The 56,204-nt window shown below is 71.2% G+C and carries 52 protein-coding genes and 4 pseudogenes (2 of these 56 running past the window's edge); 24 read left to right on the forward strand and 32 right to left on the reverse strand.

Annotated elements, in window-relative coordinates:
* The 9 genes and pseudogenes from ACIQFU_RS08195 to ACIQFU_RS08235 all read right to left on the reverse strand — a co-directional run.
* Positions 1–1,235, reverse strand: the 5' portion of a protein-coding gene (locus ACIQFU_RS08195; RefSeq protein WP_402549945.1) for an alginate lyase family protein. 733 nt of this gene lie to the left of the window's left edge; 1,235 of the gene's 1,968 nt are visible here — the first part of the coding sequence; its start codon is at positions 1,233–1,235; its stop codon lies off the left edge, out of view.
* A complete protein-coding gene (locus tag ACIQFU_RS08200) occupies positions 1,232–3,427 on the reverse strand; it encodes a bi-domain-containing oxidoreductase (RefSeq protein WP_402549947.1) in 2,196 nt (731 codons plus the stop codon). The genes ACIQFU_RS08195 and ACIQFU_RS08200 overlap by 4 nt, the downstream gene beginning before the upstream one ends.
* Positions 3,428–3,526: 99 nt before the next feature.
* Positions 3,527–5,461 (reverse strand): asparagine synthase (glutamine-hydrolyzing), encoded by a 1,935-nt coding sequence (asnB, locus tag ACIQFU_RS08205; protein ID WP_402549949.1) that lies wholly within the window; start codon positions 5,459–5,461, stop codon positions 3,527–3,529.
* A 3-nt stretch (positions 5,462–5,464) separates the two neighbouring features.
* Positions 5,465–7,024, reverse strand: a complete 1,560-nt coding sequence (locus tag ACIQFU_RS08210; protein ID WP_402549950.1) for a Wzz/FepE/Etk N-terminal domain-containing protein — start codon at positions 7,022–7,024, stop codon at positions 5,465–5,467.
* Positions 7,021–8,388 (reverse strand): Wzz/FepE/Etk N-terminal domain-containing protein, encoded by a 1,368-nt coding sequence (locus ACIQFU_RS08215; RefSeq protein ID WP_402549951.1) that lies wholly within the window; start codon positions 8,386–8,388, stop codon positions 7,021–7,023. The genes ACIQFU_RS08210 and ACIQFU_RS08215 overlap by 4 nt, the downstream gene beginning before the upstream one ends.
* Positions 8,385–9,752: a glycosyltransferase family 4 protein gene (locus tag ACIQFU_RS08220; RefSeq protein WP_402549953.1), complete on the reverse strand. Its 1,368-nt coding sequence runs from the start codon at positions 9,750–9,752 to the stop codon at positions 8,385–8,387. The genes ACIQFU_RS08215 and ACIQFU_RS08220 overlap by 4 nt, the downstream gene beginning before the upstream one ends.
* On the reverse strand, positions 9,742–11,055 hold the full coding sequence (locus ACIQFU_RS08225; protein WP_402549954.1) for a nucleotide sugar dehydrogenase: 1,314 nt from the start codon (positions 11,053–11,055) through the stop codon (positions 9,742–9,744). The genes ACIQFU_RS08220 and ACIQFU_RS08225 overlap by 11 nt, the downstream gene beginning before the upstream one ends.
* 70 nt (positions 11,056–11,125) lie before the next feature.
* A complete protein-coding gene (locus ACIQFU_RS08230) occupies positions 11,126–12,607 on the reverse strand; it encodes a sugar transferase (protein ID WP_402549955.1) in 1,482 nt (493 codons plus the stop codon).
* Between the two features lie 472 nt (positions 12,608–13,079).
* Positions 13,080–13,196 (reverse strand): annotated as a pseudogene (locus tag ACIQFU_RS08235) (XRE family transcriptional regulator); the annotation flags it as partial.
* Between the two features lie 147 nt (positions 13,197–13,343).
* On the opposite strand from ACIQFU_RS08235, the pseudogene ACIQFU_RS08240 reads away from it, so the two are divergent.
* Positions 13,344–13,472, forward strand: a pseudogene (locus tag ACIQFU_RS08240) (flavodoxin family protein); the annotation flags it as partial.
* 36 nt (positions 13,473–13,508) lie between these two features.
* On the opposite strand, the gene ACIQFU_RS08245 reads toward ACIQFU_RS08240, so the two are convergent.
* A complete protein-coding gene (locus tag ACIQFU_RS08245; protein WP_402549956.1) occupies positions 13,509–13,904 on the reverse strand; it encodes an ankyrin repeat domain-containing protein in 396 nt (131 codons plus the stop codon).
* A gap of 99 nt (positions 13,905–14,003) precedes the next feature.
* Positions 14,004–15,467 carry a catalase gene (locus ACIQFU_RS08250; RefSeq protein WP_402549957.1) on the reverse strand — a complete coding sequence of 488 codons (1,464 nt, stop codon included), beginning with the start codon at positions 15,465–15,467 and terminating at the stop codon, positions 14,004–14,006.
* A 187-nt stretch (positions 15,468–15,654) separates the two neighbouring features.
* On the opposite strand from ACIQFU_RS08250, the gene ACIQFU_RS08255 reads away from it, so the two are divergent.
* From ACIQFU_RS08255 to ACIQFU_RS08265, 3 genes are all read left to right on the forward strand, one after another.
* Positions 15,655–16,068 carry a Fur family transcriptional regulator gene (locus tag ACIQFU_RS08255; RefSeq protein WP_402549959.1) on the forward strand — a complete coding sequence of 138 codons (414 nt, stop codon included), beginning with the start codon at positions 15,655–15,657 and terminating at the stop codon, positions 16,066–16,068.
* A 165-nt stretch (positions 16,069–16,233) separates the two neighbouring features.
* Complete coding sequence (locus ACIQFU_RS08260) at positions 16,234–16,962, forward strand: SDR family oxidoreductase (protein WP_402549961.1); 729 nt, start codon at positions 16,234–16,236, stop codon at positions 16,960–16,962.
* On the forward strand, positions 16,963–17,496 hold the full coding sequence (locus tag ACIQFU_RS08265; protein ID WP_402549963.1) for a hypothetical protein: 534 nt from the start codon (positions 16,963–16,965) through the stop codon (positions 17,494–17,496).
* Positions 17,497–17,557: 61 nt separating this feature from the next.
* On the opposite strand, the gene ACIQFU_RS08270 is transcribed toward ACIQFU_RS08265, so the two are convergent.
* Positions 17,558–18,019, reverse strand: coding sequence for a MarR family winged helix-turn-helix transcriptional regulator (locus ACIQFU_RS08270; RefSeq protein WP_402549965.1), 462 nt, complete (start codon positions 18,017–18,019; stop codon positions 17,558–17,560).
* An 81-nt stretch (positions 18,020–18,100) separates the two neighbouring features.
* Here ACIQFU_RS08270 and ACIQFU_RS08275 point away from each other — a divergent pair, with 81 nt between their 5' ends.
* Positions 18,101–18,472, forward strand: coding sequence for a VOC family protein (locus tag ACIQFU_RS08275; protein ID WP_402549966.1), 372 nt, complete (start codon positions 18,101–18,103; stop codon positions 18,470–18,472).
* 21 nt (positions 18,473–18,493) lie between these two features.
* Here ACIQFU_RS08275 and ACIQFU_RS08280 read toward each other — a convergent pair whose 3' ends face one another.
* From ACIQFU_RS08280 to ACIQFU_RS08290, 3 genes are all read right to left on the reverse strand, one after another.
* Positions 18,494–20,392, reverse strand: a complete 1,899-nt coding sequence (locus tag ACIQFU_RS08280) for an ATP-binding cassette domain-containing protein (protein WP_402549967.1) — start codon at positions 20,390–20,392, stop codon at positions 18,494–18,496.
* 475 nt (positions 20,393–20,867) lie between these two features.
* Positions 20,868–21,293, reverse strand: a complete 426-nt coding sequence (locus ACIQFU_RS08285; RefSeq protein WP_402549969.1) for a cold-shock protein — start codon at positions 21,291–21,293, stop codon at positions 20,868–20,870.
* Between the two features lie 226 nt (positions 21,294–21,519).
* Entirely contained in the window at positions 21,520–21,717 is a 198-nt protein-coding gene (locus ACIQFU_RS08290) for an ArsR/SmtB family transcription factor (RefSeq protein WP_402549970.1), read from the reverse strand.
* Between the two features lie 193 nt (positions 21,718–21,910).
* On the opposite strand from ACIQFU_RS08290, the gene ACIQFU_RS08295 reads away from it, so the two are divergent.
* The 3 genes from ACIQFU_RS08295 (at position 21,911) to ACIQFU_RS08305 (ending at position 24,180) form a co-directional block, all read left to right on the forward strand.
* Positions 21,911–22,753: an aldo/keto reductase gene (locus ACIQFU_RS08295; RefSeq protein ID WP_402549971.1), complete on the forward strand. Its 843-nt coding sequence runs from the start codon at positions 21,911–21,913 to the stop codon at positions 22,751–22,753.
* A gap of 273 nt (positions 22,754–23,026) precedes the next feature.
* Complete coding sequence (locus ACIQFU_RS08300) at positions 23,027–23,467, forward strand: OsmC family protein (RefSeq protein ID WP_402549973.1); 441 nt, start codon at positions 23,027–23,029, stop codon at positions 23,465–23,467.
* Positions 23,468–23,574: 107 nt separating this feature from the next.
* The gene (locus ACIQFU_RS08305; protein WP_402549974.1) at positions 23,575–24,180 is read left to right on the forward strand and encodes a dihydrofolate reductase family protein; all 606 of its coding nucleotides are present in this window, start codon (positions 23,575–23,577) and stop codon (positions 24,178–24,180) included.
* A gap of 98 nt (positions 24,181–24,278) precedes the next feature.
* Here the strand turns inward: ACIQFU_RS08305 and ACIQFU_RS08310 are convergent, their stop codons facing one another.
* Positions 24,279–24,782 carry an LGFP repeat-containing protein gene (locus tag ACIQFU_RS08310; RefSeq protein WP_402549975.1) on the reverse strand — a complete coding sequence of 168 codons (504 nt, stop codon included), beginning with the start codon at positions 24,780–24,782 and terminating at the stop codon, positions 24,279–24,281.
* A 128-nt stretch (positions 24,783–24,910) separates the two neighbouring features.
* On the opposite strand from ACIQFU_RS08310, the gene ACIQFU_RS08315 reads away from it, so the two are divergent.
* The 3 genes from ACIQFU_RS08315 to ACIQFU_RS08325 all read left to right on the forward strand — a co-directional run bounded on the left by ACIQFU_RS08315 (position 24,911) and on the right by ACIQFU_RS08325 (position 26,400).
* The gene (locus ACIQFU_RS08315) at positions 24,911–25,159 is read left to right on the forward strand and encodes a helix-turn-helix transcriptional regulator (protein WP_402549976.1); all 249 of its coding nucleotides are present in this window, start codon (positions 24,911–24,913) and stop codon (positions 25,157–25,159) included.
* Positions 25,156–25,686 carry a hypothetical protein gene (locus tag ACIQFU_RS08320; RefSeq protein WP_402549978.1) on the forward strand — a complete coding sequence of 177 codons (531 nt, stop codon included), beginning with the start codon at positions 25,156–25,158 and terminating at the stop codon, positions 25,684–25,686. The genes ACIQFU_RS08315 and ACIQFU_RS08320 overlap by 4 nt, the downstream gene beginning before the upstream one ends.
* A 246-nt stretch (positions 25,687–25,932) precedes the next feature.
* Complete coding sequence (locus tag ACIQFU_RS08325) at positions 25,933–26,400, forward strand: SRPBCC family protein (RefSeq protein WP_402549979.1); 468 nt, start codon at positions 25,933–25,935, stop codon at positions 26,398–26,400.
* On the opposite strand, the gene ACIQFU_RS08330 is transcribed toward ACIQFU_RS08325, so the two are convergent.
* Positions 26,384–27,235: a phytanoyl-CoA dioxygenase family protein gene (locus ACIQFU_RS08330; RefSeq protein WP_402549981.1), complete on the reverse strand. Its 852-nt coding sequence runs from the start codon at positions 27,233–27,235 to the stop codon at positions 26,384–26,386. The two genes, ACIQFU_RS08325 and ACIQFU_RS08330, sit on opposite strands and share 17 nt — an antisense overlap.
* Before the next feature lie 134 nt (positions 27,236–27,369).
* Here ACIQFU_RS08330 and ACIQFU_RS08335 point away from each other — a divergent pair, with 134 nt between their 5' ends.
* Entirely contained in the window at positions 27,370–28,377 is a 1,008-nt protein-coding gene (locus tag ACIQFU_RS08335) for a LacI family DNA-binding transcriptional regulator (RefSeq protein WP_402549982.1), read from the forward strand.
* 209 nt (positions 28,378–28,586) lie between these two features.
* Complete coding sequence (gene thrS, locus ACIQFU_RS08340) at positions 28,587–29,813, forward strand: threonine--tRNA ligase (protein WP_402550039.1); 1,227 nt, start codon at positions 28,587–28,589, stop codon at positions 29,811–29,813.
* Between the two features lie 57 nt (positions 29,814–29,870).
* On the opposite strand, the gene ACIQFU_RS08345 is transcribed toward thrS, so the two are convergent.
* Positions 29,871–30,425, reverse strand: a complete 555-nt coding sequence (locus ACIQFU_RS08345; protein WP_402549983.1) for a hypothetical protein — start codon at positions 30,423–30,425, stop codon at positions 29,871–29,873.
* 211 nt (positions 30,426–30,636) lie between these two features.
* Between ACIQFU_RS08345 and ACIQFU_RS08350 the strand changes: the two are divergent.
* Positions 30,637–30,801 (forward strand): annotated as a pseudogene (locus tag ACIQFU_RS08350) (DUF664 domain-containing protein); the annotation flags it as partial.
* A 21-nt stretch (positions 30,802–30,822) separates the two neighbouring features.
* On the opposite strand, the gene ACIQFU_RS08355 reads toward ACIQFU_RS08350, so the two are convergent.
* A complete protein-coding gene (locus ACIQFU_RS08355) occupies positions 30,823–31,203 on the reverse strand; it encodes a winged helix-turn-helix transcriptional regulator (RefSeq protein ID WP_402549984.1) in 381 nt (126 codons plus the stop codon).
* A 73-nt stretch (positions 31,204–31,276) separates the two neighbouring features.
* Here ACIQFU_RS08355 and ACIQFU_RS08360 point away from each other — a divergent pair, with 73 nt between their 5' ends.
* Positions 31,277–31,972: an NADPH-dependent F420 reductase gene (locus ACIQFU_RS08360; RefSeq protein WP_402549985.1), complete on the forward strand. Its 696-nt coding sequence runs from the start codon at positions 31,277–31,279 to the stop codon at positions 31,970–31,972.
* A 267-nt stretch (positions 31,973–32,239) separates the two neighbouring features.
* Here the strand turns inward: ACIQFU_RS08360 and ACIQFU_RS08365 are convergent, their stop codons facing one another.
* A complete protein-coding gene (locus ACIQFU_RS08365) occupies positions 32,240–33,415 on the reverse strand; it encodes a M91 family zinc metallopeptidase (protein ID WP_402549986.1) in 1,176 nt (391 codons plus the stop codon).
* A gap of 599 nt (positions 33,416–34,014) precedes the next feature.
* Positions 34,015–34,812 (reverse strand): SAM-dependent methyltransferase, encoded by a 798-nt coding sequence (locus ACIQFU_RS08370; RefSeq protein WP_402549987.1) that lies wholly within the window; start codon positions 34,810–34,812, stop codon positions 34,015–34,017.
* A gap of 264 nt (positions 34,813–35,076) precedes the next feature.
* Here ACIQFU_RS08370 and ACIQFU_RS08375 point away from each other — a divergent pair, with 264 nt between their 5' ends.
* Both ACIQFU_RS08375 and ACIQFU_RS08380 read left to right on the forward strand, forming a co-directional pair.
* Complete coding sequence (locus tag ACIQFU_RS08375; RefSeq protein ID WP_402549988.1) at positions 35,077–35,538, forward strand: hypothetical protein; 462 nt, start codon at positions 35,077–35,079, stop codon at positions 35,536–35,538.
* A 9-nt stretch (positions 35,539–35,547) separates the two neighbouring features.
* Positions 35,548–36,303, forward strand: a complete 756-nt coding sequence (locus tag ACIQFU_RS08380) for a hypothetical protein (protein ID WP_402550041.1) — start codon at positions 35,548–35,550, stop codon at positions 36,301–36,303.
* Positions 36,304–36,401: 98 nt separating this feature from the next.
* On the opposite strand, the pseudogene ACIQFU_RS08385 reads toward ACIQFU_RS08380, so the two are convergent.
* The 4 genes and pseudogenes from ACIQFU_RS08385 to ACIQFU_RS08400 all read right to left on the reverse strand — a co-directional run.
* Positions 36,402–36,795: pseudogene (locus ACIQFU_RS08385) on the reverse strand (cytochrome P450); the annotation flags it as partial.
* A 35-nt stretch (positions 36,796–36,830) separates the two neighbouring features.
* Positions 36,831–38,219 carry a hypothetical protein gene (locus ACIQFU_RS08390; protein WP_402549990.1) on the reverse strand — a complete coding sequence of 463 codons (1,389 nt, stop codon included), beginning with the start codon at positions 38,217–38,219 and terminating at the stop codon, positions 36,831–36,833.
* A 59-nt stretch (positions 38,220–38,278) separates the two neighbouring features.
* Positions 38,279–40,507, reverse strand: a complete 2,229-nt coding sequence (locus tag ACIQFU_RS08395; RefSeq protein ID WP_402549991.1) for an RICIN domain-containing protein — start codon at positions 40,505–40,507, stop codon at positions 38,279–38,281.
* Between the two features lie 70 nt (positions 40,508–40,577).
* Positions 40,578–41,942 carry a lectin gene (locus ACIQFU_RS08400; RefSeq protein WP_402549992.1) on the reverse strand — a complete coding sequence of 455 codons (1,365 nt, stop codon included), beginning with the start codon at positions 41,940–41,942 and terminating at the stop codon, positions 40,578–40,580.
* 377 nt (positions 41,943–42,319) lie between these two features.
* Between ACIQFU_RS08400 and ACIQFU_RS08405 the strand changes: the two genes are divergently transcribed.
* On the forward strand, positions 42,320–45,220 hold the full coding sequence (locus tag ACIQFU_RS08405; protein WP_402549993.1) for a carbohydrate-binding protein: 2,901 nt from the start codon (positions 42,320–42,322) through the stop codon (positions 45,218–45,220).
* Between the two features lie 20 nt (positions 45,221–45,240).
* A complete protein-coding gene (locus ACIQFU_RS08410) occupies positions 45,241–45,660 on the forward strand; it encodes a hypothetical protein (RefSeq protein WP_402549994.1) in 420 nt (139 codons plus the stop codon).
* A gap of 35 nt (positions 45,661–45,695) precedes the next feature.
* Here ACIQFU_RS08410 and ACIQFU_RS08415 read toward each other — a convergent pair whose 3' ends face one another.
* From ACIQFU_RS08415 to ACIQFU_RS08425, 3 genes are all read right to left on the reverse strand, one after another.
* Entirely contained in the window at positions 45,696–46,067 is a 372-nt protein-coding gene (locus tag ACIQFU_RS08415; RefSeq protein ID WP_402549996.1) for a MerR family transcriptional regulator, read from the reverse strand.
* 17 nt (positions 46,068–46,084) lie between these two features.
* A complete protein-coding gene (locus tag ACIQFU_RS08420) occupies positions 46,085–47,089 on the reverse strand; it encodes an MDR family NADP-dependent oxidoreductase (protein ID WP_402549997.1) in 1,005 nt (334 codons plus the stop codon).
* Positions 47,090–47,179: 90 nt separating this feature from the next.
* Complete coding sequence (locus tag ACIQFU_RS08425; protein WP_402549998.1) at positions 47,180–49,960, reverse strand: hypothetical protein; 2,781 nt, start codon at positions 49,958–49,960, stop codon at positions 47,180–47,182.
* Between the two features lie 128 nt (positions 49,961–50,088).
* Between ACIQFU_RS08425 and ACIQFU_RS08430 the strand changes: the two genes are divergently transcribed.
* Positions 50,089–50,286 (forward strand): hypothetical protein, encoded by a 198-nt coding sequence (locus ACIQFU_RS08430; RefSeq protein WP_402549999.1) that lies wholly within the window; start codon positions 50,089–50,091, stop codon positions 50,284–50,286.
* 241 nt (positions 50,287–50,527) lie between these two features.
* Here ACIQFU_RS08430 and ACIQFU_RS08435 read toward each other — a convergent pair whose 3' ends face one another.
* From ACIQFU_RS08435 to fdxA, 3 genes are all read right to left on the reverse strand, one after another.
* Positions 50,528–51,088, reverse strand: coding sequence for a GrpB family protein (locus ACIQFU_RS08435; RefSeq protein ID WP_402550000.1), 561 nt, complete (start codon positions 51,086–51,088; stop codon positions 50,528–50,530).
* 156 nt (positions 51,089–51,244) lie between these two features.
* Positions 51,245–51,466 carry a hypothetical protein gene (locus ACIQFU_RS08440; RefSeq protein ID WP_402550002.1) on the reverse strand — a complete coding sequence of 74 codons (222 nt, stop codon included), beginning with the start codon at positions 51,464–51,466 and terminating at the stop codon, positions 51,245–51,247.
* 96 nt (positions 51,467–51,562) lie between these two features.
* Positions 51,563–51,883: a ferredoxin gene (gene fdxA / locus ACIQFU_RS08445; protein WP_402550003.1), complete on the reverse strand. Its 321-nt coding sequence runs from the start codon at positions 51,881–51,883 to the stop codon at positions 51,563–51,565.
* A gap of 230 nt (positions 51,884–52,113) precedes the next feature.
* Here fdxA and ACIQFU_RS08450 point away from each other — a divergent pair, with 230 nt between their 5' ends.
* The 4 genes from ACIQFU_RS08450 (at position 52,114) to ACIQFU_RS08465 (ending at position 54,883) form a co-directional block, all read left to right on the forward strand.
* Complete coding sequence (locus ACIQFU_RS08450; protein WP_402550004.1) at positions 52,114–52,812, forward strand: DUF2249 domain-containing protein; 699 nt, start codon at positions 52,114–52,116, stop codon at positions 52,810–52,812.
* Positions 52,813–53,041: 229 nt separating this feature from the next.
* Entirely contained in the window at positions 53,042–53,749 is a 708-nt protein-coding gene (locus ACIQFU_RS08455; protein ID WP_402550005.1) for a helix-turn-helix transcriptional regulator, read from the forward strand.
* 305 nt (positions 53,750–54,054) lie between these two features.
* Positions 54,055–54,480 carry a universal stress protein gene (locus ACIQFU_RS08460; RefSeq protein WP_402550043.1) on the forward strand — a complete coding sequence of 142 codons (426 nt, stop codon included), beginning with the start codon at positions 54,055–54,057 and terminating at the stop codon, positions 54,478–54,480.
* Entirely contained in the window at positions 54,428–54,883 is a 456-nt protein-coding gene (locus ACIQFU_RS08465) for a universal stress protein (protein WP_402550006.1), read from the forward strand. The genes ACIQFU_RS08460 and ACIQFU_RS08465 overlap by 53 nt, the downstream gene beginning before the upstream one ends.
* On the opposite strand, the gene ACIQFU_RS08470 is transcribed toward ACIQFU_RS08465, so the two are convergent.
* Positions 54,884–56,204: the 3' portion of a SulP family inorganic anion transporter gene (locus ACIQFU_RS08470; protein WP_402550008.1), read on the reverse strand. Its footprint extends 398 nt past the window's final position; 1,321 of the gene's 1,719 nt are visible here — the last part of the coding sequence; its start codon lies off the right edge, out of view; it ends in the stop codon at positions 54,884–54,886.

Genomic DNA, 56,204 nt, shown 5'->3' on the forward strand with positions numbered 1-56,204 from the left:
GGACGGCTCCCCGGGCGGACCACCGACGGGGCGGTCCCCTCCTTCGCGTACGGCCGGATCAGCGCGGCCAGCAGCGGAGTGCGCACATCGGTGCCGGTCACCGCCGGCCACCAGGGCAGCGAGCCGAACACGGCGTCCCCGGTGGCCAGCAGCGAGGCCCAGCGGTCGGTGCCCGCGCCGTCCACGACCAGGCCGTGCCCGTCGTCCGCGTCGCCCTGGCGCGGCGGCCGGAGCCGGTCGTCCACCACGGCGGCGAGCGCGTCGGTCATCCGCAGCAGCACCAGCCGGACCGTCGGGGGAACCGGCACTCCGGCGGCGTCCGCCTCCGCCACCGCGGCCAGGCCGAGTTCCAGCACGAGCCCGTGGTACTCCGTGGCCAGCTCACGGTTGAGGCCGGACAGGAAGGTGTTGGCGCGCAGCTGCCGCTCCAGCGACCGCAGCGCGTCGTCACGCCAGCGCGCCGAGGAGGGGAACCATCCGAAGGCGCAGGCGGCCGCGAACTGCCCGGCGGCCTCCGCGACGACATGGTTGTTCGCCGAGGAGCCCCGGCTCGGGAAGGCGGCCAGCCAGCGCTGGTGGTGCCAGATCTGCTCCAGCGCCACCGGGTTGTCCTCGAACAGGGCCGCCGCGCCAGGCCAGCCGTCGAGCAGCCGGCGCACCCACACCCAGGACAGCAGCCGGATCCCCAGCTCGATGCCGCTGACCCAGTGCACCCCGCGCAACGGCGTGTTGGACGCCCACCACGAGCGCAGGTGCTCGGCCACCCGCTCGGCGTACCGCTCGTCGCCGGTGACCGCGTAGGCGGCGGCGAGCCGGGTGAGGTACTGGTGCCGGGACGGCTCCCAGATCTGCTTGATGTCCCCGGCCGCGTCCTCGTCGCGGTACGGCACGTCGAAGGCGTAGCCGTCCGGGGCCCGGCGCCCGGTCTTCGGGTCGTACCACCAGTCCGGGTCGGCCAGGTCGTCGCGGAGCACGCCGAAGTACTCGGCGTGCCCGGCCATCAGGCGGTCTGCCTCGGCGACCAGACGCTTCGCGGCGTCCGGCGGCACCGCGGCGACGGCACCGGCGGGCAGCACGGCGGTGAACCGGGCGCCGGTCACGCCCGGGGCGACCGGCCGCGCCGACCGCCACCGCCGCCTGCGCACCGCGTCGCCCACCCGTCCGCCGACCTCACGCGGCCCCATCCGGGACAGCCGCCGCAGGTACCAGCCCGGACTCCCCGAGTTCACGGTCATCGCGCCTCCGTCAGGGTCACCGGAGCGCCGCCGGCCAGCGAGGCCCGCACGGCCAGGGTGGCCGCCGTGGTGGCGACCAGCGACTCCAGCGGCACCGGCATGGGGCCGCCGGTCCGCACGGCCCTGACGAACGCGGCCAGTTCGGCCGACTGCCCCTTGTCGCGGGCCTTGGGAAGCCGCGAACTGGCCCACCGCTTGCGGCCGTCGTAGACGGAGGTGCGGACGAAGTCGTCGAGCTGGAGCACCTTGCCGTCCGCGACCAGGTCCAGCGTCTCCTTGGGGAAGCCGGCCGCTCCGGTGGTGACGTAGCTGATGGTGGCGGTGGACCCGTCCGGGTAGCCCAGCACGACCTGAAGGTCGTCGTTGCCGGACGTGGCCACCGCGTAGACCGACACCGGGTCGGCGCCCAGCAGCCGGCTCGCCGTGTCGATGAAGTGCCCGCCCTCACCGGCGAACCGCGAGCCCTCGGTGTCCTGCCGCAGATACCAGCTGCCCTGGTCGAGGCGGCCCGCGTTGACGAGGTAGCGCAGGCTCGCCGGCCCGGTGCGGGGGCCGAACCGCTGCCCGGCCTGCCGCAGCAGCGGAGCGAACCGGCGGTTGAAGCCCACCTGCAGCCGGTCGTTGCCGGACTCCTCCACCGCCGCGAGCACGCCGGCGAGCTCCTCCCCGGTGAGCGCCAGGGGCTTCTCCACGAACACGGCCTTGCCGGCCAGCAGCGCCTTCCGGGTCAGTTCGGCGTGCGAGCTGTGCCGGGTGACCACGAACACCGCGTCGACCGAGTCGTCGCCGAGCACGGCGTCGAGATCGGTGGTCGCCCCGGCGAAGCCGAACTTCCGCTGCGCGTTGGCCGCGGACAGCGCCGTGGTGGTGACGACCGTCGACAGCTCGACGCCGTCGCGCTGCGCCAGGTGCGGCAGCAGCATCGAGCTCGCGTAGTTCCCCGCGCCGACGAAGGCGAGGCGCACCGGCGTCCCCGCGGCCCGGACGGGGGACGACGGCTTGGCGCCGCGCCGCACCGAGGGCACGGTCACCGTCGGCGCCCCCGCCGGAACGCCTGCCTCATCGGTCCGTCCGGGGTACCGGAACAGCACGGCCACGGCCTTCAGCTCGCCGTCCCCGAGGCGCCGGTAGGTCTCGACGGCGTCGTCGAAGGCGGCCGTGTGGGAGATCAAGGGCTCCACGTCGACGCGTCCGCGGGCGACGAGACCGAGGAAGCACGCGAGGTTGCGGCGCTCGGTCCACCGCACGTAGCCGATCGGGTAGTCCCGCCCCTCCAGCTCGTACTCCGGGTCGTAGCGCCCGGGGCCGTAGGAGCGGGAGAACCGGACGTCGAGCTCCTTCTCGTAGTACGCGTTCCACGGCAGGTCCAGGCGGCACTTGCCGATGTCGACGACCCGGCCGCGGTCCCGGCACAGCCGCGCGGCCAGCTCGACGGGCTGGTTGCTGCCGCCGCCGGCGGCCAGGTACACCTGGTCCACGCCGTGGCCGTCGGTGAGTTCGGCGACCGCGCTCTCCACGGCCGGGGAGGCCGGGTCGCCGCAGGCCGCCGCGCCCAGCCGCTCGGCCAGCTCGCAGCGCGCCGGGTCGGGGTCCGCCCCCACGACCCGGACGCCCGAGGCGGTGAGCAGCTGCACCACCAGCTGCCCGATCAGCCCGAGCCCGATGACCAGTGCCACCTCGCCGAGCCGCGACTCGCCCTGGCGGACGCCCTGCAACGCGATCGACCCGACGGTGCCGAAGGCCGCGTCCCGCGCTGCGAGACCGTCCGGCACCCGGGCGTAGAGGTTCTTCGGCACCCAGTTCAGCTCGGCGTGCAGCGCGTGCTCGTTGCCGGCGCAGGCCACGAGGTCGCCGACCTTGACGTCGTCGACCCCGGCGCCGACCTGCTCGACCACCCCGCACAGCGAGTAGCCCAGCGGCGTGTAGGAGTCCAGTTTGCCCATCACCTTGCGGTAGGTGGCGGGCACCCCGTTGGCGGCCACGCTCTGCACGACCTTGGCCACCTGGTCCGGCCGGGAACGGGCCTTGCCCAGCATCGACATGCCGGCCTCGGACACCTTCATCAGCTCGGTGCCGGTGGAGATCAGCGAGTAGGCGGTCCGCACCAGCACACCGCCCGGCTTGCAGCCCGGCACCGGCACGTCGAGCAGCGCCAGCTCGCCGCTCTTGTAGTTCTGCACAACCTGTTTCACCCGAAGTCCTCTTGTCTCTGTGCCGGTTGTCTGTGCCGGTCGACTGTGCGGAGGCCCGCGCCGGTCGCCCCTGTGCCGGTCTCCGTGCCGGGAAGGTCCTTACACCGTCGATGAAGCGTTCCGGTCGGCCCCGGAGGTCGCGCCGCGATACCAGTACTCGAGGGTCAGTACGTGCCACAGATGCTTGGAGAAGTCCCGTTGCCCGGCGGCGTCCTCGGCCACCAGCCGCCGCAGCGCGTCCCGGCGCAGGAACCCGGAACGGACGAGTTCGCCGTCGTTGACCACCTCCCGCACCAGTGGTGCCAGGTCCCGGCTCATCCAGGCCCGCAGCGGCGCGCTGAACAGGCCCTTGGGCCGGTACACGATCTCCCGGGGCAGGACCGAGGTGGCCGCCTCCTTGAGAGCGGCCTTGCCCTGCCGTCCGACGATCTTGCGGTCACCGGGAACCGCGAACGCCGCCCGCACCACCTCGACGTCCACGAACGGCACCCGAACCTCGGTCGACGCGGCCATGCTGGAGCGGTCCGTGTAGGCGAGGTTCAGGCCCGGCAGGAACATCCGGGCGTCGGCCAGGCACATGCGGTTCACGAAGTCGTCGAGGTCGTTGTCCTCGTAGACGTCCGCGTGCTCGGTCAGCACGTCCTCGACCGTGCCCGCCAGGTCCGGGTCGATCAGACCGAGCAGCTCCTCCCGGTCGTACATCGTGTAGCTGCGCCGGAACGCGGTCTCCTGCGGCAGACCGGCGAAGGAGAGGAACCGCTTCGCGAACCGCACCGACCGCAGCCCCCGGCGGCTCGTCGCCACCGGCAGCCGGTCCACCGCCGCGGACACCCCGCGCCGAAGCGGCCGCGGGACGCGCTGGTAGCGCAGCGCCAGCAGGTTGGCCAGGTGCTTGCGGTACCCGGCGAACAACTCGTCGGCGCCCATTCCCGAGAGCATCACCTTGACCCCGGCCTCCCGGGCGGCCGAGCAGATCAGGAAGGTGTTGATCGCGGCGGGGTCGCCGATCGGCTCGTCCAGGTGGTACGTCATCCGGGGCAGCAGGTCGAGCACGTCCGGGGCGATCTCGATCTCGTGCAGGTCGACACCGAACCGCGCGGCCACCTGCCGGGCGTAGCGCAGGTCGTCCGGCATCGCCTCGAACCGGGCGTCCTCGGCGCGGAAGCCGATCGTGTAGGCGGAGATCCCGGGCCGGTGCCGGGCCGCCAGCGCGGTCAGGTAGCTGGAGTCGAGCCCGCCGGACAGGAAGGTCGCCACGGGCACGTCGGAGAGCAGGTGGCTGCGGGTCGACTCCTCGACGACGGCAGCCAGGTCCGGCAGCTCGCCGCCGCGGGCGCGCTCCCGGCCCTCGGCGGCGACGTCCCTCAGGTTCCAGTACCGGCCGCGCTCCACCCGGCCGTCGGGCCGGCACCGCAGCCAGCTGCCCGGCGGCAGCTTCTCCGCCTCGCGGAACGCGCACCGCGAGTCCGGCACCCAGTAGTACAGCAGCGAGGCCACCAGCGCCGCGTGGTCCACCTCCAGCTTCCCGCCGGTCACGGCGGCGAGCGCCTTGAGCTCGGAGGCGAACACCAGACCCCCGCCGCGCCGCAGCAGGAACAACGGCTTGATGCCGAGCTGGTCCCGGGCGAGTACCAGTTCACCGGTGCGCTCGTCGAAGACCGCGAACGCGAACATGCCCCGCAGCCGCGGCAGACAGTCCGTGCCCCAGCGCCGCCAGGCCTCCAGGACCACCTCCGTGTCGGAGGTGCCGCGGAAGCGCGCCCCCGCGGACTCCAGCTCGCCGCGCAGTTCGGGCGCGTTGTACAGCTCGCCGTTGTACGTCAGGGCGAGGCCGTCCGACACCATGGGCTGGGCGCCGGTCCCGGACAGGTCGACGACGGCCAGCCGGCGGTGCCCCAGTTGCACCTCGCCGTCGCCGGCGGGATGGCTGTACCGGCCCGCCCCGTCCGGTCCGCGGTGGGCGAGAACATCGGTGAGCCGGTCGGTCACCGCCTTCCCGTCCGGCCAGTGGTACGTGCCTGCGATGCCACACATGTGCTACCGCGCCTCCTGGTCGCTGTCCGGGACCCGCGCGGTCGGCATCGACGGCCGTTCCGTCCTGGGCCGCCCGTCCCCCACTGCCTGGACGGCGTGGGAGGTACCCCCACCGTTGTGCCGCCTCGGCCGTTCGTCGTGGCCGCGCGACGCGACGCGCGGACCGTCCCACAGGGTGCCGTCGGTACGGTCACGCGGATCGGGGTCGATCAGCACCACACCGATCACCGCGATGCGCTGGTCCGCGAGCTGCCGTGCCACGGTGTGCAGCCACGCGGCGCTGCCGTGCCCCGCGCGTACGACGAGCACCGTCCGGCCGCCGAGGTACCGCAGATCCGTCCACGCCGTGCCGGGTTCGACCGAGCCGACGCCGAGCCGGCGCCCCCGCGCCTCGGCCGCGGCACGCTCACCGCTGAGCACGGTCGGGCCCGCGGGCCCGCGCCGGCGGTCGGAGAGCTCCGTGCCGGGCAGGCCGTCCACGACGACCACGGGCCCGTCGGCCTCCAGAGCCACGGCCACGTCCAGGGCGATCACGGCGGCGCCGCGCGCACAGCCCAGCTCCAGGAGCGACAACGGTTCCGGGGAGCCGCGCACGATGCGGGCCAGGGTGGTGGTCAGCCGTTCGCGTGCCACCCGGGTCCGCCGGCGCTGCCACCGCCCGGCCGACCTGCGGGGCCCGCGGCGCAGCTCCGCGAGGACCGAGGCGCCCAGGTTCGCCGCGATGTCCCGGCGCAGCACGGGGCGGTCCGCCACCACCGCGCCGACCGCGGCCAGCGCGAGCCCGAGGACGAGGCCGAGGACGGCCCCGATCGCGGCGTCGAGGCCCACGGCCTTGGGCAGCGATTGCCGTACGGCGTGCGGGGCGTCCACGATCCGGGTGCCCGCGACGACCTCGGGCGTGCCGGTGCGCGCCTCCGCGGCCCGCTGGTCGAACTCGGCGATCCGTGAGTCGAGTTCGGCCCGGCGGGCGTAGAGGGACTCGATGCTCGCCGACGCCCTCGGATCGTCGTCCGGTGACCGGTCCCCGATCGCCTTGTTGACCTCGGCCAGCTCCTTGCGCATACGGTCGCGCTGGTCCAGCAGGGAATCGGCCTCGGCCTCGGCGGACTCCCGCATCCGCCGCACGTGGTCCGCGACGAACGCGTCGGCCAGCGCCTTGGCCCGGGCCACCGCCTCCGCGTCGCTGTCACCCGTCACATCGATGCGGAGCAGGTTGTTGGTGAGGCCGGTGCCCCGGTAGTCCCGCATGAAGTCTTCCGGCTTCGCCCCGGAGCCGAGTGAGCGCAGGGCCTGTTCGGCGATGCGCGTGGTGGCCAGCAGCTCGACGTCGGTGCGGATCAGCGTCCCGGTGTCGTTGGGCTGGTCGTCCTTGTGCGCGACCAGCACCTTGGCCACCGCGGCGGGCCGGGGCGGCATCAGGACCGCGACGGCCGCGCCGGCCAGCAGCCCCAGCAGGGCCAGGGCGCCCCACAGACGGCGCCGCCTGCGCACCGCAACCACCAGTGCCTGCAGGTCGAGGAGCGGAGCGGAGGCCGACGACTGCGCGGCCGTACTCGTCGTCATGCGGAACCTCCCGTCGCGTGCTCGTGCACCCCGGCCGCCGCGGAGGCGGGCTCCGCGGACCGGCCGGCCGACCTCGAAGGACGGGCCCGGACGGCGCCGGCGACGACGACGCCGACGACCTCGTGCCCGCCGTCCACGCACGCCTCCGCGACGCCGGAGAGCTCTTCGGCGGTCCAGACGCCGGCACTGAGCACGACCAGTGCGCCGGACTCGGTGTCGCGGTCCGGCACCAACGGCCGGGACACCGAGACCTCCACCACCCGCAGCAGTGGATCCCCGTCGGCCTCGGCGGCGAGCTGCCCGGCCGCCAGGCGGGCGACCTCGTCGCCGTCCGGTACGACGACCAGCAGCCGCCGGGCGGCCGGCCGGCGCTCCCGCAGGCGCGCGCACACCCGCCGGTTGCGGATCCGCCTGCCCGCCTCGTCGCCGGACGACTGCGGAGCCGGCAGGTCCCACCGCGTGTCGACGCCCAGCAGCCGCCGCAGGCGGGCCCGCACACCGCGCGCCTTCGGCCGGTGCGCGCGCCGGTCCCCGGGCACGTCGACGGTCCCCAGCAGCGCCGAGCCCAGCGCCGCGGCGATCTCCCCCTCCGCGCGAAGCCGCCGGTTCACCCGGGCGGCGGCGAGATGACCGACGATCGCGAGCAGGAGGAACAGCAGCGCCCCGCCGCCCACGAGCTGCCATCTGGTCGGCGGTGCCTCACCGGTCGGCCGGGGGGCCGGCCCCATGACGACCAGGCCCGCCCTGTTGCTCGCCGGGTCGGCCTCGTCGAGCTTCTGCATGGCCTCCTGCAGCGCGGTGCGCAGCTTCTCGAGCTCGGTGCGGGCCTGCACGCTCTCCACGGTCTGTCCGGGGTCGGCCGCGTTGGCCAGGTCGGTGATGCGCTGGTTGGTCCGCGTCACCTGCTGCCGCAGTGCCTCGGGCCCGGCGGCCCCGTCGGGATCGGTGGTGCCGCTCGCGATGCGCGCCGCGTACGTCACGAACTGCTGGGCCACTTCGTCGGAGAGCCGCTGCGCACGCCCGGGGGAGTCGGCCGTCCCGGAGATCTTGATGATGTTGCCGTCGGCGATCTTGGCGCTCACCCGGTCGCGCAGCTCCTTGTCGCTGACATCGCTCCAGTGGAGCGCGTCGGCCGCCTTGTCGACGACCGACGAACTGGTCGCGATCTCCACCTGGGTGAGCAGTTCGCGCTCCTCCCACGGCCCCGGCAGCAGGACCGAGGCCGACGCCGTGTAACGCGGCGGGAACAGCACCGAGACGCCGTAGCCGACGAGCGCACCCACCACGACGAGGACGGCGAGCAGCCGCCGGCGCCGACGGAGAATCCGTCCGACCGTGACCAGGTGTATCGTGTCCTCACTCAACGGCGCGGCCTTCTCCCTGCTTTGACCCCCGCGACGATCCCCACGGCGATCCCAGCGGCGATTTTGGCCTTGATCCGTGCTCGGCCCGCGGCACCCGCCGGCAGCGGAGCCCGGTCGCGGCAGGCGGCGGTGTACGCGGCGAGCAGTGACGCCTGCGAGTTCCGCCAGGAGAGCTCCCCGTTGATCCGCTCCTCGCCGATCTTGCCCATCCGGGCCCGCTTCTCCGGATCGTCCATCAATCCCGCGACGAGCCGGGCGAATTCGGCCTCGTCGTTGGCGGGTGCGTAGACGGCGGCGTCACCGGCGGAGACCCGCGCCTCCCGGAGGTCGAACGAGACGACCGGCCGGCCCATCGCCATGTACTCCAGGACCTTGTTCATGGTCGACACGTCGTTGAGCGGATTGCGCGGGTCGGGGGAGAGGCACACGTCCGCGGTGGACAGGTAGCGCACCAGGTCGGCGTCCGGGACGCGCCCGGTGAACTGCACCTGGTCGGTCAGCCCGAGTGACCGGGACAGCTCCACCATCGCGTCGAAGGCGTCACCGGAGCCGACGAAGACCGCGTGCCAGTCGGTCCGCCCCAGCTCGTCGCGCAGCTTCGCGAGGGCCCGCAGGGCGTAGTCGACGCCGTCCTGGGGGCCCATGACCCCGAGGTAGCACAGCAGATGGGGTTTGCCGCGCTTCAGCTCCGGCTCGGCCGGCACCGGCTGGAACCGGTCGGTCGCGGGCGCGCTGCGCACCACGAAGACGTCCGCCGGGTGGCGGCCGCCCCTGCGTACGGCGACGTCCTTGTAGCTCTCGTTCGTGGCGAGCACGATGTCCGCAGCCCGGTACGTCAGCCGTTCCAGCCCGCACACGCCGCGGTACAGCAGGTCCTTGCCGCGGCCGAACCGGGAGAGGTACAGCTCGGGTATCAGGTCGTGCTGGTCGAAGACGAACCGCGCACCGCGCCGCTTGAGCCACAGGGCCGGCAGGAACAGCAGGTCCGGCGGGTTGCAGGCGTGGACCACGTCCACCGGCCCGACCCCGCGGGCCAGCCGGGCCGTGTGCCAGAGCGCCGCTCCGTACTCCCGCAGGTAGCCGGACGGTCCGCCGGTGGCGGCGCGCAGCGGGTAGCGGTGGATGCGCACCCCGTCGATCACCGTCTCCGCCTCCGTGTCCCGTTTGGTCCCCCGGGGGCAGATGACGTGCACCTCCCAGCCCGCGTCGCGCAGGGTCGTGCACTCCTGCCACACCCGCCGGTCGAAGGGCACCGACAGGTTCTCCACCAGGATCAGCGCGCGCCGCCCCGGCCGGCCGCCGGCGTTGTCACCGGGCGGCGTGTCACCGGGGGTCGCGCCACCGGACGTCGTGTCACCAAGCAAGGCCCATGTACCCCGGTTCGGTCCGGCGCGCGTCGGCGTCGGGAAGGCGGATGAGGTCGATCAGCAGCGGGCCGCCGTGGGGGAGCGCCGCCAGCACGGCCGGGTCCCTGGTCCCGACCAGGCACACCTCCGCGTGTTCGAGGACCTCGTCGACGGAGTCCGCGAGCAGTTGCGCGAGGTGCGGCAGCCGGTTCTCGACGTACTCGCGGTTCGCGCCCAGCAGCCGGGACAGGCTCACGTTGGCATCGTGGATCTTCAGGTCGTAGCCCTTGCCGAAGAGCCGCTCCGCCAGCTCGACGAGCGGGCTCTCGCGCAGGTCGTCGGTGCCGGGTTTGAAGGAGAGCCCGAACAGCCCCACCCGGCGCTTCCCGGTGCGTTCCACCAGCTCCACCGCCCGCTCCAGATGCGCCGAGTTGGAGGGCAGCACGTGGGAGAGGATGGGCACCGACACGTCGGCCCGCTGTGCCGCGTGGACCAGGCTGCGCAGGTCCTTGGGCAGGCAGGAGCCGCCGAAGGCGAAACCGGGCCGCAGGTAGGCGGGGCTGATGTTCAGCTTGCGGTCGGCCAGGAAGACGTCCATCACCTGGTGCGAGTCCACCCCGAGGGCCTGGCACACCGCGCCCAGCTCGTTGGCGAAGCCGATCTTGAGGCCGTGGAAGGCGTTGTCCGCGTACTTGATGGCCTCGGCCGTCGCGACCGGCACCCGGAACACCTCGCCGGGCAGGCCGTCGTACAGCGCCAGCACCGCGTCGCCGCTCGCCGGGTCGAGTTCGCCTATGACGGTCTTGGGCGGGTCGAAGAAGTCCCGCACGCTGGTGCCCTCGCGCAGGAACTCCGGGTTGACCGCGACCCCGAAGTCGACGCCGGCGGTGCCACCGACGTACTTCTCCAGTATCGGTATCAGCAGGTTCGCGCAGGTGCCGGGGAGCATGGTGCTGCGGAACACCACGGTGTGCCGGCCGCCCCGTTCGGCCAGCGCGGCGCCGATCTCCTCGGTGACGCGCTCCAAGTAGGTCGTGCACAGGCTGCCGTTGGGCTCCGAGGGCGTGCCCACGCAGACCAGGGAAATCTCGCTCTCCAAGATCGCCTCGTGGACGTCACGGGTGGCGCGCAGCGCTCCGCTGTCCACGACCTCGGCGATCAGTTCGCCTATCCGCTCCTCGACCACCGGGGCCTTGCCGTCGTTGACCAGGTCGACCTTCACCTGGTTCACGTCCACCCCGATGACCTCGTGACCCGTGCCGGCCAGGCACGCGGCCGACACACAGCCCACATAGCCCAGGCCGAAAACACTGACCCTCATGACCCGTTCCTCCCCCCAGGCAGACCTTGACGGCCTGCGGTCCGCGCGCCGGTCCGACGACCACCGCGCATCAATAGGCCCCCTGCCCGTGCACCACCGCACGCAGCGTCTTCCACAGGATCACGGTGTCCAGGGCGAGCGACCAGTCCTCCACGTACCGCAGGTCGAGCCGGACCGCTTCCTCCCACGGCAGGTCGCTGCGCCCGCTGATCTGCCACAGGCCGGTGAGGCCGGGCTTGACCAGCAGCCGTCTTCGGATGTCCGGGCCGTACGCGGCGGACTCCTCCGGCAGCGGCGGCCGCGGACCGACCAGCGACATCGATCCGGTGAGCACGTTGAAGAGCTGCGGGAGTTCGTCGATCGAGTACCGGCGCAGCACCGTGCCCACCCGCGTCACCCGCGGATCCCGGCGGAGCTTGAACAGCAGGCCCGCGCCCTCGTTGCGGTCGGCCAGGGCGGCACGCGCCCGGTCGGCCCCGGCGACCATGGTGCGGAACTTGACGATGGTGAACTCCCGGCCGTCCTTGCCGACCCTGCGCTGGCGGTAGAACACGCCGCCCCGGCTGTCCACCAGGACGAGCAGTGCGACGAACACCATCAGCGGCGCGAACAGTGTCAGCAGGATCGCCGCGCCCATCCGGTCCACGACCGCCTTGACCGCCCGGCGGCCTCCGGTGAAGGCCGGCATGCTGACCCGCAGCAGCGGTATCCCCAGCACCGCGTCGACGTGCAGCCGGGGGCCCGCCACCTCCATGAGCACGGGAGCCACGACCATCTCGGCGTCGCTGCCCTCCAGGTTCCAGGCCAGCCGCTGCAGCCGGTGCGGTGACCAGTGCGGGTCCGGGGTGATGGCGACGACCCGGTAGCCGTCGCGGCGGACGTGGTCGGCGACGTCCGACAGCGGGCCGACGACCGGTACTCCGTCCAGTTGGTCACCGTCCTCGAGTCCGGGACCGTCCGTCGTGCACACCGCGTCCACCCGCCAGCCGAGGTGCGGGAAGCGCCGGGTCCGCGTGATCAGGTCGCGCACCGTGCTCGGGCTGCCGGCGGCGAGCACGGGTCGCAGGCAGCGCCCTTCCTTGCGCTGCCTGTGCAGCCACAGACGCAGCAGATACCGCGTGACCATGGTGACGATCGCGATCGCCGGGACGGCGACGAAGATCCACAATTTGATGTTGCGCGAGGTGAGCGCGATTCCGCCGAGCGCCAGCACGACGGTCGCCATGAACAGTGAGCGTCCGAGCCGGCGGAATTCCTCGGCTCCCTGGCCGAGTACGGCCGGGGACCACGACCGGCTGACCGCGAGCGCTCCCAGTACCAGCAGTTCGGTGCCGAAGGCGAGAATTCCCCATTTCTCGTGCCAGTTGGCCGCGTCCCGGACTCCGAAGAAATTGCCTATGCCCGCCACCACCACGGCCGTGGCCACGGTGTCGCTGGTGATCACGGTACGGCGGTACCGCTGCTCCCAGTCGGCCGCGGGCCGGCCGATGGCCCCCTCCGCCAGCTGCCCGTGCGCCGACGGAAACGCGCTGACCAATCCCCCTTGCCGCACAGAACCCCCCAGGTTCCCAGTGGTTCGACGTGTTCGCCTAGCACTGTTCCTCCCCCTCGGGAGGCCCCCGCCTCCCGCGCCGCGCTGTTCCTCCCCACGGGCGGCCCCCGCCTGCCCGCGCACAACGTTTTGGCTGTGTCACAGAAATGTGAGCAACTCACAGTGGTAGCAGCAGACCCCCCTGCCCCCGACCTAAAGATCATTATCGGTCGCCTCGTGCCTGAACAGCCGAAGCACGGTCAATCTAGACCATCGGGGCCACGGTGTAGAGAGGATGTGTGTAATTCATGGTCAAGCTTTGGGAGTTGATCAATGAACCTGTGAAACCCCACGGATGTGTTTGCGCCACCGCGTTCTCATGGGTACCGAGTCCGGCGCTTGATTTCCCGCTCCGGGTACGCGCACGCACCGCCGGATCAGGCCATCAGCGGTCACGGACGGCGCGGCAGCACGCCACGCGAGGGGTCGAGGCCTCCGCGGGACTCCCGGGCGCGGCGGACGGCACCAGCGGCTCCGTGCCCGACTCGTCCGGGCGGCGGAATCGCTCGCTGCCCATCGCCAACTCGCCGATGAGCGGGGCCAGTCGAGGGCCGTTGGACGGTCCTGCCGATACCAGGACGTCCCGTCGGACGGAAGCGGCGCCCCGAACAACGCGGCCGCGCCGGACGAGTGTCTGCGGCGAACGGACCCTGTCGAAGGGAGCGGTCATGAAGACGCTCGTCGTCCACACCCACCGCTGTCGTTGGAGACGACCGAGCCGATCGCCTTCCGGCGCCGGAACTGCGGTGACTGCGAGATCCCGTCGCTGCGCCTGAAGCGGGGCCTGGAGACACCGGGCCGCGAGGGATTCGGCCTGCGTGTGCGTGCCCGACGGACGGCCGGTGCCCTTCGCGGGCGGGGATCAGCTCGCGAGCAGGTGGGTCCGGCCGAACATGGACGCGGCCGCCCGCGCGGTCGGCGTACCGGCGTCGAGGTCCGCGCCGGCCCCGCGCAGGACGGCCACCACGTCGTCGGCACCCTTGAACAGGGCACCGGCGATGGGGGACTGGTCCCGGTCGTTGCGCAGGTCGGGGTCGGCGCCGTGCCGGAGCAGGGCCCGCACGGTGTCGGCGTGACCGTGGTACGCGGCGAGCATGAGGAGGGTGTTGCCCGCCGGATCGCGTACGTCCACCGGCAGCCCGTGTGCCACGAACTCCGTCAGCTGCCCGGTGTCGCCCTCCCGGGCCAGATCCATGGCGATGGCCACGACACGCTCCGTCTGCTCGGGAGTCAGCCCACCGCTGTTGTCCATGTTCATGAAGTCTCCGTGGCGGTACGCCCGCGCGGGCGTGGGCCCCCAATGAGGTGCCCACGCCCGCGCGGAGCCGGTTGACCCGAGTCCTCCTGACCGCAGGGGTCAGTGGTTGCCGGCGGCGAGGGCCTCGATGGCCTTGCGGACGCCCTCGCCGTAGGCGGGGTCGGCCTTGGTGCAGTTGCCGATGTGCCGCTCGACGGTCTGCTCCGAGGCGCCGTTGATCGCGCGCGCCGTGTTCTCGAAGAGGACCTGCTGCTGCTCCGGGTTCATCTGGCGGAACAGGTTGCCGGGCTGCTCGAAGTAGTTGTCGTCGTCCTCGCGGTAGTTGAACCGGTCGGCGACGGCGCCCACGGCCTGGGCGGGCTCGCGGTAGGCGGGCTGTTCCTGCCAGCGGCCGTAGGAGTTGGGCTCGATGCCCGGGGTGGCGCCCTGGTTGCCGTCGACGCGCATGCCGCCGTCGCGGTGGTAGGAGTTCACCGGGTTCTTCGGGGCGTTGACGGGGATCTGGTGGTGGTTGACGCCGAGGCGGTAGCGCTGGGCGTCGCCGTAGGAGAAGAGCCGGCCCTGCAGCATCCGGTCGGGGGAGAAGCCGATGCCCGGGACGACGTTGGCCGGGCTGAAGGCGGCCTGCTCGACGTCCGCGAAGTAGTTCTCGGGGTTGCGGTTGAGCTCCCACTCGCCGACCTCGATCAGCGGGTAGTCCTTCTTCGACCAGACCTTGGTGAGGTCGAAGGGGTGGAAGCGGTAGTTCTCCGCGTCGGCCTCCGGCATGACCTGGACGAACAGCTTCCACTTCGGGAAGTCGCCGTTCTCGATCGCGTCGAAGAGGTCGCGCTGGTGCGACTCGCGGTCCTTGCCGACCAGGGCCTCGGCCTCGGCGTCGGTGAGGTTCTTGATGCCCTGCTGCGTGCGGTGGTGGAACTTGACCCAGAACCGCTCGCCCTCGGCGTTGACGAGGCTGTAGGTGTGCGAGCCGAATCCGTGCATGTGCCGGTAGGAGGCGGGGATGCCGCGCTCCGACATGACGATGGTGACCTGGTGCAGGGCCTCGGGGAGGTTGGTCCAGAAGTCCCAGTTGTTCTCGGCGTCGCGCAGGTTGGTGCGCGGGTCGCGCTTCACCGCGTGGTTGAGGTCGGGGAACTTCAGCGGGTCGCGGAAGAAGAAGACGGGGGTGTTGTTGCCGACGAGGTCCCAGTTGCCCTCTTCGGTGTAGAACTTCACGGCGAAACCACGGATGTCGCGCTCCGCGTCGGCGGCGCCGCGCTCACCGGCGACGGTGGAGAACCGGGTGAACAGCTCGGTCTTCTTGCCGATCTCGGAGAAGATCTTCGCGTTGGTGTAGCGGGTGATGTCGTGGGTCACGGTGAAGGTGCCGAAGGCGCCGGAGCCCTTGGCGTGCATGCGGCGCTCGGGAATGACCTCGCGGTCGAAGTGGGCGAGCTTCTCCAGGAACCACACGTCCTGCAGGAGCATCGGCCCGCGCGGGCCCGACGTCAGGGAGTTCTGGTTGTCGGGAACCGGTGCACCGGCAACCGTGGTCAGCGGCTTCTGGTTGTTCTCAGGCAAGGCTTGCTCCTCGGTGTGGTTCTTCGCATGCGCTCAAGGCCTGACGGTCCCGGCCGGCCGGCAGTCCGGGGCAAGCTGCCCCGCGCGTCCATGGGCACACACTACATTGGACAGGATCTAAGGCAAGGTGTCATCCAGGGCGATATCCACTCTTGAGTTGTTGCCGATCTCTGCTAGGGTGCAGCGCATGAGTGATCTCCTGGGGAGGCTCCGCGAACGCGGCTGGCGCCTGACCGCGCAGCGCCGCGTCGTCGCCGAGGTCCTCGACGGAGACCACGTGCACCTGACCGCCGACGAGGTGCACGCCCGCGCCGCGGAGCGACTGCCCGAGATCTCCCGGGCGACGGTGTACAACACCCTGCGTGAACTGGTGCAGCGCGGGGAGGTCCTCGAGGTGTCGACCGACGGCCGCGCCAAGCGCTACGACCCGAACGCGCACCGGCCCCACCATCACCTGCTGTGCTCACGCTGCGGCTCGATGCGCGACGTCCGGCCGACGGGCGACCCTCTCGCGGACCTTCCGCCCTCCCAGTCCTTCGGCTTCACGGTCTCCGAGGTCGAAGTGACGTACCGCGGAATCTGCCCGGACTGCGCCGCCTGAGGACTCGGGCCCACCGCGTGCCCGCGGAGGGCCGGCCCGGAGCCGTCGCTGCTCCGGCGCCCGCCAAGACACTCATCCCTTCGGGGCGTCCAAGGCGCCGTCCTCTCCGTACACCGACACAGTGGTTCCTGAACCACCCGGTTCCGGACGGAAGAGAGGCACGTCATGAAGATCGCGGTCATCGGTGGCACGGGGCTGATCGGCTCGCAGGTCGTGGAGAACCTGAACGCGGCCGGACACCAGGCGGTACCGCACTCGCTGTCCACGGGGGTCGACGTCGTCGGCGGCGAGGGAGTGGACCGGGCGGTCGAGGGAGCCGACGTGGTCGTCAACCTGACGAACTCCCCGACCTTCGACGACGCCTCGCCGGCCTTCTTCCAGGCTTCCATGGACAACCTCCTGGCCGCGGCCGAGCGGGCCGGGACGGGGCACTTCGTCATCCTCTCGATCGTCGGCGTCGACCGGGTGCCGGAGCTGGACTACTACCGCGCGAAGGTCCTCCAGGAGCAGATCCTGCGGCAGGGCCCCGTCCCGTACTCGATCGTGCGCGCCACCCAGTTCATGGAGTTCATGGAGGCCGTCCTGTCCTGGACGTCGGACGGCGAATCCGTCCGGCTGCCCGCGACGCCGATCCAGCCGATCGCGGCGAAGGACGTGGCGGCCGCGGTGGCGGACGTCGCCGTGGGCTCCCCGCTGAACGGCATCCGCGACATCGGTGGACCGGACGTGTTCCGGCTCGACGACCTGGGCCGCCTGACCCTCTCCAGCAAGGGCGACGCGCGTACGGTCGTCACCGACCCGACCGCCGGCATGTTCGCGGCGGTCAAGGGCGACGTCCTCACCGACAAGGAGGCCCACCTGGCCCCCACCCGGTACACCGACTGGCTCGCCTGAATGGACGAAGGCGCCGGCCCCGCTCCCGCCGGGAGCGGCACGCCGGGGGGAATCCTCCGCAGCAGACCCGAGCGGTGGCTGTTCAAGGGCATCTACGGCCTGGTACTGGCAAGCGCCCTGGTGGCCGCGCTGGACGTCCCCGGAGGGGAGGCCGACCCCGGTCAGGACGCGCTGTGGGTCCTGCTCACCGCGGTGACGTCGGGTGCCGCCCACGGGTACGCACATGTCATCGCCCAGCGCGCGTCCGGTGACGGCACGGCCAGAGCGAGCAGAGTGCGCGCGGTGCTCGTCGAGTGGCCGCTGGTCGTCGCCGTGCTGCCGACCGTGGCGATGCTGCTCGCCGCCGCGGCCGGGTGGTGGGCGGAGGAGACGGCCGCCGACACGGCCCTGCTGTGCAACACCGTCGCCCTCTTCGTCCTGGGCTTCTCCGCCGCGCGCACCGCCGGGCTCGGCCGCCTGTCCTCCTGCCGCGCAGGGGCCCTGGACATGCTGATCGGCCTGGTGATCATCGCCGCGGACGCACTGATCGAGTAGCCGGTCGCCGCCCTGCCCCGCCGCGGGCACCACGCCCGCGAGTGTCCTCCCTCCCGCCCGGTCAGTCGCCGAGTGCCGCCGTCATGGCGTCGAGGTCTGAGAGCAGCGCCGTCAGACGGTGCGCCGGGACACCGCGGATCATGCGTTCCTCGATCGAGTAGACCGCCCGACGGGCGGCGTGCAGGCGTTCCCTGCCGGCCGGAGTCAGGTGCACGGGCAGGGCACGGCCTTGTGCGGCGGTGGCCGGCCGCGTGATGAGACCGGCGTCCTTGAGGCCGCGCAGGACGACGTTGGCCGACTGCCGGGTGACGAAGGTGCCGCGTGCCAGGTCGGCGTTGGACAGGCCCGGCCGCTCGTCGAGGAGTTCCAGACACGAGTACTGCGGGACGGTCAACTCGTGCTCGCGCAGTGCTCTGTCCATGGCGTTGCGCAGGGCGGCCGAGGCGCGCTTGAGGCGGTATCCCACGTGCTCGGTGACGTCCTCGGCGGCGTGCGGTGGGGGGACGGGTGCCGGAATCTCCATGTCAGCATTTTGACATGCAGGCCGGCGCCCGCCTACTGTCTCCGATGTCAAAGTCCTGACATCAATGTCTCCGGAGGAACCATGACCGCCACCGTCGAAGGCCCCGACTTCATCGCCCTGCAGGTCACGGACGTGCCCGCCGCCGCGGCCTTCTTCGAGGAGCATCTCGGCCTGCGCCCCGCCCCCGCCTCTCCGCCGGGCGCCGTGGTCTTCACCACCAGCCCGGTCCCCTTCGCCGTCCGAGAGCCGCTCCCTGGCACCGACCTGACCGGCGACTCCGTCCCGGGGCTGGGCGTCGCGCTGTGGCTGCGCACCGACGACGCCGCCGCACTGCACGAACGGCTCGTCGCCGCCGGCGTCGAGGTGGCGGGGCCGGTGCAGGACAGCCCGTTCGGGCCCATGTTCACCTTCACCGGCCCCGAGGGCTACCGGCTCACCGTCCACGGAGGCTGAGCCGGCCCCCGCCGAACCCGGTCAGCGGTCCCGGGAGAGTTCGAGGAGTTCGGCGAAGGTCCCACCGGCATGGACGAGTTCGTCGTACCGGCCCTGCTCGGTGATCCGCCCGTGCTCCATGACGACGATGTGGTCGGCGAGCTTCGTGTTCTCCAGGCGGTGGGTGACCACGATGGTGATGCGCTCGGCGGCGATCGCCTTGATCCGCTCGAAGATCCGGTGCTCGCCGCGCGGATCCATCTGGGACGTCGGCTCGTCCAGGATCAGCAGCCCCGGGCGGCGGTACAGGGCCCTTGAGCACGCCACCCGCTGCCACTGTCCGCCGGAGAGCTCGGTGCCGCCGAAGACGTCACGGGAGAGCAGGGTGTCCAGGCCCGCGGGGAGGACGTCGACGGCTTCGCGCAGGCCGACCGCGTCGACGGCCTCCCACACCGGGGTGTCGTCGTGGGTGCGGGGCTGGCCGAGGGTCACGTTCTCGCGGACCGGCATCGGCCACTGGGCGAAGATCTGCGGCACCAGGCCCACGTCCGCCCAGACGGTGGCCGGGTCCACCTCGGCGAGATCGGTGCCGTTCCAGGTGACCCGCCCCTTGTCGGGAAGGTAGATGCCGGTGAGCAGACGGGTCAGTGTGGATTTGCCCGAGCCGTTCGCCCCGACGACGGCGAGGATCTGACCGCGCTCCAGGGTCAGCGAGACGCCGTCGACGGCGGGCCTGTCCCTGCCCGGGTACTGGTAGACGACCTCCTCGAGCCGGATCTGCTCGGTCGGCGCCTCGTGCCTGCCGGGTCCCCGCTTCGGGACGCGGGCCGCGGCGTCGTCGAGGAAGGCCTGCATGTCGCTCAGGTAGAGGCTGGTGTGGAAGACCGCGGCGCCGTTGAGGACGACCTGCGACAGTGCGGCGAGCGTGGTCTGCACGGCGATGACGGCCGTGGCCGCGACCGCGAGTTCGATCCGCCCCGATACCGCCAGCCAGGCCAGGACTCCCCAGGTCGCCACGAGAAAGACGCCACCGGCCGACGCGGAGAGCACCGCGATCCGAAGGGTGCGCGGTGCGGCTGCCAGGGTCCGTCCGTCGCACCGGTCGGACAGCGTCCGGTACCAGTGGACGAGGTAGTCCGTCATCGAGTTGGCGCGGACCTCGTCGCCGTACTTGGACGTGGTCGCCCACCAGCGCATCATGCCGCGTACGTTGCGGTCGGCGATGTTGGCGTAGTGGACCTCGTAGTCGACGCGGGCGGTCAGGACGGCCCCCGCACCGGCCGGCAGTACCGCGAGCAGGAGCAGCGGCAGCATCAGCGGATTGAGCGCCGACAGTACTCCGCCGGCCGTGACCATCCGGATCAGCGCGGACAGGAACCGCTGGGCGTCGGTCACCATCACCTGGGTTCGGATCACCCCCATCTCCGCCGCCTCGTGCCGGTCCGAGAAGCCCTCCTGCGCGTATGCGGACGCCTCCACCCGGCACACCGCCTCGACCAGGGCGCTGTCCGTCTCCGTGGTCAGCCTGGGGGTGATCCGCCGCTCGGCGTAGGTCGCCACCGCTGCCGCACCGCGGCCCAGCGCGGCGGCGAGCGCGACCACCAGCAGCGCGGGCACGGCTCCGTGCAGCCGGTCACCGGCGGAGCCGTCGCCGAGGACGGGCCTCATGGCGCGGGCGGTGGCCGTCAGCAGCACGGCGGCCGAGACACCCGTGACCGCCTGGCAGCCCAGCAGCAGTTGCACGGCCCGTCGGTCGGTCCGCCACGACAGGCGGACGATCCGTCCGAGGACGGCGGGGATCTGCGCGCACATCCGCCAGAACGAGACCTCGGCGAGCGGATTGACGGAGTACCTGCCGCTGTAGGTGATCTCCGCCGGTTGTGGCGGCGGCGGGGGAGAAGCTGTGACGTCCTCTGGTTTGTTCGCATCGGTCGCGGTCAATGGGTCCCCCTCGACGGTCGTTCGAGCGTGGTCGTCGGGCTCAACGACCGGAGCGGGATATCGAACACATGTGTTTCGGTCGCAGCGGGAATCCCGGAATACGGCGCGTGGCGGTGCGTGGTGGATGCACGGACCCGGTCGGCACAACAGGTGAGCGGAGCAGGCGGATTGGCCGAATCGCCGACGACGGCCGCTACGGCGGCTGCCGGAAACCCGCATGACGGCACGATCCGAAGACGCCAGGGGGTCGGCCCGTGACCGTCGGCGTCGCGAAGCCGACCCGCCCTCCGATCGCCCCGGGGGACGCGGCCCCTTGGCGGAGCTGCTCAACGCGATCGAGGTCGTCGACGTCTTCGGCGAGTACTACTCGCGGGAGGACGCCACCGACCAGATCAACGCCCCTTCGCCCGGACCTCGGCTTTCTGCCGCGCGACGCGGACAGCGGAAACCCCGGGGGCCGCGGGTTGCGCGCGGCTCAGTCCTCGACCCAGCCGTGGCCCTCGCTGAACTTCAGGAGCACGCCGCGGACGGTGAGGATCTGTTCCGCGGTCAGCTGCGGACTGGACGTCAGCAGCAGTTCCGTCACATCACGCCGGAACTCGTCGGAACTGAGCACGTCGCACATCGGGTGACCGTTCTCGTCGGACATCGGGGCCCGGGACGCGGCCTCCTGGCGCCGCACGGGCTTGGGCCGCTCACCCTCGGGGAGCCGGATGCCCGACGCCTTGAGCCCACGCTCACCGCTCTCCACCTCGAACTCCACGACCAGACCGGAGCGCACGTACTCCTCGGGAATGAGGAGATCGTTCACGTGCAGGAAGATGTCCTCGCCGCCGTCGTCCGGGGCGATGAACCCGTAGCCCCGCGTACTGTCGAAACGCACCACACGACCCGCGACCATGCGGACCCCCAACCTTTGGAAACCACACCCGTCCGGGGCCCTTCCCCGGAGCCGTGTGCATGCTATCCGGCCGGGTCGGCGCACGATGAGCCGGCGGTTGTCGGCCGAGCCGGGACCACCTCGGTCTGCGTGAGATCGACCGAGGCCGCCAGGGCCCGCGAGGTGGGCGAGCAGGGCCGCACCACGGACGAGATCGCCCTGCCGATGCTCCGAGGCCCGGACCGCCTCAGAGGGAGGCCGCTCGGAGGAGGGTTTCGGCGGCGGCGGTGCGGGCGTAGAGGACGGAGCGGCCGGAGCGGTGAGCGCTGACCAGACCCGCGTTGCGCAGCGCCGTGAGGTACTGGGACACCGCGGCCGGGGAGAGTCCGGTGCGGTGGGCCAGTTCGGTGGCGCAGGCCGGGGCCTCCACTTCGGTCAGGAGCAAGGTCCGTGAGCGCCCCAGGACCGGGGCGAGGGCGCGTGCTCCCGCGGTGGGCCGTTTCTCCCACAGGGCGCCGATGCCTCGGGCAGGGAAGGCGAGTTGCGGTGGGCCCGGCGGTCGCACCTGGGTCCGCGGACCGGGGCCCGTGAACACGGACGGGATCAGCAGCAGTCCCGCGCCCGCGGACCGGCGGGGTATGTCCTGTCTCGGCGCGATGCGCCTGCCCCAGTACGGCGAGGCGTTCGCGCCCGACTCCGTCCCGCGCGACCGCGACCAGGCGATCGAGGTGCTGCGCCGGGCGGTCGAACTCGGTGTGAACCACATCGACACCGCCGCGTTCTACTTCTCACCGCTGCGCCGCGCCAACGAGCTGATCAACCGCGCCCTCGCGCCCTACCCGGACGATCTTGTCATCGCCACCGAGGTCGGCCCCGGCCGCGACCCCTCGGGTGCCTGGCTGCCGCACGCCACCCCGCAGCAGCTGCGCGGCCAGGTCGAGGAGAACCTGCGCCGGCTCGGCCGCGACCACCTCGACGTGGTGAACCCGCGCATCGTCGGCACCGATTCGATCGCCGACCGCTTCGGCGCGCTGGCCGAACTGCGCGACGCCGGACTCATCCGGCACCTGGGGTTGTCCAACATCCGCCCGTACCACCTCGCCGAGGCCCAGGCCGTCGCACGCGTGGTCTGCGTCCAGAACATGTACGGCATCGGCGCGTCACCCGAGCAGGAGGACATGCTGCGTATCTGTGCCGAACAGAACATCGCGTTCGTGCCGTTCTATTCGATCGCCGGCAGTGGGCGCACGGCCGGCGCGAGTGGCGAGGACACCGGCGCGGTGCACACCGTCGCCCGCGCCCACGGGATCAGCACCGCCCAGCTCCGGCTGGCGTGGACGCTGCACCGCGGCCCGCACGTCCTGGCCATTCCCGGCACCGGCGACCCCGACCACCTCGCCCAGAACGTGGCCGCCGGCTCGCTGCGCCTGTCCGGAGACGACCTGGCCGCCCTGGAGTCCCTCCGTGACGAGACCGCATGACAGCGACAACGCCTCGGCACAGCCGCCGGCAGCGTGATCAATCCCGCAAGGGCTGTGATGGCCCACCCCGGCGGCGCACCGGATTCCCTCACGCCGTCCCGCGCCCGCCGCTCAGCGTGACGACGCCCGGCGAGCGGCTGCGCGGCCTGCCCGTGCCGTCCTCGACCCCGGCGTACGGGGAGCTGGCCGGCGCCGATCCGTCCCTCGGCCTCCGGCGGACGCAGCACTCCAGGTGCCGTGAGCCGGCGCACCGAAATGGCTAATGTGAACGGCATGAGTGAAGAATCGGAACGTTCCGTCGTCGTCGAACGCATCGCCGGAGGCCGCTTCGTGGCGACCAACGCCCGCGGTGGATCGATCAGTTTCGGCACATCCCCGGACAGCGGCGCGGACACCGGATTCACTCCCGTCGAGTTGTTCCTGGCCGCGATCGGCGGCTGTACGGCCGTGGACGTCGACGTCGCCACGGGCCGGCACGCGGAGCCCGCCCGGTTCTCCGTGACGGTCAGGGGAGACAAGGTCAGCGACGACCAGGGCCACCGCATGACGAACCTCGAGGTCGCGTTCACCGTGGCCTTCCCGGACGGCGAGGGAGCGGAGCGCGCCCGCGCGATCCTGCCCCGCGCGGTCAAGGCCTCGCACGACCGTCTCTGCACGGTGAGCAGGACCGTCGAGATCGGCACACCGGTGAACACGACGGTCACCGACGCCTGACCCGACCGTCCTGCCGCGCCCGGGCTGCGGAAGGAGTCGTCGTCGGCCGCACGCCAGATGAGTTTCCGGCAGCGGTGCGGTCTACCCGTTGACGAAGGGAGCGCACCATGCGCAAGATCATCATCTGCACGTTCCTGACGCTCGACGGTGTGATGCAGGCGCCGGGCGGCCCGGACGAGGACGGCGGGGGCGGCTTCGAGCACGGTGGCTGGCAGAAGCCGGTGGACGACGACGAGGTCGGCGCGGCCATCGCGGGTTGGTACGAGCACTCCGACGCGATGCTGCTCGGCCGCAGGACGTACGACATCTTCGCGTCGTACTGGCCGACCGCCGATCCCGGCAACCCGTTCACCGACCGCATGAACTCCATGCCCAAGTACGTGGCGTCCCGGACCCTGACCTCCGTCGAGTGGCGGAACTCCACGCTGCTGGAGGGCGACGTCGTCGCTGCCGTACGCGAACTCAAGGCGTCCGACGGCGGCAGTATCAACGTCGTCGGCAGCGGCGACCTCGCCCAGACCCTCATGCGTCACGGCCTCGTCGACGAGTACCGGCTCACCATCCACCCGGTCATCATCGGCACCGGCAAGCGGCTCTTCGCCGACGGAGCGATCCCCACGGCACTGGAGCCGGTCAGCGTGTCGGCGACGAAGGGCGGCACCGTAGTCGGCGTCTACCGGCCGACGGGCGAGCCGAGCTACGACAGCTACTAGGCGGACACGCCCGGGCCGGGGGTCTCGCGTCGGGGCAACGCCCCACGAGGCGAGGCCCCGAGCGCATGACGCCCTGACGCCCGGACGTCACGCGCCGGTCACACGCACGTGTTGCCGTCGTTCCATGTCTTGGTGGCGTTGCCCGGCAGGGCCTGCCAGTGGACGACCGCACACTGGAAGTTCTGCCGGGTCTCACTGCCGACGGCGTACTCGTAGGACGTCGGGTAGCCCATCCACCCCGCCTCGCACCCCTGGCTGCACCAGTGGTCGCCGATGTCTCCCCAGACGGGCCACGCGCCGCTGCGGGGAGACCAGTAGACGGTCCCGTTCTCGAACTGCGTCCGGCGGCCGACACCGTCGGGGTTGACCAGCTCCTCCGTGAGCGGGCAGCCGAGCGACCCCCCGGGGCCGCCCATGGCGACGTACCGCTTCTCGATGTCGCCCAGCACCCGGTGACCGCAGTAGTCACCGTCGGCCTGTGCCGCCTGTGCCGCCGGTGACGCCGATACGACGAGCGTGCCGGCCAGCAGGGCGAGCAGGCCGACGGCGGATGCCACCTGTCCCGGCGCCCTGGTTCGGTCGGTGTTCCGCATACGCGTCATGCGTCGTCCCTCTTGTCGTGAGCCGTCTTGTCGTTCAGCTGAACTCGTGCTGATCAACGACTGGCCCGAGGCGGGGAAACGCTCTGCCGTAGTTGCAGTCCTCGCTCAAGATGTAGTACTTCTTGTACATGAGCGAGCAGGTGCACAACAGGTTGGCCGTGGTGCGCGCCGAACGGAAGGTGTCGCGGCAGCACCTGGCTGAGGCGGTGGGGGCGCATTACCAGACCATCGGCTACATCGAGCGGGGGCAGTACAACCCGAGCCTCGACCTGGCGCTGAGGATCGCGAAGTTCTTCGAACTGCCGGTGGAGGCGCTGTTCTCGCTCGAGCCGTTCCGGCCGCTCACGGATGAGATCTACGGGAGGAAGACGTCATGACGACGACGCGGCTGACGCGCTACGACCGCAGCATGCTGCGGCTGATGAACGACCGCCGAGGCCGGCCGCTGTACGCCACGGCCACCCGCCGACGCCTGGTCGTCGGCGCGCATCTGGCGCTGACCGTGACCATCGGCGGGCTGATGGCCTACTCGTACCTCGCGGACGGGGAGCCGGTCTGGCCCTTCGTCGCCGCGGCGGTGCTGCTGCTGCCGTGGATGGTCGCGACCGGGGCGATCAACGCGGCCACCCGTGGTCTGCTGGAACTGCGCGAACGAGCACTGGACGAGCGTCAGTCCGCCGAACGCTCCCGCGTGCAGGCCCGGGCCCACCGTGCGATGACCCTGCTCCTCGCAGCGACCGCCGTCGGTCTGTTGATCGTGGGTGCGGCCGACGGCAAGGCCCCCACGGCGTACGCGGCACCGATGGTCATCACGGTCCTCGCGGTGCACTGGCTGATGCCGTTGTGGGCGGCCGGCCTGATGGCTCAGGACGAGCCGGCCGACAGCGACGGTCCCGAGGCCTGACGAGTCTCCTGCCCCCGACCGTCGCCCCGGCCTGCGGACCCGCCGGACGGGCAAGGCCCATCGGAGCGCCGGCACATCACGCCCGGCCACGGCCGCCGCGGACGGGTGCCTCCCCCGGACGGCCCCCGCTCCGGCGCGTTCCCCGGGGAGCATCCGCGCACCGGGCTAGTGTCGACGGGCGCGCCGGAGACGGCGAACCGTCCTCTGCCCCCGCCCCCGTCGTCGTCCGTAGGGAGCGTGTCCAGCTTGGCCCGGAACCGTCGTCTGATCCTGAGTACCCCCTCGGAGGTCTGGGACCTGCTGTCCGACGGACACCGCTACGGAGAGTGGGTGACCGGCACTCAGCAGATCCTCGCGGCGGACCCGCACTGGCCCGAGGTGGGCGCCCGGCTGCGCGTCCGGGTCGGTTTCGGCCCGATGGTCGTCGACGACACCTGCGTCGTCCGCATCTGCGAACCCGGGCGCCGTTTGGAACTGGAGGCGAGGGCGGCGCCGTTCGGGGCGGCCCGCATCGCCATGAAGCTGGTGCCCTGGGGCGACGCCACGCTCTTCGTACTCGACTGGCACGCGTTGCGGGGGCCCGGCATCCGGATGCACGGTCTGCCGGTGGACTACCTCGTCGAGGTCCGCAACGGCATGATGCTGACCAAGCTGGCCAGGATCGCCGTCCGGGAGCACCGCTCCGATGCCGACGCCCTCAGGCGTCGCCCATGACCAGCCCCTCGATGGTGTGCATCTGCCTCACCGGCGCCAGCTCGTCCACGACCGGGCAGTCGAGGTGGCGGCGTACCCGCTCGGGCAGCGTCTCCCAGTAGGCGCGCGTGACGGCCGTGTCGTGCCGGTCGCCGTTGTTCGCCTCCGGCCCGTCGACGCCCAGGACCAGCACCGGCCGCGACCTGGCGGAGCCGTTGGTCGTGCCCCGGTGGATGGTCAGGGCCGTCCGTGCGGAGATGTCACCGCGTCGCGGGTACTTGCGCACCGCCCGCCCGGCGTAGCGGCCGTAGTGCGAGCGGGGCGGGAACATACCGTGCTCGAACTCCTCGCTGTCGTCCCACTGGGTGCCCGGGGCGATCTCGAAGGGACCCATGTCCTCCTCGGTGTCCACCGTGGTCACATTGAAGGCGAGCGAGGTGAGACGCCGCTCACGGCGGGTCTCCTCGGGTATGGGAAAGTCACGGTGCCAGGGCTGGTTCACCGCGCCCTCCAGCGGGACGTCGAACCCGAGTTCCACGATGCGGTAGTCGGGGCCGAGCGTCGCCGTGCACAGGGAACGCACCCAGGGATGGTCGGCCAGGTCCGCGAAGCCCCTGATCTGCTCGGGGTGGATCTCGACGTAGTACCGGTTCGGCCCGCGGCCGACCGCACCGCCGGGCCGGGAACGGGCCTCCTCGAACGCCTTGGCCACGTCCTCGCCGAGCAGGTCCGCCCACCCGGGAGCGAAAGCGCCCTTGCGTGCGGTGATGCCGTCCGTGTACAGGGCTGCCACGTCCGCCGACACGTCGACGTCCAGGGCGCCGACGTCTACACCGGGGAAAACGGATGCGTTCATGGTGCGCCTCCTTGCACTGCGTCGGCAGTGTCGGCTGTGTTGGCTGCGACCATATTGCGACGTTGAATGCGACGTTGTAATAGGCTCCTGGGGGATTCTGGTCGCCCTCTCCGGGACGTGCGAGGATGTCGGCCGTGAGCAGTCGCCTGAAGGACGTCGCCGCCCTCGCGGGGGTGTCGACGCGCACCGTTTCCAACGTCGTCAGCGGCTCGGTGTCCGTGGCCGAAGAAACCCGGGCGCGCGTCCAGGCCGCGCTCGACGAGCTCGGCTACCGTCCGAACGTCGCCGCCCGCAACCTCCGCGCCGGCCGCACCGGCCTGATCGGCCTGGCCATTCCCGAGCTCCACTCACCGTACTTCGGCGAACTCGCGGCCTTGGTCGTCGAAGCCGCTCAGCAGCGATCGTGGACCGTCGTCATCGATCAGACCTCCGGGGACGCCGACGCGGAGCGGCGGCTCCTGGAGGGCACCGGAGGCAGACTGGTCGACGGCCTCATCATCAGTCCGTGGGCCCTCGGACCGGAGGAGCTCACCGGACAGTCGCGCAACGTGCCCGTCGTGCTTCTCGGCGAACGCCGGCCGCACGGTCTCGCCGACCGTGTCGCCGTGGACAACGCCCTCGCGGCCGACGAGGCGACGACCCATCTGCTCGTGTCGGGACGCCGGCGAGTCGCGGCGATCGGTCCGCAACCGCACCTGCGGAACGAGACGGCCAAGCAGCGGCTGGAGGGATACCACAACGCCCTGCGACGTGCCGGGCTGGACCCGGACCCCGACCTGGAACGGCCCGTGGCGACCCTGCACCGCAAGGACGGCGCGGAAGCGATGACCGCGCTGCTGGACGCCGGCACCCGACCGGACGCCGTCTTCGCGTTCACCGACGAACTCGCCCTCGGCGCCATGCACGTGGCCCACCAGCGCGGCGTGCGCGTCCCGGAGGACATGGCCTTCGTGGGCCTCGACGGCATCGAGGACGGCCACTACGCCAACCCGTCTCTGACGACCGTGGTCCCCGACAAGCGGCAGATCGCAGAGCGGGCACTGCAGTGCCTCGCCGACCGCATATACAGCCCGGCCTCCGCCGTGCCACCCCTCGACGTCGTGATCCCCCACCAGCTCGTGGTACGAGCGAGTAGCGCGTAGAGGGGCAGCCGCGGCCAATATCCGTGTGGGCAGCGCTGCTGCCTGCTAACGTCTCCCACATGAAGCGCGCTGCTGTGACGACGACGCCGGAGAGTGTCCCGGCGCGCTGACAGACGACCTGATCCGAAGCCCCGGGGCAAGTGCCCCGGGGCTTCGTCGTAGGCCCGGTCACTTGCTCCGCAACCAGTAAGGAGACCACGATGACCACCGTGCACGACCACCGCAGGACCGGCCGCGAACTGGACCTCTTCGACACCGATCCGCTGCTCGGCGCCGGCTTGCCGTACTGGCTGCCCGACGGCGCGGCCGTGAGGCACACCCTGGAGGAGTACATCCGCACCGTCGAGCGGCTGGCGGGCTACCAGCACGTGTACTCACCGGTCCTCGGCAAGCGGGAGCTGTACGAAATCTCGGGACACTGGGCACACTACAGCGACGACATGTTCCCCCCGATGAACCTCGGCGGCGAGCAGCTCGTCCTGCGGCCGAGCCTGTGCCCCCATCACGCGGTGATCTACCGCTCCCGCTCCCACAGTTACCGCGAACTTCCCCTGCGCATGGCCGAACTGGGAGGCATGTACCGCTCCGAACTCTCCGGCGTGCTCGGCGGACTGACCCGCGTACGGGCCATCCAGCTCAACGACGCACACATCTTCTGCACCCTGGACCAGGTCGCCGAGGAGGCGCGGGCCGCGCTGGAGATGATCCGCCGGGCATACGAGGCACTCGGCATCGTCGCGACCCGCTACCGCCTCTCCTTGCCGGGCCCCGGCGGCAAGTACGTCGCCGCACCGGAGAAGTGGCAGCGGTCCACCACCCTGCTGACCGACGTCCTCGACCGCTCGGGCCTGCCCTACGAGTCAGCCCAGGGCGAGGCCGCGTTCTACGGCCCCAAGATCGACGTCCAGGTCACCGACGGCGCCGGCCGGGAGTCCACCCTGTCCACCGTCCAGGTCGACTTCCACCAGCCCGAGCGGTTCGACCTGCACTACGTCGGCGCGGACGGCGTCAAACACCGCCCGGTCATGGTCCACCGCAGCATCATCGGCAGTGTGGAACGCGCCGTCGCCCATCTCATCGAACAGCACGGCGGTGCCTTCCCTGCCTGGCTCGCCCCCACTCAGCTCGTCATCCTCCCCGTCTCCGACACCGAACTGCCGAACGCCGCGTCCCTGGCCCGACGCAGCACCCGGCTCGGACTGCGTGCCCGGGTCGCGGGACCGGACCGTGGCAGCCTGGGCGCCCGAATCCGAGAGTCCCGCCTGGTTCCCTACCAGGCCGTCCTCGGCGCCAGAGAGGCCGCCGACGACCAGACCGCACTGCGCTTGCGTGACGGACGCCGACTCGGCCCGCAGCCGGTCGACGACGTACTCACCCGCATCAACGCTCTCGTCGCCGCCCACAGCACCGACCTGTGGGCCGACACCGCCGGCTAGTCGGCCGGCCGTCTGATGGGTTCGTGTACGTGCAGCTCCGGACCAGGGGCTGCACGTTCAAGACTTGCGGGCAGAGCGGGCCCCGGCCCAACCGGTGGCGGCGACCACCTCCCGCGCGATGTCGACGACGAGTCGTCCGTCCGTCGCCACTCGCACGCTGTCCGGGGCGGCTCGCTGCTCCAGGAGCCGCGCTTTGCGGACGCTTCCTTCCAACTCCTGCCCCAGCTCGGAGCCGAGTTCTCGTCCCACCAGCCGCTCACGGGCGGTGGCGTCGGAGGCGGTGAGCAGAACTCGTACGATTCCCACTCCCGCCCCCATGGCACGCTCGAACATGCCCGTCGCCTCAGGCAGCACACACATGGTGTTCGTGTAGATCAGGCGCCGGTAGCCGCGCCGGGCGAAGTTGGCCCACACGGCAGTCAGATTGACCTCGGTGATCTGCGCGCGGTGAGGGTCTCCTTCCGGAGCCGGATGCACCTGCCCCATGAAGTCACCGTCGATGATCGCGTGAGCGACCGCCTCGGAGCGCAGCAGCGCCGAAACCTCCCAGCCCACCGTCGTCTTGCCGACACTGGCTCGTCCTCCGACGAGCAGCACTTCCGGGTGATCCATGGAGCCAGCGTGCCAGGGTACGACCACCGCACGCGACCCCAGCGCTGCTCACTTCGTGACTCGACCGGCGTGGACAAGGTCTCTCCGCCCCTGGGCTGTTCGCTCAGTTTCGCGAGCTTCTCGGAGCAACTCAGCCCGGTGGCCATCGTCAGGCTCGGCTCTGCCGGACGGTGCGGTCCACGTACGGGATCTCGAAGTCACGAGCGGCCCATGGCAGGACCGTGACGGCAGCGATCTGTGGGCGACCGAGGGCGAGACGCGCGATCAGATCACCGAGTCCTACCGGCGCACGTGGGACCACTCGGACGTGACGATCGACGCGCTTCCCCTCGATGCCCCCGGCCACGTGCCGTGGTGGCCGGGGCCGAGTCCCAACGGCCTCACGCTGTTGATCCGCCTAGCACTTCGGACGAGGGGACTGCGGGTCAGAAGCGCATGCCGTCTCCTGGGCCGCCATGACCTCGTCGCCGTACTCGAAGGCCCAGGCGCCGACGGCGTCGATGGGCGCCAGCAAGGACCTTCCCAGACCGGTGAGTTGGTACTCAACGCGTGTTGGTGTGTCGGGGCTGACCAGGCGCTCGACCAGTCCGTTGAACTGCAGCCGGCGCAGGGTCTCGGTGAGGACCTTGGAGCTGATGCCCCCGATCCGCTCCCGAAGTTCGACCGGGCGCCGGGGGCCCTCGCGCAGCGCCCAGAGCACCACGGCGTTCCAGGTGTTGGACAGCAGGTCGAAGGCGAGGCGGGCGCGGCAGTCTGCGAGGAAGGCGTCGGTCGTCACGTACCAAATGGTGCCCGAACCGCCCTCTAGCGTCGGTGTGAACGGCGAAGCAGGCACGGAGAGGGAATGTGTGATGAGAATCGGCGTACTGGGCACGGGCAACATGGCCGACGCGCTCGCCACCCACTGGGTGCGGGCCGGGCACCAGGTGGCCATCGGGGGACGGGACGCACGCAAGGCGGAGCGACTGGCGACGCGCATGGGAGGCGGCGTGCAGCCTGCCAGTCTGCGCGCGGCGGTCGAGTTCGGTCAGGAGGTGGTGCTGGCCGCGCTGCCCTTCGGCGCGGGAGCGGACGTGGCACGGGACCTGAGCGCGGCCTTGGAGGGCAAGGTGCTGCTCGACTGCTCCAACCCGGTCGGTCCGGGCTTCAGGCTGCTGACCGAAGGAGGCCCCTCGGCAGCGCGGCAACTGGCCGCGGCGGCGCCAGGAGCCCACGTGGTCAAGGCCTTCAACCTCTGCCACGAGGACGTGTGGCGCATGCGTCCGCCCGTCTTCGATGGACGGCCCCTGGCCGTGCCGGTCTGCGGGGACGACGAGACGGCCCTCGCGCGTGTACGCGAGTTGGTGCGGGACGTGGGCGGCGACCCGGTGGCCGGCGGCGGTCTCGACCGTGCGGGGCTCCTGGAAGCGACCGCCGCGCTGTTCATCGCGCTGTGGGTGGGCGAGGGAGCCGACGCGCAGGCGATCGCGCCTCCGCTTGCCTATGCGGCCGGACCGAGCCATCAGGAATCGCAGGTCGGCACGGGGCCTTCGGTGAGGGATTCATAGCGGGCTGCCTCACCACGAAGCCGATTGACCTTGCGCACCGTTCCGGTTCACCAGTCCGAACCCGTTGTGACGGCCGGGTGCTCTCGCCGTGGACGACGATCGTGTCCGGGGCATCGGCGGCCAAACCGCCACGTGACTCCTGCAGCCGAACTCACGGAGATCGTCGGCTCCGGCGAGCACAAGCGCAACCACGTCGTCGCGCCTGCCGGGATGGGTGGGGAGAGCCCTGGGCCGGCGACGCGGACAGGGGAGGGGGCCGGGGGGCGGCTACGTGTAGCCGCCGCGGCGGGGCAGGCCGTGTTCGTCGCGCAGCATCTCCTCCGTGGTGACCGGCACCCGCCGTTGCTCGTGCAGGGCGGTGGAAGTCTCGTTGCCGGTGACGGTCGCCGCCTCCTCGTCGCCGATGTTCCGGATGTTGACGCCGTGCATGTTGTGCTGTGCGTGGATCAGTTCGTGTCCGTAGACCAGGAAGGCGGGCGAGACGGCCTCGCCTTCCTGCGCGCCCTCGCTGTCCCGCAGACCGTGTGGCACGGCGACGACGCTGGTGCTGCCCCTGCCGGGGGCGTCGGGGGCGGACGCCAGGCCTTCGGGCGTGTCGACGGCCGCCTCCGCGCCGACCACGCTGTTGCCGCCCATGAACTCGATCTGCTGGGGGTGGAAGGGCACCGCGTTCACCATGGCCGCACCGGCGCCCGCGACCCCGGCGGCGAGACCGCCGACCAGGTTCCGGCCGTGCTGCCGGGAGAGCAGCCGGGCGTGGTGGGACAGCATCTGGTCCTGGAAGCCAGGCAGCGGCGCGGGCGTACGGTCCTCGCCGAACGGCCGCGGGGTCGACGTGGTCTTGACGCCCTGCCCGCCGACCACGCGTGACCAGGTGTTCGACAGCTGTGCCCGGCCCTCTGTGTCCTCGGGGCCGATGTCGGCGCCGACGGGACGCAGGCTGAACCGGCGCAGGATGCCCACGTACTCGATGTGCCGCTTCTGGATGTCGTCGAGCAGGCCCTTGAGCGCGGTGGTGCGTGGGTTGGTCGTCCGGCCGGCCGGGCCGTCGGCGCGGAACTGCCGGTAGACCATGTGCTCGGCGGTGTCCAGAGACATGCCGAGTTCGTCGCAGTGCTTCTGCTGGCCCTCCTTGCCCCGCAGCCGGAAGCCGAACCCCTGAGCCGTGGCGATCAAGGACCGGGCGGTCGCCAGCATCTCCTCCACCGCGTCGACGATGGGCTGGATCTCAGGGTCGGCCGCCGTCGTCCGCTGGACCGTCGCGCCGGAGGCCCGGTGCCGCTGGACCGTCCGGGCCACCGCGTCGTTGCCGGCGGATCGCTGCAGGTCCCGGACGCCCGCGGGGCTCAGGTCCCGCACGGGCGGCCGGACGGTCGCCGCTGCGGACCGCTGCCGCCCGGCCCCGGTCTCCGCGACCGCGCCGGGCCGTGTCTGCGCGCGCACGCCACTTCTCCTTGTGTCCCCAGGGCAGAGAAGGAGCATCCTTCACCCCTGGCAGCCTGCGGGGAAGGGCCGGAGGGCAGGCCCGGGGGCAGATGGCGGAGGTACGCGGGGGCGTGTCCGGGGCCGCTCGGGCGTGCTCACCGCGCCGGGACAGGCCGTGCCCGTCGTGGGACACGCCCTTCACCGGACGGGCGCCGCACGGCAGTTCAGCGCCGCCCCGGCCACCCGGTTCAGACGCGCGACAGTCGCCCGCAGACCACGAGGGGAGGTGAGGCGAACCGCACGCCCCCGCCAGGACTTCGCACCCACCGGCGCACGGCCGGCCAGCGCGCTCGCACGCCCGGGACTGACCTGCCGGGCACGAAACGCATTCTGCGAACCCTGAGCAACGGCCCACGGCACCACCCCGGTATGCGGGGAGTTCGGCTGGGCGAGGCCGTGGGCACCCGATTCGCCCGGCAACACCCCGCGTCGTCGGCTGCTGGACCGGGGAGTCTTCACCCTCTTGAAGCGCTGGTCCCTGGTGGCAACCGCAGGCTGCGGCGCGCCGGGGCAGTGGGGGAGTCGTGCGGCCGCGGGCGTTGGGCGACCGTGGCCGCTCAACGCACCTTCCGGGCCACGGCCCCGTAGGTGCCGATCGCGGTCGTCTCCGCCGTCGGTGGCGTGTCCGGCCGCCACAACGGGACTTGCACCAGGCCTGGTTCGACGAGGTCGAAGCCGTCGAAGAACCGCTCGATCTCGGCGAGGGACCGCAGGTTCAGAGGGGCGTCGGCCCTGTCGTACACGGCCTGCGCCCGGGTGCGATCCGCGAAGTCGCCCGTCGCGTGCGAGAGCACGAGGAAGCTGCCGACCGGCAGCGCGTCGCGCAGGGTGGCGACGACCTGCTCGGGTGCCTCCGCGCGAGTGAGGAAGTGGAGGACGGAGACGAGAAGCATGGCGACCGGCTGGTCGAAGTCGATGACGTTGCGGACGTAGGGGTGGTCCACGACGGCGGACGGGTCGCGGAGGTCGGCGAGCGCGACGCTGATCGCATCGGAACTGCGCAGGAGGGCGTCCGCGTGCGCCGTCACGATCGGGTCGTTGTCGACGTACGCGACCCGCGCGTCCGCCGCCGACTCGAGGGCGAGCTCGTGCACGTTGGGGGAGTGGGGCAGGCCGGTGCCGATGTCGAGGATCTGCCGGATGCCGCCGCGCACGACGTGGCGGACCGCGCGCTCCAGGAAGGCGCGGTTCGCCCTGGCGTCGGTTCGCTCCTGGGGCGTGGCGGCGACGAGTTCGTCACCGGCCTGTTGGTCCACCGCGTAGTTGTCCTTGCCGCCCAGCAGATAGTCGTAGATCCTCGCGGAGTGAGGCCTGCCGGTGTCGATCTCCGGGACGCGTAAGCCGTGCGGTCTCACGTGGCGCTCCTCTCGGCGATCGCCGTGGTCGGAGGATGTCCAGCCGGCGTCCCGGAGCGAACCGAAACGAGAGCCTGCCGATATCGTGATCCTGCTCTTGCGTCCTACGGTGTGTCAACTAAAGTACACAAGCGCAAGATCGGCGATGGCGAAAGAGATCACTACGTGGGTGCGAGCCGTGACGAGAGGGAGGCTCCGAACAGCGCTGCCGCCGACGCGCGACGCCCCCGGCCGCACTCTCTCGCGCAGAAGCTGAAGACGCTCATGGCGCACCGCAAGGACGCCAGGGGCAAGGCGTATGTTTCCCGCACCTTGTCCCAGGCCGTCGACGACCTGCCCGATCCGCCCACGTCGGCGTCGTTCGCGCTCATCGCGAAGCTCGCGAACGGCCAGCAGGACAATCCGACCGTCAAGACCGTCCTCGCGCTGTGCCGCGCTCTCGGCGACGTGCCACCGGCGTACCTGCTGCCGCATGCGAGCTACGACGACCTCGAAGCCCTCGAGGTCTTCGAGGACCCTCTGGCCCGTCACGTGCTCGTGCTGCTGAGCGAACTGCCGGAGAGTGAAATACGGGACGTCGTCGCGCAGTTGGAGCGGCGACGGGCGGATCTCGGCCTGCCGCCCGTGCCGGACGGGTCGGGCGTCGGGAAACCGAGGAAGACCAGGCGGCGACGGACTGTGACCGAGGCGGCCCGATATGCGGCCGATGCTCTGGAAGGGCTTTAATTGGACGGCATGATATTCGGCTCCTGCACGGTGGCGGGAGTCATCGTCACCGCGCTGTGCACCCGCAGAGCCATTCACCATCCACGCGTGTTCACCTGGTTAATCGCCGTGGCGTTCGGTGTGTGCACCGTGGGGGTCTTCTTCGCGGTGCCCACCGTCGCCGACGCGGCCGAGCAGGTCACCGGCCTGGACAACGCCGGCAAGTTGGTGGCTCACATCTGCGCCATCCTCTGGTGTGCATCGCTGCAGATCACCATGGTGGACCTGGCCTATCGCCCCGAGTATCTGCGAACTGCCGTGTACCAGCGCATCTTCGCGGCTGTTGTCGAGCTGGCCGTCATGATTCCGCTCTTCCTGGCGACGAACGGCGACGACGTCGAGTTCACCACCGCCTACGTCGACCACCCGTCAGTGGCGGCCTACCTGCTCATCTACCTCTCCTACGTCCTGCTCACCTGCGGCGAACTCGCCTTCATGTGCGGCCGGACCGCCCGTCGCAGCCGGACCACCCGCCCCTGGACCGGCGCCGGTTTCGCCCTGTGTGCCCTCGCGGCCGTCCTGGGCGTCGGATACACGGTGTCCAAGGGGTCGTACATCGTCTTCTCCGCACTCGACAACCCGTGGTCCCTCGACGTCGAGGAGGCGGTGAGCCCGGCACTGAGCGGGCTCGCCGTCCTGTTCCTCTTCGCCGGCCTGACCGTGCCGATGCTCGGTGGGCTGCTCCAGCGGATGCGCCGGGGCGGGGAGGCCGCGGACGGTCAGTAGGCGACGGGCAGGGCCGACAGGCTGCGAGAGCACAGCGAAGTCCGCCACTCGGGCTCGACGTCGCCCCGCCGAAGGCCGGGAAGGCGTGCGAGCAGCGTCCGCAGGGCGGGGAGAGCGGGGCCCTCGAACCGCGCGAGTTCCTCGACGGCGTCCGGCGGACCGGCGGGATCGTCGCGCAGCATCGCCAACTGCTCCGGGTACTGGAGGAGTGCGAGGACCGCGTTCCCGATCAGATGCACGGTGTTCTCGAAGCCGGCGAGGAGGACGAGAAGGGCGAGGGACATGAGCTCGTCCTCGCTGAGGGCGTCACCCGACTCGCGCACGCCGATCATCCGACAGCAGATCGTCCGCCGGCTCGCGGCGCTTGGCCGCCCGGAGTCCGGTGAAGAAGCCGAGCATCGCGACGACGGCGTCACGGGCCGCCGCAGCCCGGGCGGGGTCGGGCGCGACGAGCGCGTCGGGCCGGCCGCGGAAGTCCACGCGGTGGCGATCTCGTCCGCGGGGTCCACGACCCCACCCCAGGGCCCTCACCGACCGCGTCGCCGTGATCGTCCGAGTCGGGAACGCCGGCTCCGTCGCTCGGCGGCGTCGGCGTCCGGGCCGGACAGTCGCAACGAAATGCGGCGGCGTGCGACCAGGCCGACCACGATCAACAGCACGAACGGCAGCCATGCGACGGCGTACGCGACACCGTAGTGGTGGAGGTCCAGGATCGACCGGCGTGAGTCCACGTCGCTGCTGTTGACTCCGAAGTACGCCAGCAGCAGCGCCGGCGGCAGCGCGATGAGCGAGCCGACGGCGATCACCGCGGCCAGCACCCGGTCCCGGTCCTCGGCGTACTGCTGGGACGCGGTCTCCAGATCGACACGGCGCGTCGCGAGCACGGCGTTCACCCGCTCGACGATGCGGGAGGTGTTGGCCAGCGCGTCGGCCAGCGAGGAGACTTCGCGCAGCGACGAGTGGAAACTCTCGACCAGCAGCTCCGGTATGAGGATGGTGTCGGCGTACGCCTCCACACTGAAGCTCAGGTCGAGTTGGAGATCGTTGAGCCGGCTCGAGAGCTGCCCGACCAGGGCACGCGCGTCGTCCGTCGTCTCGACCGCCGCGGCCCGGTCGAGCTCCAGCGCCGCGAACGCCTGCCGCCGGATGCGGTGCACGGCCGCGACCGCGGTGAGGATGCCGGCCGCGGCCAGCCCGAAGGCGTTCTCCACCGACGGCGCGTAGCCGACGATCAGTGACACGCCTCTGCCGTGCGCGACCATGGTCTGCCCGGCGTTGTTCAGCGTCTCGGGCCGCCGAATGCCCAAGGTGGCGCCGGTGTCGCTGTCCAGCGTGCCGCGCAGCACGATGGTCACCACCTCCTGGCCGACCGTGTCGCCCAGCACGTGTCCGGCCAACAGCCCCCGGGCGAGGGAGGCTCCGGGAAAGACGCTCTGGTGGACGTTGCGGCCGAACGCGAGCGGCGGACGGTCGGCGGCCCGGTCCTCCGTGCTGCCGTGCGTGCGCAGGCGCCCGTCGAGCCACTGGGTCAGCGGCACCGCGCCGACGCGGATCGCGGAGCGTTCCTGCCAGGTGGTGTAGAGCGTCTCGGCGATCGCGTCGGCGTCGTCCGCCCCGTCTGCGATCTCGACGTCCACGAAGAGCAGCGGATCCCGGCGGGGCGTGACGGCAAGCGTGATGTACGCACCGTCGACCCGGGCCGCGCCCGGCGGCAGCGTGATCTCGGGCACGCGCTCGTGCAGCACCAGCCGGGGCAGCAGGAGTCCGGCGGCCTCGACGTGGGCCGCGAACCGGCCCAGGTCGAGCGCCTCGGTCAACGGACGGAGCATGTCCTCGGACACCTGCACCTGCGGCGTGAGGTTGTAGATCAACAGCAGGCGGGTACGAATCCTGACCGCTGCGTCGGACCGTGGCACGACGTCCCCCTCCGGCTGACACCCGTGTGGGGCAGCAGCCTAGGGGGCCGTCGGTCACTTCACGGGTAGTTCACCAGGTTGGCCACGTTGGTGGAGGAGTTGGACGGGCCGCCCCGGTCGTTGATGACGTGCCGGATCGTGCCGGTGCCGCCGAGAGAGACGGTCACCATGTTCCTGAAGCGCACGTTCGGCCTGTCGGGGACCTCGAAGGCGTGCTCCGCGACGACGCCGGGGTTCACGTTGAAGAAGCAGTAGCTGCCCAGGCCGTAGGCCTCGTGGCCGGTGACGGAGTCCGCGACCTTGTAGGCGGCGTAGCCCTGGGTGGAGCCGTTCATCCAGGAGGCCTGGCCGGGCGGGTCGTAGGGCATCTCGTTCTGGTAGAAGTACGTCCGGCCGCCGTTGCCGTTCCACAGGGTCTGGTGCTTCTGGTAGTGCTCGACGAACAGCCCGTACATGGTCACGTCGTCGCCGTTGACGACGAGTCCGGTGTCGGCCGTGTTGGTGGTCCAGCCGACTCCGCTGCCGTGGTCGGCGCGCCAGATCCACATGTGGTCGCCGATGACGTCGTCACTGTTGACGACGAGGCTGGTGGTCGCCTTGCCGACGGCGGCGCCGCCCACCCGGAAGTACACGTCGTGCAAGGAGGTGGGGTTCGCCGCGTGGTCGGCGGCCGCCCCGGCCGGTCCGACTTCCATGAGCGTGCGCGAGTTGGTGGTTCCGGCGTCGAAGAGGAGGCCCGCGATCTTCACCCCGTCGACGTCGGCGACGGTCATCGCCGTGACGCCGTTGTCCGGGACGAACGTGGCCAGCCCGAGACCGAGGACGACCGTGTCGGGGCGGGTCACGCGCAGTGTCTCGTCGAGGTGGTAGACGCCGGGGGTGACCAGGAGGTTCTTCCCCTCGGCCAGGGCGGCGTTGATCTGCGCCGAGGACGCGCCCGGTTTGACGACGAAGAACCGGTCGATGCCGAGCGAGGTCCCCGCCGGGTTCCCGCTCGCCCAGGTGGTCGCCGAGGAGTTGCTGCGCAGGGAGGGCACGAACACCTTGTAGGCGCCCGAGCCGTCCACGTACAGGAAGGGCTTCTCCCGCACCGTGGGAGTCCGGTCGACGGTGGTGTAGGGCGGGTTGGGGAAGCTGGTGCCGGGCACACCCTGGCTGCCGACGAAGACCATGTTCCAGTTCGAACCGGTCCAGCTGCCGAGTTGGGAGTTGCGGGTCAGCCACTGCTGCTGGGTGCCGGAGCGGACCTGGCCGTCGATCCTGGTGTCGGCCATGAAGCCGCCGCTGGACCACCCGCCGTCGCTGAGCTCCAGGTTGCCGCGCACGTGCATCCGCCGGTACGCGGACGCCTGGGAGACGGCCCAACGGTCGGTGCCGCCGGTCGGGTTGACGGAGAGGTTCTCGGCGCCGCGCCAGAAGTTCTGGGTGGCGTTCTGCGGCGGGAACCAGTCGGCCTCCACATGCACGGCGCCGTTGACGGTCACCGAGTCGGGAGACTGGCCGAGGCCGGCGACCTGGGTGTAGAAGCCGACGTTGACGTCGTTGTTGTACGTGCCGGGCTTGAACAGCACCGCATAGCGCTGCGAACCGAACTGGTTGGTCTCCTGCTGGCGGAAGATGGAGTCCAGCCGGCTCTGGATGGTGGACGACGGCATCGAGGGGTCGAACACGGCCACGTTGGGCCCCAGGTCGACGTCACCGGGCGCGCTGCTCACGGGCGTGACCTGGAACCGCTGGGCGGCCGTGCCGTTGCAGGTGTACTGCACCAGCTGGACGCTGTCGGCGGTCGAGGCGGAGGGGACGTCGAGGCACTTGCCGCTGTGCCGGTTGACGAAGCGGTAGGCGCCGCCGCCCTCGTCGACGGCCTGCCACTGCTGGTTGTCCCCACCGCCGTACGTCCACAGGTGCACGGCAGCGTTGTCCGCCGTGGACACGTTGCTCACGTCCACGACCTGTTGCGCGTCGTTGCGGTTGCTGATGCGTACGAAGCCGTCGGCGGTCGGTGTGATGCTCCACTGCTGTGCGGTGCTGCTGTTGCAGGTGTACTGCTGTACGGCGGTGCCGTTGACAGTGCCGGCCGCCCGGGCGTCGAGACACTTGCCGCTTCCGGAGTTCACCACGGTGGCCCAGCCCGTGGGCGGGGCGGCGGCCTGGGCCGGCTGAGCGACGGTGAGGAGGGAGCCCGCCAGTACGGCGGCCGGGACGACGGCGGTCCACGGGCGGGGGGTGCGCCGCACCGGGGGTCTGCGGAAGGTGCCGTCGGCGGGTGGTCGCGAGCGTCGGAACATCGAGTCGTCTCCTGTGGGACCGGTCCGGGGGACCGGGTCGGGCGGGGGAGTGGGGGAGAGGGCGCGCGGGTCAGCCGGCGTACTGCGCGAAGACGCGGGTGAACTCCCACGGCTGCTGGGAGACGCCCGAGCAGGTGTCTGCCCCGCCGCCGGTGCAGGGCCGGTCGCGGTTGACGGACCAGAAGGTCAGCCGGGCCAGGTGCCGCTGCTGGGCGTAGGCGAGGATGGTGCGGAAGTCGGCGACGGTCACCGTCTCGCTGTTGTCGGTGATGCCGTTCATCGAGGAGATCCCGGTGCGCCGGTAGGCCTGGTCGTCCGTGTACCCGTAGGCGTTCTTCACGGCGGTCATGAGGCCCTCCGCGGCACGGACGGTGAGCTGCCCCATGTTCTGTCCGGCCCCGCCGAAGTTGAACGGCATGATCGTCCAGCTGTCCACGGTGAGGCCGGCGGCGGCGGCCTTGCCGATGAGGCTGCTGTCGGGGCCGTTCTGGCCGGTGCCGAAGGTGACGTACACCTTGATGCCGGGGTTGTTGGCCTTGACGGTCTTGAGCGCGTCGACGGTGCGTTGCTGCACGGTGGGGCTGTCGTAGGCCGCGGCCTCGATGTCGATGTCGATGGCCTTGAGCCCGTAGGCGTTGATCACCTTCTGGTACGCGGCGGCCAGTTCCCCGGCGCTGCCGCAGGAGCTCTCCAGCTTGTTGCCGCTCCATCCGCCGAAGGACGGGATGACGTCGCCGCCTGCCGCGCGGACGGTGTTGACGGTCTGCTGGTCCACTCCTCCGGTGAGGGGGCGGCCGCCGTCCCACTGGGGGTTGCAGTAGCCGTTGCTCAGGACGAAGGCGAGGGTGAACCACTTGACGCCGGTCGCGTTCATCACGGTGGTGGGGTTGGGCGGGCTGCCCCAGCCGTTGTAGAGGTACGGCGCGACGGCCATGGCCCCCGGTCCCGGCTGCGTGGGCGGTTCGCCGCCGCCGGCCGGCGCCTTCCACTTCTGGTTGGCGGCTCCGGTGCACGTCCAGATCTGCAGCGGGGTGCCGTTGGCCGAGCTGTTGCCCGTCGCGTCCAGGCACTTGTCGGCCCGGGGATTGACGATGTCGCCGGCGGCGGTGACGGTCCACTGCTGGGCGGTGGTGCCGTTGCAGCTCCACAGCTGGGTCCGGGCACCGTCGGCGGTGGCTCCGGAAGCGACGTCGAGACACTTGCCGAGGGCGCGGATCGTGCCGTCGGAGCCGACGGACCACTGCTGGGCCGCGGTGCCGTTGCAGTCGTAGAGCTGGACGGCCGTTCCGTCGGCGGTGGCGGCGCCCGCGACATCCACGCACTTTCCGCCGACGCCGGTGATCTGCCCGGTGGCCGCCACGGCGGCGTCGGCGGGGAAGGAACCGGCGCCTGCGACGAGAGCGGCCACGGCCGTGGCGCCGAGCACGGTACGCACGGTCGGATGGAGAGAAGAGTTCCTGATCACGAGTCACTGTCCTGTTCTGTGCGTCGAAAGGCATGCGCATGACATGCAATGGCCACGAGATGACCGGGTGACGGACTGAGGTGGGAGTCGCAGGAAGTTACTTCAGTACGTGATTTAAGGAGTGACGAAAAACCCTGTCAAGAGCTTGGTGTAGTCCAATCACGGTTCGTTCGGGGAGTTGACAAACCGTCCCGAGGTCACCACGATGCAACTCACCTGCAGGAGAAGGAAATTCACTGAGTACCTCGTGTAAGGACCCTGCAGAAGTACGCCGCTGTTGCATGCGGCAAGCGCGGCCGGCGCGCGCCTTGCCTGACTTCCCCCACCGTCAGGAAGGAACCTCTGACATGTCTCGGCGCCCCCGGACGGGGCTCAGATGGCTGATGGCACTCGCGTTGATCCTCCCGGCAGCCGCCGCGGTACCGCCTCCGACCGCGGCCGCGACACCCCAGGTCATTCCGCCCGGTGACTACCAACAGGTCCAACTGGCAACCGGCGCGGCCGAACTGGGCGAGCCCATGTCCCTGACCGTCCTGCCCGACCGCTCGGTCCTGCACACTGCGCGGGACGGCACCATCCGGCACACCGACAGCGCCGGCAATACGAAGGTGGCCGGCCGGCTCGACGTCTACACCCATGACGAAGAGGGCCTGCAGGGCATAGCCGCCGACCCCGGCTTCGTCACCAACCGGTACGTCTACGTCTACTACTCGCCGAAACTGGACACTCCGGCGGGTGACGCGCCGGCCACCGGAAGCGCCGCCGACTTCGCGCCGTGGAAGGGACACCTGAACCTCTCGCGCTTCGTCCTGAAGAGCGACAACACCCTCGACCCGGCGAGCGAGAAGGTCGTGCTCGAAGTGCCCAACGACCGCGGCCAGTGCTGCCACGTCGGCGGGGACATCGACTTCGACGCGGCCGGAAACCTCTACCTGACCACCGGCGACGACACCAACCCCTTCGACTCCGCCGGATACGCCCCCATCGACGAACGCGCCGACCGCAACCCGCAGTTCGACGCCCAGCGCAGTGCGGGAAACACCAACGACCTGCGAGGCAAGGTGCTGCGCGTGAAGCCCGGAGCCGACGGCGGCTACACCGTCCCCGCCGGCAACCTGTTCGCCCCCGGCACCGCAGGCACCCGGCCCGAGATCTACGCCATGGGCTTCCGCAACCCGTTCCGCATGTCCGTGGACCGCGCCACCGGAGTGGTCTACCTCGGCGACTACGGCCCCGACGCCGGTGGCGCCGACCCCGCCCGGGGCCGCGGAGGCCAGGTGGAGTTCAACCGCGTCACCGGACCCGGCAACTACGGCTGGCCCTACTGCACGGGCACCAACACCACCGCCGAGACGTACAACGAGTACACCTTCCCCGCCGGACCCTCCGGCGCCAAGTACGACTGCGCAGCAGGCCCGACGAACAACTCCCCGCACAACACCGGCCGGGCGAAGCTACCGCCGGCGAAGCCGAGCTGGATCAGGTACGGCGGCGAGGGCTCACCGCCCGAGTTCGGCGGCGGCTCCGAGTCACCGATGGGCGGCGAGGTCTACCGCTTCGACCCGGACCTCGACTCGGCAGTGAAGTTCCCCCAGTACCTGGACGGACGCTTCTTCGCCGCGGAGTACGGACGGCAGTGGATCAAGACGGTCGAGGGCGGCGGCGACGGGTCCTACGGCGCCATCGAGGACTTTCCCTGGACCGGCACCCAGGTGATGGACACCGACTTCGGACCCGACGGCGCGCTGTACGCCCTGGACTACGGCACCGGCGGCAACAACCAGGCCCTGTACCGCATCGAGTACGTCGGCGGCAGCAACCGCAATCCGGTGGCCAGGGCGGCCGCCGACCAGACCTCCGGAGCCCTGCCGCTGACGGTGCGGTTCTCCTCGCAGGGCAGCAGCGACCCCGAGGGCGGGCCCCTGTCCTACGCGTGGGACTTCGGCGACGGCTCCACCTCCACCCAGGCCGACCCGAGCCACACCTACACCACCAAGGGCACCTTCCGCCCCACCCTCACCGTGAAGGACCCCGAAGGTCTCACCGGCACGGCCAGCCTGGTGATCACCACCGGAAACACCGCGCCGACCGTCACCTTCCAGACACCGGCCGACGGCGCGCTGTTCTCCTTCGGCGACACCGTGCCCTTCCGGGTGCAGGTCACCGACCCGGAAGACACCACCGTGGACTGCGCCAGGGTCAAGGTCACCTACCTCCTGGGCCACGACAGCCACACCCACTCCATCACGTCCGCCAACGGCTGCAGCGGCACCCTCGACGTGCCCCAGGACGGCGAACACGACAGCGCCGCCAACCTGTACGGCGTCCTCGACGCCGAGTACACGGACGGCGGAGGCCTGACCGGACACGCCGTGCGCACCCTCCAGCCCCGCCACCGCCAGGCGGAGCACTACACCGCCCAGTCCGGCATCGAGACCGCCGCACACGGCACCGCCGAAGGGGGCACGACCGTCGGGTTCACCGACGACGGCGACTGGATCTCCTTCAAGCCGTACCACCTCACCGGCGCGGACCGCTTCTCCGCCCGAGTCTCCTCGGCCGGAGCCGGCGGCACCCTCGAGATCCGGGTGGGATCCGCCACCGGGACCCTCCTGGGCACCGCCGACGTCCCGGTCACCGGAAGCTGGGAAACGTTCACCGACGTCTCCACCAACCTGTCCGGCATCCCGCCCACCAGCACAGAGCTGTACCTGGTCTTCCGCGGGCCGGCCGGCCAGGGCAACCTCTTCGACCTGGACGCGTTCACGTTCGGCACCGGCGCCACCGGCACCATCCACGAGGCGGAGGCGTTCACATCCGCCTCCGGAGTCCAGGCAGCCGCCCACGCGGCGGCGAGCGGCGGCCAGACCCTCGGCTACATCGACGACGGCGACTGGGCCGGCTACGCCTCCCTCTCCACCGACGGTGCCTCGACCTTCACCGCCACCGTGTCCTCGGCGGGGGCCGGCGGAACGATCGAAGTCCGTTCCGGCTCGCCCACCGGCCCACTCCTCGGGACGGTCCAGGTACCGGTGACAGGGGGCTGGGAAACCTTCACCACCGTTTCGACGACGCTCACCGCCTCCGCCGCTGGACCCCTCTTCCTGGCCTTCACCGGCGGCAGCGGAGCCCTCTTCGACATCGACACCTTCACCCTGGGCACCGACCCCACCACCAAGGCCCTCAACCAGAACGTTCACCTCTTCTACTACCCCTGGTACGGCAGCCCGGCGGTGAACGGCGACTGAGGATCCGGCACTTCTCCGGGATGTACACCTACGACGGAATCGCCGGTGCCACCGCACCGGGGTGGAAACAGGCCGGCGACTACGCCCGCGCCCATGACCTCGTCTGGTCCCCGTCGGTCGCCCCCGGCTACATCGACGACCGTGCCGTACCCGGCAACACGACCCCCACGGTGGACCGGGCCGACGGCGCGGCCTACGACCGGCAGTGGGGCAACGCCCTGGAACCCGCGACGGGCGGCACACCGACGTGGGTGTCGGTCACGTCCTTCAACGAATGGCACGAAGGGAGCTCGATCGAACCGGCGGACAGCAGCCCGCCGGCGGGCCACGGCTACCAGACCTACGAGGGAGCCTATGGCCTGACCGGGGCGGCGGCCGAGACCGCCTACCTGGACCGGACCGCCCACTGGGCGGAGCGGTTCCACAACACACCGCACTGACGCACCACCCCGACGCGCACGACGCGACGGTCGGGTCACCCGTCGTGTCGCGTCGCCGCGTCGGCGAGACTCCGGCGCAGGCGGACGAGGCGGGCGATCTCCGCGTCCAGGGCCGCCAGCCGATCGGCCACGACGTCACTGAACTCGCCGGGGCCGCCGGCACAGGACCTCGCAGGCTGGTCCGGTACGAGCATGTCCAGGCGGTGGGCGCGGCGGCTCAGATCGTGCAGCGTGAGGCCCAGGGCCAGCAGGTTGCGGATGACCTGGACGCGGGCGACTTCGGCCGCCCCGTACTCCCGCTGCCCGGACGCGCTGCGCGGCGGCGGGGGGAGCAGGCCACGGGCCTCGTACAGACGCAGCGCGCGCGGTGTGGTCCCGGCCGCCGCCGCTGCCTCGCCAATCCGCATGCCCGCTCCGCCCCGTCCTACAACTCGACGACGGCCGCCCCGAAGGAGCCGCCTGCGATCAGTTCGGGCAACGCCCCCGGGGCATGTTCAATTCCATGGACCAGAGTGTGCGGAAAACTGATGTCACCCCCGCGCAGCCACTGCCCGAAGCGGCCCTCCCACTCCGCCTCCACGTCCGGGTGGTCCACACCGCTGTACCCGGCGATCGTGATGCCCCGGGTCAGCAACCGGTACGTGTCGAGCACGGTCGGGGCACTGCCTCCCGCCCGGTGCGGCGACAGCTGACCGTCCAGCGCGCCCACCAGGGCGAAGCGGGCGCCCCGGTTCGCCGTGTGGACGGCGGCCGTCAACTGCTCGCCGCCCACGGTGTCGACGACGACGTCGATGCCGCCAGGCGCCACCTCGGCGAGTTGCCCGCCGATCGGGTCCACGGTCGCGCGCAGCACGGTGGCGTCGTACCCGAGTTCACCCACCAGCCGCCGAGCCTTGTCCGGAGAGCCGGTACTGCCGATGACCCGGGCGGCACCCAGCAACCGGGCGATCTGGCCCGCCATGGTGCCCACGGCTCCCGCGGCACCGGTCACGAACACGGTGTCGCCCCGCTGTACCCGGGCCAGCCGGGTCAGCGCGCCGTACGCCGCGGCACCCTGCGCGAGGTGGGCCACCGGGTCGGGCAGGGTGCCGTCCAGCAACCGGCACTCGGCGGCATCAGGGGCCGCGTACTCACGCCAGCCCTGCAGGTGCAGTACCAGCCGTCCCTTCTCCAGCGGCCCGTCGAGCACCTCGCCGACCGCGGGGCCGAACAGCAGATCGCCCGGCCGCAACGGCGGCAGGGGGACATCGCGAGTCTCACCGCCCATGAGGGTGCGCAAGCCGGGGAAGACGAGGAAGTGGGTGTTGCGGACGAGTACCTGGCCGCCCCCGGGGCGGGGGACAGGCGCCTCCACCAGGGCGAAGTCGCCCGCGGTCGGCAGCCCGTCGGGGCGCCGATCCAGGCGGACGAGACGATGCGTCGAGTTCATGCCCGGACGCTAAACGCTGCCCCACGGGTCAGGGGCAAGCCCCGCGCCCGCCGAGCCGCGATCCGCCCTGCGGCCGGGCGACCTCGGGAGTCACAGCCATGGGGCCGACGGCGTTCCATCGGCGTCGAGGCCGTGCGGCCACAGGGAGGTGGCCAGAGGCGACAGACTCGCACCGGCGTTCGCGGCGTCCCCGAGGAGCGCCTCGGCCCCCTCTCGGTCTCCGGCCCCGGCCCGCCAGTCGGCGAGCCAGACCAGGGCGATGGACAGGCCCATGCCGGCGGCCTGCCGAATGAGCTCCTCCGCGCGTGCTCCATGACCGGCGTCTTCCTCCGCCTGAGCCAGGCCGACCAGGACGTATGGATCCTCTGCCGAAGTCACGTCCGTGCGGGGCACGCTGGGCGACGGACTCACGGCGTCCTCTCCCGTCCGGGACGCCCGCTGTGGCGCATGGTGAGTGCCGACCTCCCCGGAACGCCTGCGCAGACCGGCCAGCCAGTCCGCAGCGTCCGACGCGCCTGCCGCGGCAGCCCAGCGCGCAAGTGTGTCCGCCCCCTCCCGGTCGCCGGCCCGTTCCCGCTGGTGGGTCAGGCGCACCGTCGCCTCGGGATCGCCAGCCGCCGCTGCCCGCAGGGCCAGGTCTTCGGCGGCCCGGGGCTGGTCGCGCTCCTCCAACATGAGCACCAGCCGGCTCAGCGCCCGGATGTCGCCCGCGTCGGCCGCCCGTCGCAGAAGTGCTTCCGCTCCGTCCAGGTCCCCGGCCGACTCGCGCAGCTCGGCCAGCCGAACGGCTCCGGCGGCCGGGTGGTCACCGGCTGCCTGCCGCAGGAGGGCTTCGGCCTGCTCCGGGTGCCCGTCTCGTTCGCGCAGTTCGGCCAACCGGCTCAGTACGGACACATCGCCGAAGGCGGCGGCCCGACGTGCCAGGTCCTCGGCGCTCTCCTTGTCTCCCGCCCGCTCCCTCGACTCGGCCAACTCGAGCAGTGCGAAAGGCACGCCGGTCCGAGCAGCCTTTCTCAGCAGGACCTCGGCGCCCTCGACGTCCGCGCCGTGGCGTCGTGTCGAAGCGAGTCGTGCGACAGCCGTGAACAGGGACGCGTCCGCGGCTCGGCACGCGAAGCCCGTCGCACCCGCGCGGTCCCCGGCCCGTTCCCGCAGCCCGGCCAGTCGTTCCAGGGCGGAGACACTTCCCGCGTGGTGTGCCTCTCGCGCGAGGGACTCCGCCGCATCGAGGTCTCCTGCCCGCTCTCGTCGGCCCGCCAGCGCGAGCAGCGCGCCCGGGGCGCCCAGCTCGGCGGCCCGTCGCGCCAGGGTCTCGGCGCCTTGCCGGTCCCCGGCCTGCTCCCGCCATTCGGCGATGTCGGACAGAAGCAGGGCCAAGGGCCGGTTCGCCGCCGCGTGTCGGTAGAGGTGGTAGGCCCACTCCAGACGGTGACGCGCCTGCGCCGCCTGCCCCAGGCTCGTCAGCTCGTCCGCACGGCCCAGGTGGGCGTGAGCGGAGTGCCAGAACGAAGCCGGTGGGCACGCGGTTCTGCGGACCGCCCGGCCGTGCTGCTCAAGGTAGTCGGCGAGTCGGAACTCGGGACCTGCCGTGGGTGCGTGTGGAGGGTCGGTCTGCGGCGAGGCATGGGGCGGGCGGTGCGCCGGGCGATGACGGACTCGCCTCAGAGGTGCCTGTTTGCCATGGACCGGCCGAGCGAGCTCGGCGTACGCCACCTCCACCCAGTCCTCACCGAGCTGCTGGAAATCCGCTTCGGACAAGTAGCCGACGGCGGCGTCGGTCAGGAAGCTCTGGGGCAGCCCCGGGCCGACGCCCAGACGCCGGGCATCCATCGCCGCATCGAGGAGCGCCCTGGCGCCCGGAGAACCGTCCTCGTACCGTCGCAGAAGTTCAGGGGCACCGGCCAGGTCCTGGGCCACCCGGCCATGTCCGGCGACACGGGGCAAGGCATCGACGAGCAGCGCGTCACCGGCCTCCGCCAGCGCCTCCGCCGCGGCCAGCGCCGAGTCGTCGAACGCGTCGGGCACGGCGACGCGGCGATCGGCGGTGAGCAGCTCGCGGACGCGGCTGTGAGGATCCGGCGCCCGGGGCGCGGGCAGCGCCGTGTACCGATCGGCGTACTCCGGCCACAGCGTTCCCAGGACCAGGATCGGCGCTCGCTCCGGGGCGCTGAGCAGGCCGTGCACGGCCGCCGCGACGCGCTCGCCATGCACGGGATCGCCCAGGTAGTGCTGGGCCTCGTTGAGCCACACCACCGTCCGCGGCCGGACCAGATGCAGCTCGCCGAGTGCTGCCTCCACTCGGCCGGGATCGAAGGGATGCCACAGTCTCCAGCCCGAAGCGGCCAGCGACTGGACCGCTTCCCAGCACGCCCGCGTCTTGCCCGTGGACGAGGTGCCGACCAGGACCACCATCCGGCTACGCCCCGAGGCAGCATCGCGCACGGCCTCGGCCAGCACCTGGTCGTGCGGTCGGAACACGTACCCCGGCAGCTTGCGACGCCCCTGCGCACACCCGGCGTCACCGGCCGGGACGACACCGGCGGGATGCACCTCCAGATCGTGTGGATCCCACGTGGACAGCGGTCTCCCCGGCCCCGGTTCGTCTTCCCTCGACGCCCCGACGAGCTCGGCCGCTCGTCGCAGCTCCAGCAACTCGCCGACGGGCAGCTTCAACGCCTGCGCCAGTGCGGCCACCGTGTGCGCCGACGGCACCGGCCCATTCCTCCGCAGGGCGTCGTACACCGTCGTACGCGCCAGCCCCGATCTGGCGATCAACTGGGTGCGGCTGAGCCCCGTCCCTGCCACAGCGTCCTCAAGTCGACGTCGCAGCAGCGCCGAGGCGTGCTCGGCCGCCGTCCGTCGGCCCTCCACCCGTCTCCCTCCCCGCCCTCGGAACGCGAGTGTTCACCGATGTTCATCTTCGCCCGACACGGACCCCGACGAACACCGAATGCGAGACAACAGGCGCGTCAGCAGTCTTCGACCCGGAGGAGCCCGCCGTGACCGTCGTCCTCGTCCTGCTCGCCACCGCGCTCGTGTTCACCTTGGCGGCGCTGGTCGCCACCGTGGCCGCAGTCCTCACCCGCAGGGACGGATCGACGATTCCAGCCGCCGTCGGGACCGCAGCATTCGTGTTCGCCGCGACCGTGACCCTTGCCTGCGCGATCACCACAGCCATGACCTCCGTGCTCCGATGACACCAGCCGGCACCTCATGCGGCCGCAGGCAGCGCCGTGTCGAGGGCGGCCCCCGGGTGGCGTCAGTGCGCCACGCCACCCGTGCAGTGATGGGCCACGTCCTGGTCGGCCACCTCGAACACGAAGACGACGGCGAAGCTTCGACGGGGGCCGGTGGGCGCCCCTTGGTGTGGTGAGTACCCTGCCCTGCCCGCTGCCCGGAGGCATCGATCGCTGCCAGGCCATCGGCCACCCCGTGTCCTCAACGAGCTCCCCTGGCTCGGGCCTTGATCGCGCGGATGACGTCGCTCTTGGCGTCGGCGTAGTCGTTCATGTCGTTCCACTGCTGGCTGAGCAGAGTGCGTTTGACGCTCTCGTACAGAGCGCGATCGTCCGCATGGGTGCGCAAGTGGTCACGGAGGAGAAGGTACTCGTGCACCGCTGCGTCGCCGCGTTCGTATACGTGCACGTGAACATCACGAGTCGGCGTGCGCACGAGCCGATGTCCCGGCTCGCGAACGCGCAGTTCGTAACCGGCGGTCAACAGCCGGTCCAGGTAGTCCTCCTCCGCCGTGATGTCGGCGACCGCGACGACGATGTCAACAATGGGCTTGGCGGCGAGGCCCGGAACCGAGGTCGATCCAATGTGCTCGACGTCGATGTCAACGGCCGCCAGCGCGTCAAGGATCCGACGCCGGTGATGCCGATAGATCTCCGCCCACCGGGCGTCATGGCTGTGAAGGCCGACGTCGAGGGCTTCCGCACCACCGATGATCTCGACCGTCGTGACGTCCGGCCGACGAGGCTTGTTGCTGTTCGTCATCAACACATCCTTCTCTTGCGCCAGTTCACCACCGCGATCGACAGGGCTGCGGTTGGCGGCATCGTCGAGTCCCGCCCTCGTCACGCGGGCTCAACGGATCGGGACGTCGCGCCGAGAGCGGCGGCACGTTCCCACTCGAACCGGAAGAGGCCGACTCTACCGCGTGGCGTGGCCATGTATGGCGGCGGACAGACCCGGCGAGCAGGAGCAGCACGGTGAGGACCGTGACCAGTCGAACGACGCCCGCTCGCGGTCCCGGACCAGGGTGCCGTCGGTCAACGCGAGGCGCTGGGTGTCCGCCGACCGGTGGGTGAGCCACCAGTCGATCTCCTGGCGCACCCACGGAGAGGCGGCGGCGGACCGGCCCGCCATCACCACCAGCCACCTGGAGCGGCACAGCCCCTGCTCGATGTCCCGCCACAGATGAGGGCTCGCCGCCAGGTTGATCTACAGGCATGAGAGCGATCAGCGCTGTCAGCCCTCCACGGGTGGGAGAGCGGCGACCACCGGGTGGTCCTGCTCGACAGGCCCGAGCTTGGTGGCGCCGCCGGGTGCTCCGAGGGAGTCGAAGAACTCGGCATTGGCCCGCGTGTATGCGTGCCACTGCGCCGGCACGTCCTCCTCGTAGAAGATCGCCTCGACCGGGCAGACGGGCTCACAGGCCCCGCAGTCCACGCATTCGTCGGGGTGGATGTACAAGGAGCGCCGCCCCTCGTAGATGCAGTCCACCGGGCACTCGTCGACACAAGCCCTGTCCTTCACATCCACACACGGTTGGGCGATCACATAGGTCATCTCCCCACCTCCTCTCATTGACGACCGCGCCGAGTGCCAGGTTTTTACGAATGGTACATGTAATAAATGGTGTCACTCCCTAGGGGCAAGGTGCCCGGGAGTACGTCTGTGCTGCGAGTTGACGAGGCGAAGGTGCCGAGGCACTCCGACTCCACAATTTTTACGACGGCGCATGTAATAATCTGCCCAGTGCTGACCTTGCCACGCCGGAAGCGAGAAGGAGCAACCGCATGTCACCCGCTGAGGTATTCATCCAGGCAACCGACACGGACCCGGACATGAAGGCGCAGGCTGTGATCGAACAAGCCCATGCGCAACTACTGGGGCAGCTCGAAGCGGTACCGGCGGCCCACGAGGAGTCCGCCACCCGGTTCGCCGAGCGGCTGTACCGTTGCCTGGCGGCCACCGACCTGACGCTGTACGCCGCAGCGTCCGGCGCAGCCGAGACCCGGCTGCTGGTCCGCGCACTGCGCGCCGAGGCCAAGACGGTCGGCGACCAGATCGACGCCCTGACCGCAGCGGGGAACGAACCCGGGCGAGCCGACGCGAGCCGCACACTCACGGGAGGGCTCACACTCCTCCTGAGCGCGGAGCGCAACGTCTTGCTGCCCGCGCTGCGGGCCCTGCCGGGCGTCGATCTGCCCGCGCTCGCCGAAGACTTCACCACTGTCCTGAACGGCGGCGAACTGCAGGATTCGACGGTTGTCGACGTTCGCGAGATCCTGCACGGCCGCCGTCACCCCCGCATCTTCACCCGCTTCGCCCGCCTTGCGGAGGGGGAGTCCTTCGTGCTCGTCAACAACCACGCCCCCAAGCCGCTGCGCCGTGAGTTCGAGGCGGCCCACCCCGGCGCGTTCGCCTGGGAGTATGTCGAGTCGGGGCCGGAGCAGTGGCAGGTCCGCATCACGCGGGTGACCAAGAGCGTCTGAGGAACGGGCGCCTGAACCAACGGACGAGACGACCACGGCCCGTCTCTTGTGCGACGCGCTGGCCCCCACCAGGACTCCCGAGCGAACCGGTGTCCTGTGGAAGCTGGCGAGTCCGGCCGGCAGCCCGATGCCAACCCGATGCGATTGCCGCAGGGGAAGCGACGAACTGCACACGGGATCAAAATGAATCCGTTCGTTTCTACTACACATACTGGGTAAAATTGAACAGATGACTGAGTCGACGTTGCACGATCCGGCTGGGCCGGACGCAGGCGCCACTGGGGAAAGCCGGGGCCATGTCCTGGACATCCTGCGCTCCGCTTCCGGCACCGTAGGTGTGCGGGAGATCGCCGAGCAGACCGGCCTGCACGCCAACACGGTGCGTTTCCACCTGGACACACTGGTCGGCGAGGGCCTTGCCGAACGCAGCAACGAGGCACTCGGCCGTCCTGGCAGACCTCGGGCCGTGTATTGCGCTACGGCAACCCGCACCCCCGCGGATCGCCGAAGTTACCAATTGCTTGCCCACATGCTGACGGGTCTTGCGGCGGAATCCCTGGAGCACCCTGCGCAGGCCGCAGCCACTACAGGGGAGGCGTGGGGACGCTACCTCGCCGACACCCCGTCTCCCGCCCAGCACGTCACTGCTGAGGAGTCGGTGATCCGGCTGTCCCGTGTTCTTGAGGATGCCGGATTCGCTCCCGGTCCCGTGGACGGCGGGACGGCCCCCGTGATCCCGCTGCGCCATTGCCCGTTCCTGGAACTTGCAGAGGGGCATCGGGACATCGTCTGCTCCCTCCATCTGGGCATCATGAGAGGTGCCCTGAAGGAAGTACGCGCGCCGCTCCGGGTCGACCGGCTGGAGCCGTTCGTCGCCCCCTCTCTGTGCGTGGCCCACCTGGCCCGTACGGACGGTCCCGAAGACGATGCGGACTGAGCACGCGCCGCGTTGACAGCACAACACGTCACGCGGTGCACTCCGGACGTGGCGGACAGCGCGGAGTGCGGTCGAGGTGTGCCCCGAGCTCGGTGGTTGTGTTGAGCACGGTTGATGGGTCGGGTCTGGTCCAAGGGCCCGGTCCGATGGTCTGTGGGCGGGGACCGTCGGTCTCGTCCTGGGACAACTGGCCCCTGCCCTGTGAGGCTGTCCGAGGTGGTGCTGAGGAGGGAACACAGGGTGGGCGGCCCGCGAGGCCGCGCTGCGCCACGTGCCGGTAGGACGTGTTCCGCGTTTGGCAGCCGGTGCGGCCGGCACCCGAGGCCCGGGCTCCGTTCCTCGGTGCTGAGACACTCCAGCGCTGGACCGAGCGGATTCGCCGGGATGCGGCCGAGGTCTTGAGGGTGCGGCATCCCGGGGTCGAGGTGATCACCGAGCAGGCGGCCGGGATCCCGGCCGGTGTCCTGCTCGCCGTTGCCCGTGGCGTGGGACTGCTGGTGCTGGGCTCGCGCGCCTTGAGCGGGCTCGCGGGCTTCGTGGTCGGGTCTGTCGGTCAGTCTGTGATTGCCGCGTCGGGGCGCCGATGGTCCTGGCCGGGCAGGAGAGCAGGCTGCCGGCAAACACCTCGAGGACCCGGTAGGCGTCCCGTGCGCCGCCAGGGGCTTCCGATCCGTGGTCGTGGGACTGGACACCGGCCGCCCCGGCGAGACCGTCCTCTCCTTCGCCTCTGAGGAGTCGCGGCGCCGTGGGGCCCCACTGGCCGTCCTGCGGGCCTGGGACCTGCCGTCTTCCTACACTCACGGCCTCGCCGCCGGATGCGACCCGCGCGAGCAACTGGCCCGCTCCCAGGCCGAGGCACTGCTGCCCTGGCGGGAGAAGTACCCGGACGTCGAGGTGACCGAGGCTTGCCGGCCCGGCAGTCCCTGCGAGTACCTCATCGACGCGGCCCGCGATACCTCTCTTGTCGTCGTCGGCCGCCGCAGCGCGTTCGGCGTGCACAACGGCGCCGTCGCCGATGCGGTCATGCACCACGCCACCACCCCTGTCGCCGTCGTCCCCACGACTGACGCAATTGGCCGAAGGAGTAGGCACCGTGAGGGCAGCGATTGTCCGGGGAGCTGGGCAAGCCTCTGATCATTGGGAACCGCCCCGGGCTCCAACCGGGCCCGCGGGTGCGGCGGGCAGGACACCGGCCGTCTCCAGGTAGTCGCGGGCGGCCCGGATTGCCTCGGGGGTGGTGGCGTGCTCCAGGCCTTGCAGGCGGAGCAGATCGAGTGCGCCGACCGAGTCCAGGACCTGGCGCTGGCCAGGTCGGAGCCCTGAGGTCATGACGACGATGCCGCGCAGCTTCAGCTTCTCGGCCGCGTTCTTGAGGACCAGGGCGCCGGTGGCGTCCACCATCGACACGCGGGACATGCGCAGGACGACGACGCGGACGTCGGCGATCTCGGTCAGCTCCAGCAGGAAGCGGTGTGCGGCGGCGAAGAACAGCGGCCCGTCGATGCGGTAGACGACGATGTGCTCGGCCAGCAGCGTGTGCTCCTCCGCACTGTGGTCACCCCGCTCGAGCGGGACCTGGTCGAAGCGGGCCTGCTTGGCAACCGCGCGCAGCGCGAGGACACCGGCCACGGCCAAACCGATGATCACCGCATAGACGAGGTCCAGGGCGAGCGTGGCGACGGCGGTGAGGACGAGGATGAGTGCGTCGGATCGAGTGGCCTTCGCCATCGCCCTGAGCGAGCCCACCTCCACCATCCGGACCGCGGTGGCCAGCAGGACGCCGGCCAGCGCGGAGAGGGGGATCTTCGAGACCAGAGGCGCGGCGGCGAAGACGATCACGGCAAGGACCGCGGCATGCGTGAGGGCGGCGAGGCGCGAACTCGCGCCGGTGCGGACATTGACCGCGGTGCGCGCGATGGCGCCGGTCGCAGGGACGCCGCCGAACAGCGGGGCGGCGATGTTCGCCAGGCCCTGGCCGAACAGTTCGCGGTCGGGGTTGTGCTTCTGCCCCACCGTCATGCTGTCGGCGACCGACGCGGACAGCAGTGACTCCAGGGCGGCCAGGGCGGCGACCGCCACCGCCGGGGCAAGCAGGGAGCCCAACGAGCCGGGCTCCAGGAAAGAGAGGGCGGGAGCGGTCAGTCCGGAGGGCAGGGCGCCGATGGACTGCGCCGAGTCCAGGTGGGCTGCCTGCGCCACGAGCGTGGCCGCGATCACCGCGAGAATCGAGAAGGGGACGGTCGGTCGCCAGCGGGCGCCGGCCAGCATGACCGCGGCCACGGCGACGGCGAAACCGACAGCGGTCCAGTTCGGATTCTTCGCGAACTCCTCGATCGCGCGCCAGGTGGCGACGAGCACCCGGTCGCCCTGGGGCTTGGGCACGCCGAGAGCGTTCGGGATCTGCTGCAAGCCGATCACACAGGCGATGCCGAGGGTGAAGCCCTCGACGACCGGG

The sequence above is a fragment of the Streptomyces sp. NPDC093065 genome, from assembly GCF_044754585.1.
In the GTDB taxonomy this organism is placed as follows: Bacteria; Actinomycetota; Actinomycetes; order Streptomycetales; family Streptomycetaceae; genus Streptomyces.

Coding starts and splice junctions, on each gene's coding strand:
- asnB (WP_402549949.1), bottom strand. CDS start 5,461: ATGTGTGGCATCGCAGGCACGTACCACTGGCCGGACGGGAAGGCGGTG.
- ACIQFU_RS08210 (WP_402549950.1), bottom strand. CDS start 7,024: ATGACGACGAGTACGGCCGCGCAGTCGTCGGCCTCCGCTCCGCTCCTC.
- ACIQFU_RS08225 (WP_402549954.1), bottom strand. CDS start 11,055: ATGAGGGTCAGTGTTTTCGGCCTGGGCTATGTGGGCTGTGTGTCGGCC.
- ACIQFU_RS08245 (WP_402549956.1), bottom strand. CDS start 13,904: ATGAACATGGACAACAGCGGTGGGCTGACTCCCGAGCAGACGGAGCGT.
- ACIQFU_RS08255 (WP_402549959.1), top strand. CDS start 15,655: ATGAGTGATCTCCTGGGGAGGCTCCGCGAACGCGGCTGGCGCCTGACC.
- ACIQFU_RS08260 (WP_402549961.1), top strand. CDS start 16,234: ATGAAGATCGCGGTCATCGGTGGCACGGGGCTGATCGGCTCGCAGGTC.
- ACIQFU_RS08265 (WP_402549963.1), top strand. CDS start 16,963: ATGGACGAAGGCGCCGGCCCCGCTCCCGCCGGGAGCGGCACGCCGGGG.
- ACIQFU_RS08270 (WP_402549965.1), bottom strand. CDS start 18,019: ATGGAGATTCCGGCACCCGTCCCCCCACCGCACGCCGCCGAGGACGTC.
- ACIQFU_RS08275 (WP_402549966.1), top strand. CDS start 18,101: ATGACCGCCACCGTCGAAGGCCCCGACTTCATCGCCCTGCAGGTCACG.
- ACIQFU_RS08285 (WP_402549969.1), bottom strand. CDS start 21,293: ATGGTCGCGGGTCGTGTGGTGCGTTTCGACAGTACGCGGGGCTACGGG.
- ACIQFU_RS08295 (WP_402549971.1), top strand. CDS start 21,911: ATGTCCTGTCTCGGCGCGATGCGCCTGCCCCAGTACGGCGAGGCGTTC.
- ACIQFU_RS08300 (WP_402549973.1), top strand. CDS start 23,027: ATGAGTGAAGAATCGGAACGTTCCGTCGTCGTCGAACGCATCGCCGGA.
- ACIQFU_RS08305 (WP_402549974.1), top strand. CDS start 23,575: ATGCGCAAGATCATCATCTGCACGTTCCTGACGCTCGACGGTGTGATG.
- ACIQFU_RS08310 (WP_402549975.1), bottom strand. CDS start 24,782: ATGACGCGTATGCGGAACACCGACCGAACCAGGGCGCCGGGACAGGTG.
- ACIQFU_RS08315 (WP_402549976.1), top strand. CDS start 24,911: ATGAGCGAGCAGGTGCACAACAGGTTGGCCGTGGTGCGCGCCGAACGG.
- ACIQFU_RS08320 (WP_402549978.1), top strand. CDS start 25,156: ATGACGACGACGCGGCTGACGCGCTACGACCGCAGCATGCTGCGGCTG.
- ACIQFU_RS08330 (WP_402549981.1), bottom strand. CDS start 27,235: ATGAACGCATCCGTTTTCCCCGGTGTAGACGTCGGCGCCCTGGACGTC.
- ACIQFU_RS08345 (WP_402549983.1), bottom strand. CDS start 30,425: ATGGATCACCCGGAAGTGCTGCTCGTCGGAGGACGAGCCAGTGTCGGC.
- ACIQFU_RS08360 (WP_402549985.1), top strand. CDS start 31,277: ATGAGAATCGGCGTACTGGGCACGGGCAACATGGCCGACGCGCTCGCC.
- ACIQFU_RS08375 (WP_402549988.1), top strand. CDS start 35,077: ATGGCGCACCGCAAGGACGCCAGGGGCAAGGCGTATGTTTCCCGCACC.
- ACIQFU_RS08380 (WP_402550041.1), top strand. CDS start 35,548: ATGATATTCGGCTCCTGCACGGTGGCGGGAGTCATCGTCACCGCGCTG.
- ACIQFU_RS08395 (WP_402549991.1), bottom strand. CDS start 40,507: ATGTTCCGACGCTCGCGACCACCCGCCGACGGCACCTTCCGCAGACCC.
- ACIQFU_RS08405 (WP_402549993.1), top strand. CDS start 42,320: ATGTCTCGGCGCCCCCGGACGGGGCTCAGATGGCTGATGGCACTCGCG.
- ACIQFU_RS08410 (WP_402549994.1), top strand. CDS start 45,241: ATGTACACCTACGACGGAATCGCCGGTGCCACCGCACCGGGGTGGAAA.
- ACIQFU_RS08415 (WP_402549996.1), bottom strand. CDS start 46,067: ATGCGGATTGGCGAGGCAGCGGCGGCGGCCGGGACCACACCGCGCGCG.
- ACIQFU_RS08420 (WP_402549997.1), bottom strand. CDS start 47,089: ATGAACTCGACGCATCGTCTCGTCCGCCTGGATCGGCGCCCCGACGGG.
- ACIQFU_RS08435 (WP_402550000.1), bottom strand. CDS start 51,088: ATGACGAACAGCAACAAGCCTCGTCGGCCGGACGTCACGACGGTCGAG.
- fdxA (WP_402550003.1), bottom strand. CDS start 51,883: ATGACCTATGTGATCGCCCAACCGTGTGTGGATGTGAAGGACAGGGCT.
- ACIQFU_RS08450 (WP_402550004.1), top strand. CDS start 52,114: ATGTCACCCGCTGAGGTATTCATCCAGGCAACCGACACGGACCCGGAC.
- ACIQFU_RS08455 (WP_402550005.1), top strand. CDS start 53,042: ATGACTGAGTCGACGTTGCACGATCCGGCTGGGCCGGACGCAGGCGCC.